Source organism: Streptomyces sp. NPDC018693 (genome assembly GCF_044391385.1).
Lineage (GTDB): Bacteria > Actinomycetota > Actinomycetes > Streptomycetales > Streptomycetaceae > Streptomyces.
Map to the genome: position 1 here is coordinate 151229 of NZ_JBIRZZ010000002.1, position 56656 is coordinate 207884.

Here is a 56656-nt window from a genome sequence, read left to right on the forward strand (position 1 = left end):
CCGTTCCTGGCCAACCCGCCGTTCCTGGCCAGCTTGCCGTTCCCGGCCAGACTGCCCTCCCGGGCCAACCCGCCGTCCCCGGCCAGCCAGCCCTCTCCATGCAGCCTGCCGTTCCTGGCCAACCCGCCGTTCCTGGCCAGCTTGCCGTTCCCGGCCAGACTGCCCTCCCGGGCCAACCCGCCGTCCCCGGCCAGCCAGCCCTCCCGGGCCAACCCGCCGTTCCCGGCCAGCCAGCCGTCCCTGGGCAGCCCGCAGCTCCGGGGCAGAACGCCGTCGCAGATCAGGCCGCCGCCCCCGTACAGCCTGCCCTCCCGGGCCAGCCCGCTGTCCCGGTTCCCCCGCAGGCCCAGCCCCCCGTCCCCGGCCAGCCCGCCGCCCCAGGCCAGCCCGCGCTCCCAATGCAGCCCGCTGTCCCCGCCCCGGCCGCTGTCCCCGCCCCGGCCGCCGTCCCCGCCCCGGCCGCCTCCGACGGCGCCGCCACCGACCACGGGCGTCATGACGCCGTCCCGCATGACCAGTCCGGGGACCACACGCCGCCGCAGCCCCACCCGACCAGCGCGCCCACCGGGCGTCGACGGCGGGCGGTTGCCGCGCCCGCCGAGGCGGTCGGCGCAGCGGCGCAGGGCCCCGTCCCCGTTCCGGCTCAGCCGGGGGGCGTCGTCCCCGCGCAAGGCGGCGGGAGCGGTTCGGTGCCGGGGGCGCAGCCCGCCGTAGCACCCGTGCCCGCCGCAGCCGCCGTACCGGGACAGGCGACCCCCGCCCCGGTTCCCCCGCAGGTCCAGCCGCCCACGGCAGCCGTACCCGGACAGGCAGTCCAGCCACCGGCGGCCGCCGTACCGGGACAGGCGGCCCCCGCCCCTGCCCCGAGCCCGCAAAACGCCCCCGTCGGCCCCACCGCCCCCATCCCCGCCCACGCGACCCCCGCCCAGCCCCTGCCGGCCGAGGCGGTTCCCGCCGGGCCCACTGCGGGGCAGGGCACGCCCGCGCCCGGTACTCCGCTGCCGCCCGAGGCCAGGCCCGCTGCTCAGGTGCGGCCCGCGCAGCCGCTGCCCGCCGAGGCCGCCGCGCCGGTGGACCCGAACTCCACGCAGGGTCGGGCGATCAGTGTGCGGACGCTGGGGCAGGGGGTGCCGTTCACGCGTCAGGCCGTGCAGGTGCAGCAGGCCGGGCAGCCGCTCCCGCAGGGCTCGACGCCCGCGCCGCACGGACCGGGTGGTTCCGGCCGGCGCCGCAAGCTGGGTACGCCGCCCGACCCCGCCGCGCGCCAGCACCCGACGGGCGAGCAGACCCCCGTACCGGCGCCGCAGCCTGCGCACCCCTCCCTCGCCGGTCAGTCCCGGCTCGCGCCGGGGACCGAGGGGGCCGGGCGGTCGTACGCCATAGGGGCGCCGGACGAGAACGCCGCCGAGGGGCCCGAGCCGCTGGACGGGCCCGGCGGGGCGGTCGAGGTGGCCGATCCGCCGCGGCCGCAGCCGATGGACGACGAGCTGCCGCCGGAGCCGCTGGACAACCCGCGCCGACTGCTGGTCTGGCCGGCCCCGGACGTCGGTACGCAGCAGGCGCTCAGCGACCGCGGGTACCGGCCGGTCATCGTGCACTCGCGTGAGGAGGTCGACGCCCAGATCGCGGCCTTCCCCGCCGCGCTGTTCGTCGACCCGCTCACCGGGCCGATCACCCGCACCGCGCTGCAGTCACTTCGGCAGGCGGCGGTCGCGGCCGAGGTGCCGGTCATGGTGACGGCCGGGCTGGGGCAGGCGACGCGGGAGGCGGCGTACGGTGCCGATCCCGCCGTACTGCTGAAGGCGCTGGCGCCCCGGGACAGCGAGCAGCACCCGCCGCGCGTGCTGCTGATCGAGGAGCACGCGGAGATCGCGCTGGCGCTGACCGCGACGCTGGAGCGGCGCGGGATGCAGGTGGCGCGGGCGGCGAGCGACGTGGACGCGGTGACGCTCGCGGGGCAGCTCCGGCCGAACCTCGTGGTGATGGACCTGATGCAGGTGCACCGGCACCGCTCCGGCATCGTGGACTGGCTGCGGGCGAACGGCCAGCTCAACCGCACCCCGCTGGTCGTCTACACGGCCGCCGTGGACCAGGCCGACCTCCCCCGGCTGGCGTCAGGGGAAACGGTGCTCTTCCTGGCCGAGCGCTCGACGAGCCCGGAGGTCCAGAGCCGGATCGTGGACCTGCTGTCCCGGATCGGGACCAACTGAACCCCGAGAAAAAAACTCACCGAAAGGTCCGTGAACCGGACCTTTCGGTGAGGCGTTCGCTTCACATCACTCTCAGAGCCGAGTGACCTCCAGCTCACCGTCCGCGTAGCGCCTGCGCAGGACCTTCTTGTCGAATTTGCCCACGCTGGTCTTCGGGACCGACTCGACGATGGTCCAGCGCTCCGGGAGCTGCCACTTGGCGATCCTGGCCTCGTCGGCGAGGAAGGCACGGAGGGACTCGAAGTCGGCGGTGGCGCCCTCCTTCAGGACGACCGTGGCCAGCGGGCGCTCGCCCCACTTGTCGTCGGGGACGGCGACCACGGCGGCCTCGGCGACCTCCGGGTGGGACATCAGGGCGTTCTCCAGCTCCACCGAGGAGATCCATTCGCCGCCGGACTTGATGACGTCCTTGGCGCGGTCGGTGAGGGTGAGGTAGCCGTCGGGGGAGATCGTGCCGACGTCGCCGGTCTTCAGCCAGCCGTCCTCGCTGAACTTGTCGGCGGGGCGGAGGGGTTCGCCGTGGGGGCCGTTGTAGTAGGCGCCGGCGATCCAGGGGCCGCGGACCTCCAGCTCGCCCGCCGACTTGCCGTCCCAGGGGATGCGCTCGCCGGCCGGGCCGGTGAGGCGGCCCTCGACGCCGGCCGGGAAGCGGCCCTGGGTGAGGCGGTAGGCGAACTCCTCGTCGGTGCCGACGACATGGGCCGGCGGGCGGGCGATCGTGCCGAGCGGGGAGGTCTCCGTCATGCCCCAGGCGTGGCAGACCCGCATGCCCAGCTTGTCGAACGCCGCCATGAGGGAGGGCGGGCAGGCGGAGCCGCCGATGGTCACCTGGGTGAGGGAGGAGACGTCGCGCGGGTGGGCGGTCAGCTCGGCCAGCAGGCCCTGCCAGATGGTGGGGACGGCGGCGGCGTGCGTCGGCTGCTCGCGCTCGATCATCTCGGCGAGGGGGGCCGGCTGGAGGAAGCGGTCCGGCATCAGCATGTTGACGCCGGTCATGAAGGTGGCGTGCGGCAGGCCCCAGGCGTTCACATGGAACTGGGGTACGACGACGAGGGAGGTGTCCGCGTCCGTCAGGCCCATCGACTGGGCCATGTTGACCTGCATGGAGTGGAGATAGATGGAGCGGTGGCTGTAGACGACCCCCTTGGGGTCACCCGTCGTGCCGGAGGTGTAGCACATGGCGGCGGCCCGGCGTTCGTCCAGCTCGGGCCAGTCGTAGGCGGTCGGCTTGCCGGCGATCAGGTCCTCGTACTCGTGCACCTGGGCGGTCGCGTCCGCGAGGAGGGAACGGTCGCCCGGGCCCGTCACGACCACGTGCTCGACCGTCTTCAGGTGCGGGAGGAGGGGGGCCAGGAGGGGAAGCAGGGAACCGTTGGCGATGACGACCTTGTCGGCGGCGTGGTTGACGATCCAGGCCAGCTGCTCGGGAGGCAGGCGCAGGTTGAGGGTGTGCAGGACCGCGCCCATGGAGGGGATGGCGAAGTACGCCTCGACGTGCTCGGCGTTGTTCCAGGCGAGCGTGGCGACCCGGTCGTCGTCGCGGACGCCGAGGTCGTCGTGCAGGGCGTGCGCCAGCTGGGCGGAGCGGGTGCCGATCTCCGCGTAGGAGCGGCGCTGCGGGTCGCCCTCGCCGGTCCAGGTGATGACCTGCGATGTGCCGTGGATCGTCGACCCGTGGGTCAGGATCCTCGAGATCAGCAGCGGTACGTCCTGCATGGTGCTCAGCACGGCGTCCTCCCGGGCGAACGGCGACATTGCCTACGCGGTGGTAACGGTTGCGGTTGCGCTGATTCTGCGCACATACCGCGCGGTATGTCACTAGGAAGGGACGATCGATCAGTTCAGGTCGCGAAAATGGCTCAGGCCGCCGACATCAGTTCAGGGTCCTCGCGGAGCTTGCCGAGGGCGCGGGAGACGGCCGACTTGACCGTGCCGATGGACACGCCCAGCACCTCCGCCGTCTGGGCCTCGCTCAGATCCTCGTAGTAGCGCAGGACGACCATCGCGCGCTGCCGTGCCGGCAGCTTCATGATCGCGCGCCACATCGCGTCGCGCAGCGCCTGCCGCTCGGCCGGGTCGTCGTCCAGGCCGGGCGCGGGCTCCGGCTCGGGCAGTTCGTCGACGGCGAACTCGTCGACCTTGCGTTTGCGCCACTGCGAGGTGCGCGTGTTCAGCAGGGCCCGGCGGACATAGCCGTCGAGCGCCCGGTGGTCCTCGATCCGCTCCCACGCGACGTACGTCTTCGTGAGCGCGGTCTGCAGCAGGTCCTCCGCGTCGCTCGGGTTCGCGGTCAGCGACCGGGCGGTACGCAGCAGCACCGGCTGGCGGGCCCGGACGTACGACGCGAAGGACGGGTACGCCGGGGACAGCGTCACCGCGGCCGTCGCGTGCGAAGCGCTCGAAGCACTCGACGCGCTCGCTGCGTTCGATGCGTACGAAGCGCTGGTGCGGACGGGTGTGGTCATGGCTCCACGCTAGGAGCGGACCCCTCTGCGGCGGATCGGCCGGAGGTGCCGAAGAGGGGTCCGCCTCAGGTTGTAGGGGTGGTGCCGGCTACACCTCCTGGAGGTGGACGGCGGGCTCGGGGGTACTGCGGGATTACCCCTGGGGGTCACCCCTTGGATCTCTCGGATCCCTCCGCCGTGAGGATCAGGCCCGACGTGGGGACTCCGGTGCCGGCCGTCACCAGGGTGCGGGCGGCTCCGGGGATCTGGTTCACGGCGGTGCCGCGCAGCTGTCGTACCGCCTCCGCCATGCCGTTCATGCCGTGCAGGTATGCCTCCCCGAGCTGGCCCCCGTGGGTGTTCAGCGGCAGCCGGCGCGCCGCCACGAAGTCGGCGGCCTCACCGGGGGCGCAGAAGCCGAACGCCTCCAGCTGCATCAGCACGAAGGGGGTGAAGTGGTCGTAGAGGATCGCTACGTCGATGTCGGTGGGCGTCAGGCCCGAGGTGCGCCACAGCCCTCGGGCCACCACCTCCACCTCCGGCAGTCCGGTGAGGTCGTGCCGGTAGAAGCCGGTCATCTGCTCCTGCGCCCGGCCCGCGCCCTGGGCGGCCGCGGTGATCACGGCGGGCGGGTTCGGCAGGTCGCGGGCCCGCTCCAGGGAGGTGACGACGAGGGCCTGGCCGCCGTCGGTCTCCTGGCAGCAGTCCAGCAGCCGCAGCGGTTCGACGATCCAGCGGGAGGCCGCGTGGTCGGCGAGGGTGATCGGGCGGCCGTGGAAGTACGCGGCCGGGTTGGTGGCCGCGTACGCGCGGTCCACGACCGCCACATGCCCGAACGCCTCCGGGGTGAGACCGTGGACGTGCAGATAGCGCTGGGCGGCCATGGCCACCCAGGAGGCCGGGGTGAGCAGCCCGTAGGGGAGGGTCCAGCCGAGGGCCGTGCCCTCCGCCGAGGGCTCGCGGCGGGTGACGCCGGAGCCGAAGCGGCGGCCCGAGCGCTCGTTGAACGCCCGGTAGCAGACCACCACCTCGGCCACGCCCGCCGCGATCGCCAGCGCCGCCTGCTGCACGGTCGCGCAGGCCGCGCCGCCGCCGTAGTGGACCCGGGAGAAGAAGGTCAGTTCGCCGATCCCGCACGCCTGGGCGACGGTGATCTCCGGGCTGGTGTCCATGGTGAAGGTGACCATGCCGTCGACATCGGCGGGCCGCAGCCCGGCGTCGGCGAGGGCGGCGCGGACGGCCTCGGCGGCGAGGCGGAGTTCGCTGCGGCCGGAGTCCTTGGAGAAGTCGGTGGCTCCGATGCCGACGATCGCGGCCCGGCCGGCGAGGGTGCTCATCGCTCCGCCCCCAGGGACAGCGTGGCCGTCGCGGTCACATGGCGGCCGAGGCCGTTGTCCCCGACGACCCGTACGACCGCGGTGTCACCGTCGGTCTCCTCGACGGTGCCGGTGAGGGTCAGGGTGTCCCCGGGGTGGTTGGGGGCGCCCAGGCGGACGGACAGGCGGCGCAGGACCGCGGTAGGGCCGAAGTGGTCGGTGAGGTAGCGGCCGACCAGGCCGTTGGTGGTGAGGATGTTCATGAAGATGTCGGGGGAGCCCTTGCGCCGGGCGGCCTCGGGGTCGTGGTGCACGTCCTGGTAGTCGCGGGAGGCGATGGCACCGGCGACGATCAGGGTGCGGGTGACGGGGATCTGGAGCGGGGGCAGTGCGTCACCGGCTCTCGGTTCACCGGCTCCCATCGGGCGCCTCCTTGAACACAGGGAGCGTCAACTCCTCGTCGTAGGCCCGGAATTCGAGCCGCACCGGCATGCCGATCCGAACCTTGTCGTACGGCACGTCGACCACGTTGCTGACCATGCGCACGCCCTCCGCCAGCTCCACCAGGGCGACGGCGTAAGGACCCGCCGCGTCAGCGGCATGGTCGGATGCCGTGAAGGCCGGGAAGGGCGGGTGGTGGACGACGACGTACGAGTGGACCGTGCCCTCGCCGCACGCCTCGACCGTGTCCCAGTCGGGGGCGCCGCAGGAGGCGCAGCCGGGCAGCCAGGGGAAGCGGAGGGTGCGGCAGGCGGTGCAGCGCTGGACGAGGAGGCGGTGGTCGCGGACGCCCTCCCAGAAGCCGGCGTTGTCGCGGTTGACGACCGGGCGGGGGCGGCGCTCCTTCGGCCCAGGGTGCGCGGGTGCGTACTTGAGGACGCGGAAGCGGTGGGTGCCCGCCAGGTCGGGGCCGACGCGGATGTCGGTGCGGGTGGTGAGGAAGTAGCCGGTGCCGAGCCTGGTGGTCTTGCGGTCGGAGACCGACTCGATGACCGAGTCGAAGGTGATCTCGTCGCCGGGGCGCAGGGGTCTGAGGTACTCCTGCTCGCAGTCGGTGGCCACTACGGCGGTGCAGCCGGCCTCGTCGAGGAGGGCGAGGAGCTGCGCCCACGCCGGGGTGCGGGCCTGAGGGCCGGAGAAGCCGCCCATGATCCACACCTGGAGCATGGCGGGCGGGGCGACGGCGTCCGGGCCGGTGTGGGCGGGGTTCGTGTCGCCCATGACCTCGCACCAGTGGCGGATCATCGCCGCGTCGACGGGGTCCCGGCCGGGGGCCGTGACGGCGGCCGGCTGCCCCTCGTACGCCTTCAGCCGCACGGCCAGGTCGTCGTGCACGGCTGCGCTCCTCCCAGTCGGCTGCTCAATGTTTCTGACTGTCCGTCAGATACGGGGGCCAGTCAAGGCTTCAGCCCACCTCGACCAGCCAGCGTTCGATCCCTCGTCCACGAAGGCGCCGTCGCCCGCCACCGCGACGCCGGACAAGAGGGCGACCGCCAGCGGGAGACGGTGATCGCCAGGCACGGCCGAGGCGTGAACCGTTCCGGCATATTTCCGGCCAATCTCCCGCACCTCGGCACGTCACACCCAGGCCCCCTTCCCTGGATCGAACGTACGTACGAAAATAGCCCCATGGCCACCACCGACCGGCACCCCCGGTACCCCCGGCAGGCCACCACACTGGCCCTGGCCCACGCGCTGTCGGCCGCCGAGCGCGGTCTGGCGGTCATCCCCCTGTCCCGGACCAAACTCCCGGCCCTGCGCTCCCCCCACCGCACCGGCCCCCGGTCGGCCGGCCCGCCCTGCCACGGCGAGTGCGGCCGCCTCGGCCACGGCGTGTACGACGCCAGCACCGACCCCACACGCGTCCGCGCGATGTTCGCCGCCGCACCCTGGTCCACCGGCTACGGCATCGCCTGCGGGCTGCCCCCGCACCACCTGATCGGCCTCGACCTCGACACCAAGAGCGGCACGGACGCCCCGGCCGCCCTGCGCGAACTGGCCCGGCGCCACCGGTTCACCATCCCGCCGACGGTCGTCGTCCTGACCCCTTCCGGCGGCCGCCACCTCTGGCTCACCGGACCCCCCGAGGCCGTCGTCCCCAACTCGGCCGGCCGCCTCGCCCCCGGCATCGACGTCCGCGGCGCCGGCGGATACCTCGTCGGCCCCGGCTCCCGCACCGCCCACGGCATCTACACCACCGCCCCCGGCACGGCCCACCTCACCCCCGCGCCCTGCCCACGCCCCCTCCTACGCCTCCTGCTCCCCCCGCCCCGCCCCCACCACCCCACACACCCCGGCGGCGCCCACGGCCGCGGCCTCATCCACTTCGTCCTCGCCGCCCACGAGGGCCAACGCAACACCCGCCTCTTCTGGGCGGCATGCCGCGCCTACGAGAACGGGCTCGGCCCCACCCTGGCGGCCCCCCTGATCGCCGCGGCCGTCCAGACGGGGCTCACCCACCACGAGGCCCGCTCGACGGTGGCCTCGGCGGAGCGGATGACTGGGGGGCGGGGCGGGTGACGTGCAGGGGGACGACGAGGGCGCTGTCGGCGCCCGTGGCCGGCCTGCGGGCATGACGTCCACCGATGACCGGCGTTTCCCCGCCGCGCTCACCGCCGCTCTGGCCCGCCCGTTCGCCCCCGACGAGGACGGGATCGACTCGAGGCGTTCGACGCCTTCGTGTCCGCCGAGGACGCCACCGACTGGTTCCGGGCATGAACCGGCGACAAGGAGGTGAGCGGGGACGCCTTCCGGGTCTTCGGGAGGGACGGTACCGGCGGCTACGCGGCCTTCCGGCCGGTCCGGCCGGTCCGGCCGGACGCCGAACTCGTCGACCAGCCGGTCGTGTTCCTCGGCTCCGAGGGCAAGACCGGCGTCGTCGCGCGGAACCTGTCCGACTTCCTGTGGGTCCTCGCCGACGGCCTGGGACCACTGGAGGCGACCGATGCGTACGACACCGGCCTGTTACTCCCGCCCGAACGCCGAGCCGACCGCCGTGGCGGAACGCTTCGCCTCCGGCCACCGGCCGTTGTTCCCCTCGCCGCCGGGGCGGCACCGACGCATCGGCCACGCGTGAGACACGAGTGCTACTTAGCGTGAAATTGTGACTACTCCTTGTATAAACGGTGCAGGTGCCGCCCACTTCAGAAGGGCGGCCTTGACAAAGGGAGATCGCCGTGAAGGCACCCAGACGAGTGCTCACCGCCGGCCTATGCACTCTGACGGCCAGCGGGACCATGCTGGCCGCCCTCATCGCCGCGCCCGCGGCGAACGCCAACAGCAGCACCGCCACGGCCTCGGCCCGCGCCCCGTTCACCACGAAGCTGATGGTCAACCACAGCGGCAAGTGCCTGGACGTCGCGTACGCGAGCATCGCCAACGGGGCATGGGTCCAGCAGTGGGGCTGCTACAACGCGCCCGGCAACCAGACCTGGCACTTCGACACCGTCGGCGACAGCCTCAACGACGGCTACTACTACGTCCGCGCCTCCCACAGCGGCAAGTGCCTGGACGTCAAGGGCGGGAGCGTCGCCAACGGCGCGACCGTCCAGCAGTGGACGTGTCATGGCGGGACCAACCAGCAGTGGCGGCTCGTCCAGCGGACCAACGGCTACTTCAGCCTGATCGCCCGCAACAGCGGCAAGTGCCTGGAGATCGCGGGAGGGAGCCTCTTCAACGGGGCGGGCGCAATCCAGTACACGTGCACCCCCGACCGTCCCTTCCAGGAGTGGAAGCTCCTCTGAGCCATCAGCCATGACCGCACGCCGCGCGATGGGCGTAACCACCCCGGGCGCGCGACCGGCACGGACCTCGCGAGGCGACCGCTCCGAACCGGTGGGCTCGTGATTCGAACAGGCTGTTGAGCCGGGCCTCGGTGGGGTTGGGGACTGGAAACGGAGCGTCAGCCACCGCGCCTGTCCCCGACCCGGCTCAGCCCTCGGCTCGTGCTCGGCCAGGGCGCCCGGAACAGTACGGTCGAGGGCCGATAGACAAGGTGCACGCGGAAGGGGTGCCGCTCTCCGGAGCGGCACCCCTTCCGACCTGCAAGCGGTGGGTGTGGGATTTGAACCCACGGTGACATCGCTGCCACGACGGTTTTCAAGACCGTTCCCTTAGGCCGCTCGGGCAACCCACCTCGCCCCGGCCCACCAGGGGCGGAGCGGGTACAGCGTACCGGGCTCCGGCCACGCGCGGGGCCCTTGGTCCACACAGGGTCCACTGCATCTGACTCGGCCCTGAGATCTCTCCGGATCGACCTCTGGCCCAAGGCTCACGCCGTCGGGCAAGCCTACTGTCGTGCCGGCCGCATCTGTCGCCTCTGGCTCCCGCACATGTGGTGGCGCAGCCCGGGCGGCGGGTGCACCTTCTGATCCGCAGGATCGGGCAGCTCGTTGGGTGGAGGCTCTCGCTTCAGTCGAAGTGATCGCTGAGGCTCGTGCTCGTCGGTCTCTGTTTGCCGTCGTTGCCGTCAACAAGTGCCACGACCTGATCAAGCCGTCGCGGTACGCCTCCCGTCCACCTCGCCGCGACAGCCAAGTGCACCGGTTTTACCCTGGAAGTGCATCTATCTATGCCATACAGAGCGGCGTTGACGCCTGACGATCATGAGGTCATGCGATGCTGCACGTCCATACACGCTGGCAGGCGGTAGTCGGAGATTGGAAGCTTAGCGAATCCGATGCAGTCAAGTCGCTGAAACAGGATCCGAATGCTCGCCCGTGGGGAAATATGTGGCTTACTCTCCGCACCAGCCCGCCTGACAGAGAATACCATCTGTGGCATAAGCGCGGCTTCGACGAGAAAGCTCATTTCCTCGCCATGTACGAGATATTCAGCCGCGACACCGACATCCGTCATGTGATTGGCGTCGCCTCTCCCCACCCCGTGGATACGTCCTGCTTCATAGAAGACATTTACAGCGAGCTTAATGACCGATTCAAAAACGACCCGCCCATTTCACCGATACACGTTAATCTGTCAATGGGCGCCCTAAACGCCGCAACCAAGGCAATAACTTCCGTGCGCATGGAAGACAAAGAATACTCAACCGTTCAACAGTTCCATGTACCGCATCACCCCTCCGACATACCAGACCGGGATTATGCATGCGTGGGCATGCTCCTTGAGCACTCGGGCAATACGGCCCTAGTCAATCTGTTCGAGGACGGGCAGTTTTACGTGGCGAATGCAGACCAAGCAGAAATTGGCTGGATAGCGCATGAGCTGATGGCGCTGTGGATGGAAGGTGCACACAGTGACGAGTGACTATCGGAACCTCATCAACCTGCTCACCGAGGCGACAAATCCGATCGCTATAAATGGCGACCACAGGGTCGAGCTAGTAAATTACCGAGATCGGTACCTGTTCGACATAGAGATGCGGGTCCGAATTGACCCCTGCACAACATCAAGCCTACATATCATAGGCGGGATCAATGTAACGCAAATGTCAACTTATGTCACTCACAGCGTGGTCAAGCCCAACGACTTCGCCCGCGATCAATTTACTCTCAAGAAGCATCAGGGTGCCGGGGATCACCGAGTGCACACTACTGCCGATTGGGCATTTTCTATAAATGACCCAGTGACCATGGCGACTCCCCCAAGGCGATACACTAGGCGCTGCATGGACGTCGTCTCTGTGATATGAGCTTCGATTTGGTCGGAGCCGCCCTTGCCGGTGCGTCTCTGATTCAGGCCCTAGGGACAGAAGCCCTCGGCAACAAATGCGAGCCCATGAGTCGGGCGTTTTTGCGAGATGAGTTTAACAAAGATCCGGACAATGAACTCGGGCTGCCTCAAAATCAAGAGCAGAGAGATTACTTGGTAGATGTTGCCAGTGTAACGGCCGGCCTCGGAGCGAGCGCCATTGCTACAGCAGCCGCGCTCTGTACCTCCGTTGTGGGCTCCTTCACTACGCTCGTAATCGCCTCAGTAAGAGCCCAGACAGCTCTCGTCATCATTATGGCTGTTGCTAGCATAGTAGCACTGGGGGCAGCATCGCTTTTGTTTGTGCGAATCGCAAGTGCGCACGTCAGTCCGCACGCCCACGACGTCAACATCCCCAGGAGGCGGAAGAATAAAAGCGAGGAGCCGCGCACAATAAAAAGGTGGGGATGGAACACTAACACCTGGGTAATCAACTACCGCACCAACGTAAAGCGACTTCATGTACTAACTCCTTACAAGTCTGCCCTATTCGCCGTTTCGGCTACATGCATAGTTGTCTCTCTGTTTCTGTGACGTCACGATCGAACGCTCCGAGAGATAAGCAAAGCACCATATCTCGCATACATTTCTGGAACTCCTAGGCAGCGTCCGTTAGTAGCACTGAACGGCGGCCACCTGTAGAAAGGTGCGGCGCGATCAAAGCCCCTGGCCAGGAACTGCCAGTGCACGCCGACCGCGCACGCTTTGACCACCAGTTCCACCAGTGCACTGTCAGTGGTACTGCACATGCGGGTAGGGGCCTGGGTACCGTCAGGGTAGAAGCCCCGACGGATGGAGCACGATGCCTCGCCGCCTGCTGGACCGCCGGCGCCTCACCTACTGGGGGGCGCGCTGATGTTGGAAGAAGCCGAAGAGATTGGCCGTCGCGTACGCCGCGCCCGCCTTCGCCTCGGTATGACGCAAGCCGACCTCGCTGCTGCCCTGGGCAAGACGCAGGGCTGGGTGTCCAAGATGGAACGCGGACACATCGAGCTGGACCGCGTCGGCCTGCTGAACATGCTTGCCTCGGAGCTGCACGTGCACCCGAACGACCTGATCGGGCGGCCGTACAACAGCTCCCCGGCAGAGAATCAGTGGCAGGTCTCCGCCGCGGCCATCATGCGCGAACTGCGCCGCTATGACCTTGCTCCCGTCTTCGACGGCATGCCCCGACCTGCGCGCCAGCTCTGGCAGGAAACCACCCGCCTTCACCGCCTGCGTGACGCTGCCGCCAACGTGGCGATCATGGAAGTTCTCCCCGACCTGTTCCGTGAGGCACGCGCCCTCGCCGAAGTCTCCACGGGGCACGAGCGGGAAGAGGCGTTCGCCATCTACGCCGCGTGCTGCAAGTTCGCCCACACGGCCGCGCACGCCCTTGGACACCCTGAGCTGATCGCTATGGCGTGTGAGAGGGCCGCCTGGTCTGCCCGACAGTCCGGCGACCCTGTTATGCCTGCTGTCGCCGACTGGATGCGGGTCTGGGACATGTGGGCCACGGCGGACTGGGACGACTCCATCGCCCTTTCGGACAAGGCGATTCGCAGCGTCCAGCAGGAGTACGACCGGGGTGATCCGCTGGCCGTGCGGGCGTGGGGAACACTGCAACTGCGCGCGGCTGTCTCGGCTGCGCGGGGCGGTCGCAAGGCGGAAGCGAAGGACCGGATCAAGCACGCCCGGAGTGCAGCCAAGAGGATCGCGGACGCCGCCGGGCCTCCGGTCTACGACCGTCACAGCTTGACCTTCTCGCCGGGCAACGTGCAGATCCATGCGATCAGCGTCGCTCTGGAGATGCATGAGCAACGTGAGGCCCTGTCGATAAACCGGCGCACAAGCAAGGAGCTGGTTGAGGCGTTGCCCAACTCCCGTCAGGGACACCACCACATGGACCTGGCCCGCGCGTGGTTGTGGGATGGGAACCGCGACAAGGCGCTGAAGGAACTGGAGAAGGCCGAGCGCATCGCCCCCCAGCTCGTCCGGAACCACCCCATCGCCCGGTCAACCCTGCGCAGCATCGTGTACGCCGAACGCGCGAGCACCCGGGAGAAGCTGCGCCGCATGTCAGACCGCTTCCACCTCGACGGTTGAGGGGCGTATTCCTGCGGTTCATATTGGGCCCCGGAGATATTCCTAGCTTCGGGGCATGGCCGAACGAACCGCGAAGCAACTTCCCGCCCATGGCGCCGAGTTAAGCGCTGGCACCCCGTTCCACCCCCGCCTCGGCGACCTGGCGCTCGACCTCGCCAAGGGTGGAAAGATCGGCGTATGCGTCGCCTTGCCGAGCGACACCTCGGCGTCGTACCACCTGCGCCCGCCGGGCGGGGGAGAAGACTGGCGTGCCAAGTCGGACGGGACCACACTGCGCCCCGTGCCGGTCCCGGTCACGCACGTCACGCCGATGCGGCGAGACGCCATCTACGACCACCGCGCCCAGCAGGCCGCGCTGCCCGTAACCGTCCACTACGAAGACGGCGGCACCTGCGAGACGGTGCTCGTGCTCACCCCGGCGCAAGTTGAGCTGTACTCCATCCAGTTCACACAGCTCATCGCCGCGAGGGAATCGGCACGGGAGCATGCGCGGTGAGTCCGGCCGTGCTGATGCTCGCCCCGCCGGCCTCTGCACGTGCCTCGATGCGGTCGCCCATCGCTTTCCGCTGTGAGGCGACCGCCCACGATCTCAGCGGCTCCCGTGAGGTTCTGCTCGCCACCTACCGTGGCCGCTCCCCGCGGCTCGCCGCTCGCTGGCTCCGCGCGGAAGCTCAACGCCTCGCCCGGTTGCTGTCCCCGGACCCGGGTGCTCTGTTCCTTCGCGAAGCGCCCCTGACGGCCGCTGGCCCGGACGTTCCTCGCCCTGACGCAGACCTGCGTGCGTGGGCAGACGACGACCGCGCCTACGAACACGCGTTGCGCTCCCTCGCTACGGGCCAGGCGTTCATGTTCACCGTGACGGACTTCGACGCCCGGTACTCCCTCCGCGTGTATCCACTGCCCACCCGCCGACCAGCGCCCCCGCAAGCTCCCGTCCCCGCCCGGTGCCCACCCCCCTCCCCGGCGGGGACTGGTCGCCATCGAAGACCACGAGGGCGGCGCACATTCCGATGACTCCCGCCCCCGCGCTTTTCCTGGTTCCCCCCAGCGCGGGGGCGGGTCCCCACTCGACCGCTGAAGCACACCCGCCGCTCTGCGGCGCAGTCCTGCCCATCTACCGAGGGGAAGACGCGGTGACCACCTATCCCGTATCGCCGAACACCGTGCTCGCCAACGCGCTCACCAGTGCGCAAGATCTGCTCAGGCCGCACATCGTCAACGCGGAACCCGAGCGGATCGTGTTCGTGGTGGGAACGCAGATCAACGGAGCCCCGCACATCGGAACGTCCCTGGTCCAATCGCTCACCTTCGCCACGGCGGCCCGCATCCGCGACCGGTTCGGCGTCCCGGCCGTGGTGCAGTTCGGCGCACTGGACAACGCCCCGTACGCCATCGTCACCGACGACGAGAGCGGTCACCGCTACCAGCGCGCCTATGCTCACGCCCTCGGCGCGGCCGGTATCGCCGAGCAGATCGACAAGCTCTACCGACCGCTGTTCACCGCGCTATCCGAGCGGCTGAAGGTGCCGTTCTCGGTCGAGACGTACACCCAGCAGCAAGCGGCCCACCACTTCCGGCGTACCTGGCTGCGGGTGCTGCCTCGCATGGACGCTGCCCGCTGGTACCTGTCCCCGTCGTCCGGCGTGCCGCACGTCCGCGTCCCCTGCCCGCGTCCCGGCTGCGGGTGGGCCGAGAAATACGCCGAGCGGACACGCGTACGCGACGACGGCTTCGAGCGGGCAACGGTCTCGGCCGTGTGCCTCCACCATGGCGAGTACGAGGTGGTCATCGAACCGGCGGACGGCGGCTACCTGGACCTGGCCACGCTCTACCGGAACCTCGTCAAAGAGCTGATGATCAGCGGGGCGGTCGGCACGCTGTACGTCATGGTCAAGGGCAGCGACTGGATGCCCGGATGCATCCTCGTCGACGGCGCCCTACAGGCGGTCGGCCTCACCCGCGGGCAACTGCCTGCCCGGCTGTTCTGCCCCCAGGTTGTCACGGACACGGGCGCGAAGCTGTCCAAGTCCCTGATCCGCGAGGGGCGCGCACCCTTGCCGGACGGTGCGGCCCCGTGGATGCTCGACACCCGTGAGTGGCCCGGCTCGTTGGGTGAGTACGTCGACCGCTTGCTCGGTCTGACGGACGTGTTACTCGCCGACCCCCGCCACTTCTTCCGCTCGTACTCGGCCGGTGAACTCGGCCGGCTCATGTCCACTGCAACTGCTGGGAGCGTTCCCGCCCGATGACGGAAACTGCCGCCGCGCGCGTCCACGAACTGAACCTCTACCGTCGGTACTTCGACCTCGTCGCCGCTGGTCAGAAGACGATCGAGGTGCGGGTGAAGTATCCCCACCTCGAAGACCTGACCGCCGAAGACATCATCCGCTTCCGCATCAAGGGCACGGACGAGACCTGTGACGTCCTGGTGAAGCGGGTCACGGAGTACAAGACGTTCGAGGAACTGCTCGACGGAGAGGGTCCGGCGAACGTCAACCCGGCCTCCTCCCGCGAGCAGCAGCTCGCCAACATCCGCGAGATCTACCCGGCGGAGAAGGAAGCGCTCGGCGCGCTCGCCATCGAAATCGAGCTCCTGCCGCAGTAGCCCGCCGTGCCGCCCTCGCTCCCCCGAGAGGGCGTACGGCTTCCCTGGCGCCCGTCGCTCGCCGCCCTTGCCGCGATCGGCGGGCGCCCGCAACAAGAGACCGGACCACCCCTCAGCCTGGACAGCGATCAGGGGTGGTCCGGTCAGGGAATCCCTGGTCAGGACCCCGGTGCCGATGGTACCGGGGTGGTCGGCGTGCCCGAACGCGGGTGCGAGGGCAACCCCCGTATTCCAATGCGAAGTTGGAGAGGAGCCCTGTTGCAGCTCGGTCGGACGCATCCCAGTTCTGACCTGCACCACCGAAAGTCAGCCACGGCGGCGGGTTCGCCGAACGAGCACCCGTCACGTGTGTCTCCAGCAACCCCCCGCCGGCCTCAGCCACGCTTCTTCCATTCGTCACGGCCCTCGCTCTAGTCACGGCCTGGACGTTGTCGACGCGGATGCCTGGCACATGGGCTTGCCTGCGGCTGTGAAGTTCAGCGATTGCGAAGCGCGGAGCCAATCTCCGGGAAGAAGACTTCACCTTGCCCGAAGAGGGCTGGGGAGAAGTGCTGCTGTCCACGAGCACGCCCCGCGTCGGCTCCGGGTGGACCGACACAGGCGAGTCGTTCGATACACGCGGCCTGAAGAAGCGGGCCCGCAAGGCGACACGGCCGGTTCCGATCCCGCCCGTCCTGGTGCGCCTGATCCGCGAACACATCAAGGAGTCGGCACCGCCGAGGACGGCCGGCTGTTCCGTGCTGCCCAGGGTGGCCACCTTCTATCCAAGGAGTACGGGGAGGCATGGAAGGCCGCCCGGCACACTGTGCTCACCGAGTCCGAAGCAGCCTCGCCACTGGCTGACGTGCCGTACTCCCTGCGCCACGCGGGCGTCTCGCTCTGGCTTGAGTCCGGCCTCTCCCCGGCCGAGGTCGCTCGGCGTGCGGGCCACAGCATCGCGGTCCTTTACCGCTTCTACGCCAAGGGCAATTCACCGCAACCAGCAGGGTGCGAACAGGTAGATTGAGCGGGCCCTTGAAGCAACAGAAGGGGACTGAGCTACCAACACCCTTCTTCCCTCTGATCCGGTCTACCAAAAAAAGGGGGCGCTTCGCACGAAGCACCCACTCTTGCGTGACAGTTAATGTTTCACGCCAGCCCCTATTACAGATATTGCCGTATCAGCTCAATGTCGCGCCGATCTTTCTCGCGACCCACACCGTTGTCCATAAATTTCAGTTTCCATTCAAGCACCCGCCTCAGAGGCATGAATCTGATACCCTCGATAATTTCAGCTTCCGTGATCAAAGTGTCTACAGGATAGCCAAACCAGCCATCCAAGATCTCGATTGCCCCGCCAGACAAGACCACATGTTGCGCATATCCCAGCGGTGCGGCTTCTGGATGACCCAACTCTAGCGCCCTACTCCAGGCCACACTTCCAGCCACCACGTCGATGTCTCCAATATCTCGCCTGAGACCGTGCGCGAACATAGGCCCACTTCCAGCGATCACGTAATCTTCTACCGGAAGGCTCAACGACATGAGCTGCTGAAAGAAAGGATGTTCGCGCACCATGTGGACCTCCTAGAGAGGCGATAGACCGAGCGCCAGCCTAGTGATACTGGACGCCGCAAGGGCAGCCGCCACGCTCACCAGTGTTCCGATCAGGTAATAGTCCCCGACCAGCTTTCCGCCTTCCCTGGCACCGGGAGCGCGCGCAAATGACTTTGCCGTTACCACTAGCGCGGCAGCCTCGGGGCTCCCTACAACAAGAAAGGAGAAGAGGAGAAATCTCTCAACCCATCCAATATGAGGCCCGACCTTGATGAATTCCTCTACACTGCCTGGGAGATCTCCGGAGGCAATCTTTGCCCGAATCTCCCTGATGAGAGGAGCAACGGTTGAGCCGATCAGAAACTGAAATCCGAACACGGCCAATAACAAACCAGAAACGGTAATCAAAAATCGATCATCACCTTCCACTATTGTGCGCATCTGTTCCAATGCCGCATGCCACCCCAGATACAGCAGAAGGAACGACGCCACAGCAGCCCCGACTGTCGCCAGATATCTCACCGGAGTCATAGTCGGCGTCGGAATCCAGCTCCAATCCACGGAGGAGCTACTCCACGGCCTCATGAATATGGCCACACACGCGGTCAGCAGAATGAGACCAATCAATGCGAGCCATGCATCGAAATCACGACTCTGGGGCAGTAAAACAACGGCCCCATAAAGGCCAGTAAACCCGACTCCGTATGCGGGCATTTTCTTGAACCAGCCCAAACCTGCTGGCACGGATAAGGCAGCAAGCAGGCCAATCGACGTGCGAGCGAACTCCACGGGCAGTCCCCTCCATCTGGCCATGTCACCTCGGCTGCCGTGTGCTTCCGAGCTTCTGGCCACCTCAACAGTCACCCGGCAGGCTAGCCGGTGCTCCCCTCAGCGAGGGAACCGCGAACCGTCGCATGGTCAGCAACAATGGCTTCCAGGCAAGCCGAATGGTGGTCCACGCCTGGTCCACACGCACTGATCCACAACGCAACAGGGCCGGATCAAGGTGAGACAGGCCCCACGTAGAAGGGGTGTCCCTCATTGAGGGACACCCCTTCTGACCTGCAACGTCTCTGACCTGCGGAGGCGGTGGGATTCGAACCCACGGGGACGCTTTCACGTCCCTACGGTTTTCAAGACCGTTCCCTTAGGCCGCTCGGGCAACCCACCTCGCCCCGGCCCACCAGGGGCGGAGCGGGTACAGCGTACCGGCCCGGCGCGGTTCGCGGGGGCCAGGACCGTGATCCCCGATCGCGGGAGCGACCCGCGGCGTTGATGTGCTGTCGGCCTGATCCGGCTGGTGCGAGCCTCGGGCCAGGGGGTGGCGGAGGCGCGGAGAACGATTGAGTGGCATCCGCCCTCAGACGCCGTCCGCTTTCCGAACGTGATCGTTTGGTTCGGGCTGGGTGGGCATGAACTCCGGTCGGCGGCAGGAAGTCCACCTGCAGTTTCGCCCGCAGAGTGGCAGGTGGGGCGGGAATCGCTGCCTGGTCCAGCATGGCTGGAAGGGCGGGACGGCCGGCCTGAGCGGCTACTGCCACCGGCAGATCGATGCTGTGCGCTACGTGGCTGACAACGGCGTGAAGTCTCCGTCATGTCCGAGCCGTTGCACGGGATGCGGTCCGGCCGGTCCGCCGCGTTCCCGAACCGGTGCACGAGACAGTCACACGTCCGTGACGGCGACAGGGCCTCCTGGGACCGCTCGGACGGGATCACACCTCCGAACTACCAAGGGGCCCTGGCCTTCGTGCACCGCCCTGCCGCGATCACCCGATCAGGAGCCCTTTTCGACCAGACAAGCCCGCTGATCGGTAAGCAGAAGACTTCTGAACGAGCTACCCGCGAAGTACGGAACTAGAGGAGCTTCCATTCCTGCCAGGGCCGGTCGCTGGCACACGTCTGCTGGACCACGACGGCCCCGTTGGCCAGGCTCCCTCCCGCGACCTCCATGCACTTGCCGCTGTGGCGGGCGACCAGACTGAAGTAGCCGTTGGGCCGCTGGACGAGCTTCCATTCCTGGTTCGGCTGGCCATTGCAGTGCCACTGGTAAACCCTCGCCCCGTTGGCTTGGCTCCCTTGTGTGACGTCCAAACACTTGCCGCTGTGGGAAGCGCGGATGGTGTAGTAGCCGTCGTTGAGGCTGTCGCCAACAGCGGTGAAGATGAAGGTCTGGTTGCCGGGCGCGTTGTAGCAGGTCCACTGCTGGACGGACGCCAGGTCGGCGGTGCTCGCGTCCTTGACATCGAGGCACTTGCCGCTGTGGTTGACCATCAGCTTCGTGGTGAACGGGGCCCGGGCCGAGGCCGTGGCGGTGGTGGCGGAGTTGGCGTTCGCCGCGGGCGCGGCGATGAGGGCGGCCAGCATCGTGCCACTGGCCGTCAGAGTGCACAGGCCGGCGGCGAGGACTCGTTTGGGTGCTTTCACGGCGATCTCCCTTGCAAGGCCGCCCTTTCGACTTGGGCGGCACCTGCATCTTTATACAGCGAGTAACATTGATCTCACGCTAAGTAATCGATGTGTCGCTCGCCGTCGGCCGGGCCCGTTGCACTTCACCGCCACGGGCGGGACGCTTCATGCCGGCCCGCGCCCGGCTGCTGTCCCCGGACCCCGGGGCCTGGTTCTTCCGGGATACGCCGCTCATCACCGCCGGGCCGGACATTCTCGCCCTGATGCGGAACTGCATGCGTGGGCCAACAGTGAGCAGGCGTACGAGCACGCGCTACGCGCTCTCGCCGCAGGCCGCGCGTTCGTGTTCACCGCGACGGACTGCGACGCCCGGCACCCCCGCAAGCCCCCCCGTGTTCTACCGGACGGGCTACGACGCCCGGTACAGGTGCCTTGGGCCGCTCCGGCGACCCACCCCGCGCCGCCGATCGCCTGGATCGCAGGCGGCGCGGGAGGTGGGCTCGGTTGTCAGCTGTCGCCGGTGCGGGAGGCCAGGGTGACCTCGACCGTGTGGGTCTTGCCGTCGCGCTCGTAGGTGATCGTGACCTTGTCGCCGGGCTTGTGGGTCCAGATCTCGCCGATGAGGGTCGGGCCGCTGTCGATCACCGTGTCGTCGAGCTTGGTGATGACGTCGCCGGGCTTGAGGCCGGCCCGGTCGGCGGGGCCGCCCGACTCGACCGCGGCGGAGCCGCCCGCGCCCTGCTCGGTGATCTTCGCGCCGCCCGCGGAGTCGTCCAGGGAGACGGAGGCGCCGATCTTGGCGTACACCGGCTCGCCGGTCTTGATCAGCTGCTGGGCGACGTACTTCGCCTGGTTGATCGGGATCGCAAAGCCCAGGCCGATCGAGCCGGACTGGCCGGAGCCGCCGAAGCCGCCACCGCCCGTCGACTGGATCGCGGAGTTGATGCCGATGACATTGCCCTGAGCGTCCAGCAGCGGACCGCCGGAGTTGCCCGGGTTGATCGACGCGTCCGTCTGCAGCGCACTCATGTAGGACGCGTTGCTGCCGGTGCCGTCGCTGGAGGCCACCGGGCGGTTCTTGGCGCTGATGATGCCGGTGGTGACCGTGTTGGACAGGCCGAAGGGGGCGCCGATCGCGATCGTGGAGTCGCCCACGGCCACCTTGTCGGAGTCGCCCAGGGGGAGCGGCTTCAGGTCCGAGGGGGCGTTCTTCAGCTTGATGACGGCGACGTCGTAGCCCTGCGCGTGGCCGACGACCTCCGCGTCGTACTTCTTGCCGTTGGCGAACGTCGCCGTCACCTTGCCGCCGTCGACCGCGTCCGCGACGACGTGGTTGTTGGTGACGATGTGGCCCTCGGTGTCGAAGACGAAGCCGGTCCCGGTGCCGCCCTCGCCGCCGCTGGACTCGGCCTCGATGGTGACCGTGCTGGGCAGCGCCTTCGCGGCGACCGCGGCGACCGTGCCCGGGGCGTACTTGACCGAGCCGCCGGAGTCGGAGGCGGAGACGGTGGTGGAGCTGGTGCCCTCGTCGTTCTTGGCCAGCGTGTAGCCGAGGCCGCCGCCCAGGCCGCCCGCGACCAGCGCGGCCACCAGGACAGCGGCGATCAGGCCGCCCCGGCCCGACTTCCGCTTCGGCACGGGCGGCTGGGGGTACGGGGCACCGCCGCCCCAGCCGGCTCCCGGAGCACCGGGGCCAACCGGGGCGCCGGGGCTGCCGTCGCCGTAGGACGGGGCGCCCGGGTGCGGCGCCGGGGGCGGCCAGGCGCCGTCGGCGGCTGCGCCGTAGGGGGTGGGGCCCGGCTGGGGTCCGTGGGGGCCGTTCGGGGTGCCGTAGTTGGGGGCGGTCGAGCCGTAGTGGGGCGCGGTCGGACCGTCCTGGGGAGCGGCGGCGGAGGGGGGGCCGTAGTGGGGAGCGGGGCCGCCCTGGGGCGCCTGGCCGGCATGGGCGGCGGCGTTCGCGGGGTCGGGAGCCGCGCCCGGCGCCGGGTACTGCGGCGCCGTGGACGCCTGCGCGGCGGTCGGCGGGGGCCAGCCCGCCTCGGCGGCGCTCGGCCCGGGAGCGCCTGCCTCGGCGGTGCCCGGCGCGGGGGTGCTCGCGGCGGGCGTGCCCGGGGCCGCCGCGCTCTCAGCCGACGTGGCCGAACCCGCGCCACCCGCAGCTTCAGCGCCCTCCGCCGCGCCGTCCCGAACCGCCGCGTCGGAAGCCGCGTCGGCCTCCGCACCCTGCGTCACCGTGGGAAGCGGTGTCGTCGGAGCCGAAGGCTCGTGCGCGGTCGTGTCGGACGGGGTCGCCACGGAGGGGTCCGTCTGCGCGGCAGCCGCGGGAGATTCCACCGGCACGGGGGGTGCAGACGGGGCGGGGGGTACCGCGGTGCCCTCGTTCTCGGTGCTCACAGCTTCTCTCCTCGATCCACGGCTGTTTCGTCGGTCGCACTGGGTCGCACTGGATCACGCCCGTTCGCGCTTGTCGTCGACCCGGCGCGCTGCAGCTGTGCATGTGCATGCTTGTACTGGTGTACGCCTCAGCTTTTCCCACGGGCCGTCAGAGCACCATAAGCGGTGGCTGTGGGTGTGAAGCCAGTCTTTATGGCGGACATTCAGCGCATTATGCCCGCTTCTTAGGAACATCTCACGAGTGGCACCATGACGCGGTGACCCACGCACGGCAGCAGCACCCCATCCAAGTCGTCGCTCACCGAGGCGCCTCCGAGGACGCCCCCGAGCACACCCTGGCCGCGTACCGCAAGGCGATCGAGGACGGCGCGGACGCCCTCGAGTGCGATGTGCGGCTGACCGCGGACGGACACCTCGTCTGTGTGCACGACCGCCGCGTCAACCGCACCTCCAACGGCCGCGGCGCGGTCTCCGCCCTGGAGCTCGCCGACCTCAACGCGCTGGACTTCGGCTCCTGGAAGGCGCGGGAGGCGGTCCGCACGCGCGACGAGGAGCCCGACTGGGAGTTCCGCCCGGAGGACGAGGAGCACACCTCCGTACTGACCCTGGAACGGCTGCTGGAGCTGGTCTCGGACGCCGGGCGTCGGGTGGAGCTGGCGATCGAGACCAAGCACCCGACGCGCTGGGCGGGGCAGGTCGAGGAGCGGCTGCTGGTGCTGCTGAAGCGGTTCGGGCTGGACGCGCCGGCCACGCCGGCCGAGTCGGCGGTGCGGATCATGAGCTTCTCGGCGCGCTCGCTGCACCGGGTGCGGGCCGCCGCGCCGACCCTGCCGACGGTCTATCTCATGCAGTTCGTCTCGCCGCGGCTGCGCGACGGGCGACTGCCGGCCGGGGTCGACATCGCGGGCCCCTCGATCCGGATCGTGCGCAGTCACCCCACGTACGTGGAGCGCCTGAAGCGGAACGGTCACCAGGTGCACGTCTGGACGGTGAACGAGCCGGAGGACGTCACCCGGTGCGTCGAGCTCGGCGTCGACGCGATCATCACCAACCGCCCGCGCGCGGTGCTGCGCCAGCTCCGCACATGACTCGTCACCCTCCGTCCGCCACCTTCCACCCTCCGTCCCCACACGTCACAGAAGTCCCAAAAGCGTCGTCAAGTCCCACGCACACCCCTTGACCCCCACACGAACCCTCCACCATTCTCCGTATCCACAGCTTTCGGCCACATCATCGAATTCCAGCCGCTTCCTCACGGGGAGTGCTCCGGCGCGTTCGATCCGTAATCGATCGGTGCGAATGCGTCACCGGACATGGATTGGCCGGTTTCCGGTACAGGCCAATGGGGCATCCACACCGTGGCGTGGGGCGAAGGAGGTCTCGGGGGTGGCGTTGGTGGTGGCACAGGAGGTGCCCACGTCGTCGAGCATGGCCGTACCCCATGGCCCTGCGGGCGTGGGGGAAGCGAGACACCGCATGCGCGAACAGCTGCGCAGCGGCGGGGTGTCGGAAGCGGTCATCGACGATGCCGTACTGATCCTGTCCGAACTCTTGAGCAATGCCTGCAAGCACGGCCGGCCGCTGGGCGACGCCCTGGCCGGGGACGGCGACGTCCGGGCCGCATGGCGCGTGGACCCGGGCGGACGACTCGTCGTCGAGGTGACCGACGGCGGCGGCCCGACCCGCCCCGCCCCGGCCACCCCGTCCGTCACCGCGCACGGCGGCCGCGGGCTGAACATCATCACGGCCCTGGCCGACGACTGGGGCGTACGGGACGACATCCACGGCGAGGTCACGGTGTGGGTCGTCGTCCACGCCGATGTGCACGACCCGGACGCCGTCTGCCGCCGCGACGACTTCGCCTCCCGGATCACCGCCCCGTCGGTGGCGTCGATACCCGAGCTGGACTTCGCAGAGGCGTTCGAGGATCTCGACTAGTTCGACCACTCGCCCCGCGTTGTCCACAGGGTCCGGTGACTTTCCGTAGGAGCGGCTAGGCTCCCGGCGTACCAGACGAGCCGCACCCGGGAGACACCCAGATGGCCAAGAAGCGACCCCAGACGAAGGCCCAGCGGCCGCAGATCACCGGCGGGGCCAGCGCCGGAGGCGCTGACGGAGACGTGCCGGTCGTCGGTGCCCGTGAGCCCTGCCCGTGCGGCAGCGGCCGGCGCTACAAGGCGTGCCACGGCCGGGCCGCCGCGCACGCGGTGACCGAGCTGGTGCAGCGTCCGTTCGAGGGGCTGCCGGGCGAGTGCGACTGGGTGGCGCTGCGTGAGCTGGTCCCGGCGGCCACGGTCGAGCTGGCGCTGAAGGACGGCCCGCCCGAGGGCGTCCCGTCGGTCACGCTCGCCACCGTGCTGCCGATGGCGTGGCCGGCCCTGCGCCGCGACGACGGCTCGGTCCTGCTCGGCCTGCAGAACGACACGTCGTCCGGCGACATCAGCCGCGACCTCGCCGACACGCTGCAGCGCGCGCTCGCCGCACAGCCGGGCACCCCCGTGCAGGCCCGCCGGGCGCCCGCCGACGGTCCGCGGCTGCAGGACCTGCTGGACCCGGAGGGCGTTTTCGAGCCGGTCGTGCACAGCGGTTTCGAGTTCTGGGTGCCGGACTCGGAGAACGCGACGCCGGAGGTGGCCGCCTCCCTGGAGCGGGCCAACGCGGCCGCGATCCCGACAGTGAAGCTGTCCGGCGTGGACGCCGCGTACTGGTGCGAGACCTCGGACAAGAACCACCTGCGCTGGGTCATGCCGCACCCCGAGGAGCAGCTTCTGGACGCGCTGGCGCGGCGGCACGCGGCGGGCCGGTCCGGCCTCGGCGAGGGCACCCGCCTGGTGGGCTCCTTCCGGGCGCACGGCCTGACGGTTCCGGTCTGGGACCTGCCGACCGGGGTCTCGGCGGACGACATCGAGAAGCCGGCCGCCGAGTTCGCCGAGCGGCTGGCCGCCGCGCTGGCGTCGGACGCGCCGCTGACCCCCGACGAGCGCCGCGCGCGCGGCGGGCTCACCAACCGGCAGGTCACGCTCAGCTGACGCCCGGCCGACACCGGCAGGTCGGCCGGAGGAGGTGACTCCGCTCACAACTGCCGTGTGCGCAAGGCGAGTCGGAGCCAGAAAGCGCCGCTCAGCGGGTGTCCGGAAAGCCGACGGAAAACGAGAGATCGAATTTGCTTGGGGCCGATCTCTTGTTACCTTTTCAGTAGCCCGGTTGCTGGTGCATCCCCCGTCGCCAGCAACCGGGTCTTTCCGTGCCCGGCCGCGTGTACACAACGGCGGCGGGCGTCAACTCCCCGTGTCCGAGCCGGAGTTGCTCCCCGAGCGCAGCAGCAGGGGCGCGTCGGGCGCGGTGTCCGCGAACTCCGCCACCGCGGTGTACCGGTCCGGCGCCCCCCGTGTCGGCTCCCGTGGGGTCTCACAGCTCGCCGGCTCGTCGTGAGCGCTTACCGTGCACCACATCTGCACCGTGCGCCCGCCCGGCCCCATCAGGCTCAGCGCGGCGTCCAGGGCGCGTCCGGTGGCGTTGCGGTAGTACGTGCGCGCCCAGGTGTCCGCGCCCTGGGTGAGGACGCAGGTCTGCGCCTCGACACCGTCGGGGGAGGCCAGCTCGGGGCCGCAGCGGGCGGCGGTGGCCAGACCGGGGTCCAGCAGCCTGTGAGACTCGGGCCGCGGCACACGAACGGCCGTACGGTCGGACCGTACGGCCGTGTCGCTCGCGTCACTCCCGCCGCCCACCCGCCCCGCGGACGCCGCCGCCAGCGGCACCAGGATCGCGCAGGCCGCCACGGCGCCGAGGGCCGGCAGACGGAGGTTCATAGGCGGAAGATAGCCAGCCGGCCCGCGCGTTCCGCCCCGCGCGCGCCCGACACCCCTACAACTCGGGCGCGCTCACACCCGTACGAGTGAGGGCGTCGACGACCGCGTCCACCACGGCCTCCACGTCGGGCACCCAGGGCGATGCCGAGCCGGGCAGCGGGGCGCGCTCCCAGCGGATGGCGCCCTGGCCGGTCTCGGACGGCGGCAGGGCGAGATAGCCGCCCTCGCCGTGGAAGCGGAGGGAGCCGGGGACGAAGTCCTTGGCGTACAGCAGTTCGCCCAGCTGTTCCATGGAGTAGGGCTTCACCAGGATCGCCCAGCGGTTCGGAGAGGCGATCACCGGGCCGAGGCGCATGCCCTGGCGGTCCAGCGCCACGAGCGCGCGGGATGCCGGGACGGCGGGGAGGCTGACGGCGCAGGGCGCCTTGCCTCCGGTGGCCAGGACGATCGGGGCGGCCGGCCGGTTGGTCCACCACCAGCGCACCATGCGGGCGTCGGTGGTGGCCGCGAGCAGGCCGGGGTCGAAGGGGTGGGCGCCGGGCACCGCGCACTCCGGGTCCGGGCAGCCGCAGCGGGAGTTCTCCTGCGGGTCCGCCGCCACGCCCGGGAGTACGGGCCACCGCCATTCCGTCGCATAGGTCAGGGCCGCGCTGATCAACCCAGGCTTCCCGTCACCGCGCAGGAGCCTGCGTCGCCTTCCGAGGATCTCGCGCATGAGCGCTCGTTCCTTTCCGTTGCACCGCTGGCAACACCGTGGGCCACATCACACCATGTGTCGATCACTGCACTGTGCGTACCTTTTGGCGCATCACACCCCTGCCGTGGGCAAGGAGAACCCCTATGGGTCGAGCGTTTGGCTGCCTCTGCCGCAGCCTCGTCCATGCCGCGTCTGTCAAAAGCATGGGCGTGGCGTGGGGTGGCGAAGTCTGGCGTTTTGCCGTCCCGCGTATTTCTCTTCGCCTCCGCACGGGAGGATGGGGCGCGGTCGTCGGTGGCTAAGACGCCCGGGTCCGCCACCAGGTTCCGGGCGGCTGTCAACCGCCCCTGGCCTTCTCCGAGTACGTACCCATCACGACCGCTGTGACGCTCCGTGGAGCAAGGCCAGTCGACCGCAATAACGCGTTACCCGAGGCAGTTTTAAGCCAACTTTGCCTTTGCGCAAGGCCCGTACGGCAAGTGATCCGGTTACCCATGGACACCAGGAATCCCCGCAGGACAATGCTGGACATCCCCTCACGAGTGCGTGTACATGTGGAGACACTGCTAGCGGTGCAGAATGACATGGGGGTTTGCGATGCTTTTGAGCAATACGCACCGGTCCGAGAGCCGGACACCATGAACGCCCCTCACCCTCCGAAAGTGGCCGGAATCGATTCAACGGTTCCCTCGCCCGCACACACTGTCGCGCCCGCGCCCACGGCCACGGGTACCGCACCGGTCCCCCCACCGAACGACCCCGGTGCCCTCCTCCAGGACCGCCTCGCCGGCTGGGTCTCGGACCTCACGACGCTGCACGAGCTGACCGAACGCCTGGCCCGTACGAACTCCCTGAACGACGCCCTGCAAGAGCTGCTGAGCGCCGGCGCCGCCCTTGTGGGCGCCCGGCGCGGTCTGGTCGTGCTGGAACCCGCCGACGGACTCGGCCCCGACACCACCATCGGCCTCGGCCTCGGCCGCGCCGACCTCGGGACCATGGAGACCGTGCCGCGCAGCGCGCTGTCGTACGGGCGGATCCTCGACGGACTGCCCGGCGGGGACAGCGAGATCGCCCAGCCCGACCTGTTCGCGGAGGACGGTCTCGACCCGCGCCAGCGCGAGGTCGCCGCCCGTCTCGGCTACGCCGCGAGCTACGCCCTCCCCCTCACCGGCGAGTCCGCCGGCCGCCTCGGCGCCGCCGTCTGGCTGTACGACGAGCCCGCCGAACCGGTGGAGCGCCGGCGCCACCTGGCGGGGCTGTACATCCGCTACGCCGTCGAGCACCTGGGCCGGCTCCGCGAGGTCGAGCGCACACGCGCGTGCATGGCGACGATCGCCGAGGAACTGCTGCCCGCGCGCCTGCCGAGGGTGGCCGGGATGCAGCTGGCGGCCCGGCACCGCACCGGCCCGCGCGGGGGCGGCGACTGGTACGACGCGCTGCCGCTGCCGGACGCGGCGCTCGGCCTCGCGGTCGGCTCGGTCACCGGCTCCGGCCCGAGCGCGGTCGCCGCGATGGGACGGCTGAGGGCCAGCCTGCGGGCGTACGCCGTGATGGAGGGCGAGGACCCGGTCGCCGTGCTGTCCGACCTGGAGCTGCTGCTGCGGCTCACCGAGCCCGCCCGCTCGGCCACCGCGCTGTTCGCCTACTGCGAGCCCGCGCCGCGCAAGATCACCCTCGCGGGGGCCGGGCACTGCCCGCCGCTGCTGGTGGGGACGCGGCGCACGGAGTTCGTGGAGACCACCGTCTCCGCGCCGCTGGGCATGCTCGCGTGCTGGGAGGCGCCGAGCGTGGAACTGGCGGCCGAGCCGGGCGAGACGGTTCTGCTGTACACCGACGGGCTGCTGCACCGGACCGGGGAGCCCGTCGACCGGGCGTTCGCCCGGCTGCACGCGGCGGCCGCCGGAGTGCCGAGGGGGCTGCGCCACGACCCCGACGCGATCGCCGACCATGTGCTGCGGACCGTGCTGCCGGACGGGCTGGATCAGGCCGACAGCGACGAGGACGTGGTGTTGCTGGCGGCTCGCTTCGAGTGAGCCGCCACCGAGCCGCCACCGAGTACTCATAACGGGCTTCCGGTCATGGTCATAACAGGTGTGCTCGACCACCCCGCAAAACACCCTGTAACAGGTCTTTCGCCCCTGGGCCCCCTTCCGTACGACCGTACGATGGAGGGGGTCCAGTGCCGTATCGAGGAGGATGACCGTGGCCGAGGAGCTCACCCCGGAGACCCCGGAGGAGACCGAGGAGCCCATCAAGCAGCGGAAGAACGGCCTGTACCCGGGCGTGTCCGACGAGCTTGCCGAGAACATGAAGTCCGGCTGGGCCGACACGGAGCTGCGGGACCTGCAGCCGATCGCGCAGGCCGCCGAGACCGCCGCCCGGCGCACCGCGCTGTCCGCGCGTTTCCCGGGCGAGCGCCTGGTGATCCCGGCGGGCAACCTGAAGACCCGCTCGAACGACACCGAGTACCCCTTCCGCGCCTCGGTCGAGTACGCGTACCTCACCGGCAACCAGACGGAGGACGGCGTCCTCGTCATGGAGCCCCAGGGCGAGGGCCACACCGCGACGATCTACCTCCTGCCGCGCTCCGACCGCGAGAACGGCGAGTTCTGGCTCTCCGGCCAGGGCGAGCTGTGGGTCGGGCGGCGGCACTCGCTGAGCGAGGCGGAGAAGCTGTACGGCATCCCCGCCGCCGATGTGCGGGAGCTGGCCGACAAGCTGCGTGAGGCCGCCGGTCCGGTGCGGGTCGTGCGCGGCTACGACGCCGGCATCGAGGCCGCGCTGACCGACAAGGTCACCGCCGAGCGCGACGAGGAGCTGCGCGTCTTCCTCTCCGAGATGCGGCTCGTCAAGGACGGCTTCGAGATCGGCGAGCTGCAGAAGGCCGTCGACTCGACCGTGCGGGGCTTCGAGGACGTGGTGAGGGTTCTCGACAAGGCCGAGGCGACGAGTGAGCGGTACATCGAGGGCACGTTCTTCCTCCGCGCGCGCGTGGAGGGCAACGACGTCGGCTACGGCACCATCGCCGCGGCCGGGCCGCACGCGTGCACGCTGCACTGGGTGCGCAACGACGGGCCCGTGCGCTCCGGTGAGCTGCTGCTGCTCGACGCGGGCGTCGAGACGCACACGTACTACACCGCCGACGTCACGCGGACGCTGCCGATCAGCGGGCGGTTCTCGGAGATCCAGAAGAAGATCTACGACGCGGTGTACGAAGCCCAGGAGGCCGGGATCGCGGCCGTGCAGCCGGGCGGGAAGTACCGGGACTTCCATGACGCGGCGCAGCGGGTGCTGGCCGAGAAGCTCGTGGAGTGGGGGCTGGTCGAGGGGCCCGTCGAGCGGGTGCTGGAGCTGGGGTTGCAGCGGCGGTGGACGCTGCACGGGACCGGACACATGCTGGGCATGGACGTGCACGACTGTGCGGCGGCGCGGACCGAGACGTATGTCGAGGGCGTCCTGGAGCCCGGAATGTGCCTGACCGTCGAACCGGGGCTGTACTTCCAGGCCGATGACCTGACGGTGCCTGAGGAGTACCGGGGGATCGGGGTGCGGATCGAGGACGACATCCTGGTCACGGAGGACGGGAACCGGAATCTGTCGGCGGGGCTTCCCCGGCGGTCTGATGAGGTCGAGGCGTGGATGGCGGGTCTGAAGGCGGTCGCCGGCTGATCTGCCGTCCGGCGTGGACCTGCATCTGGAAGTGCTGTCGGTCGACGGGCGTCGTGTGGGGCTTGAGCGCGCCCTGCGCGACGCCGTCCGCGAGGGGCGGCTGGCTCCCGGGGAGCGGTTGCCGGCGACGCGGCGGCTCGCCGAGGAGCTCGGGGTTGCGCGGAACACCGTCAAGGCCGCGTACGACCAGCTCGTGGCCGAGGGATATCTGACCGCTCGGCAGGGGTCGGGGACCCGGGTCGCCTCGTTGCCCTCTTCCCGCGCCGCGCCGCCGCAGGCCGCCGCACGCGCGCGTGAGCCGCTTTTCGATCTGCGGCCCGGGAGTCCGGATGTCGGGGCGTTTCCCGCCGCCGCCTGGTCGCGGGCGCTGCGGCGGGCGATCGCCCGGGCGCCTTCGTTGGCGTACGACTACGGCGATCCGCGCGGGCGGGTCGAGCTGCGGGCCGCGCTGTCGGGCTATCTCGGTCGGGCCCGCGGGGTGGTCGCGCCGCCGGAGCGGATCGTGATCACCTCGGGGTATGTGCAGGGGCTGGCGCTGCTCACACGGGTGCTGGAGGGGGCGACCCTTGCCATGGAGGACCCTGGGCTGCCGTTCCACCGGGAGGTCGTGCGGCGCAACGGGGGGCGTGTGACGGCCGTTCCGGTCGATGAACGGGGGCTGGTCGTCGGCGAGTTGGGGGAGGCGGCCGCTGTCGTGGTCACGCCGGCGCATCAGTATCCGACCGGAGTGACGCTGCATCCCGAGCGGCGGCGGGCGGCGACCGACTGGGCACGCGCGCGTGCGGGGCTGATCGTCGAGGACGACTACGACGGGGAGTTCCGCTACGACCGGCAGCCCGTCGGGGCGTTGCAGGGGATGGCGCCGGGGCAGGTCGTCTATCTGGGGACCGCATCGAAGACGCTGGGGCCCGCGCTGCGGCTGGGGTGGATGGTGCTGCCGCCGCACCTGGTCGACGCGGTCGTCGACGCCAAGCTGCACAGCGACCACCACACCGAGTCCATCGGGCAGTTGGCGCTCGCCGACCTGATCGACAGCCACGCCTACGACCGTCATGTACGCGCGTGCCGACTGCGGTACCGGCGGCGCCGGGATCTGCTGCTGGAGCGGTTGGGGGCGCGGCGGGGTGTGCGCGGGATCGCGGCCGGGCTGCACGCGCTGGTGGAGGTCGGCGACGAGGCGGAGGTCGTGGCGCGGGCGGAGGCGGCGGGGCTCGCGGTGGGGCGGCTCGGGGAGCACTGGCACACGGCGGACGTTCCGGGACGGCCACAGGGGCTCGTGGTGGGGTACGGGACGCCCCGGGAGGGGGCCTATCCGAAGGCGTTGGAGGTGCTGGCCGGGGTGCTCGACGGGGGCGAACTGGGCCGGTGAAGGGCTCGTGGAGTGGTGCTGTTGAGGGCGCGCATGGGCGCCTGGCGTCGGGGACATGACCTCGCCTGCCTCATCCCATCGGCCGCTCGTACGCGCCCAGTTGAGCAACTCCGACGGCGACGGCGCCTACAGCGACCGTCTGCAGGGCGCCCGCCGGCGAACACGGGCAGCGCCCTCAAGCGACCCGCGCGCGCGGGATGACAACCGGCAGGGCGTCCACGAACAGGGCGCCCGCCAGGAGGCCCGCGCTGCCGCGTGGGCTCCACGCGCGTGTGTGCAGGTCGGTGTCGAGGGCGGTGAGCGCCGCTCGGCCGGCCTGGGTCGCCGTGCCGCCCGCCGCGAGGACCTCGCGGGCGGCGGCCTGGACCTGGCGCAGGCCGGACGGGCCGGCCGTGTGCAGGAGTTCGGTGTCCTGGAGGGTGGACATCACGGTGAGCAGGGCGTCCAGGCGGGCCTCGTCCTCCGTGGCGCCCGCCGTGCGCGCCGTGTCGAGCGCCGTGAGCGCCCGGCGTACGTGGGGGAAGCCGGCGCGTGCCTCGCCGCGGGCGCCTGCCGCGCCGTAGCGCGCCGACACGGTCGAGCCGCGCGACGGGCGGCGGGGCACCGCCCGGTCGGGGTGCGCGGCGATCCGCTTGGCGATCGCGGTGACCTCGGTGCCCCGTGCGCGCCGGTCAAGGGCGGCCGCCGCGACCAGCAGGCCGAGCGTCCACAGGGCGCCCCGGTGGCCGCCGCCTGCCAGGCCCAGCGAGTGCTCGGTGCACCGCCCGATCGCGCCCAGCTCGGCGCGCAGCCGGGGCGTGGGCTCGCCGGTGCGGCGGGCGGCGGCGGCCATCGCCGCGAGGCCGGGTGCGAGCGCCTTCGCCGACCAGCGCAGGGCGCTGTGGTCCCGGCGGGTGGTGCGGGCGGCGAGGTCGCGCGGGTCGGGCAGGCCGGGCTTGGGGGCCAGGGCCAGCTGTCCGGTGAGCGCGGCCACGGCGGCCCGGGCGAGCGTCTCGTCCTCGCGGCTGGTCATGGCCGCGCCTACGAGGACGCCGAAGCGGACGACTCGGACGACTCGGACGCCGCATCGCTCGGCGGGGCGCCCGTGGGGGGCTCGCCGGTGGGAGGCTCGCCGGTCGGGGGCTCACCGGTCGGAGGTTCGCCGCCCCCGCCGCCGCTGCCCGCGCCCGTGTTCTCGGCGTCCGGATCGATGCCCAGGGTCAGGAAGCCCTTGTAGCCCTTCGACGGGTCGGCCTTCTTCACCGGCTCCAGGGTGAGCAGGCCGCTGGCGGCGCCGCCACCGTCGTAGACCATGTCGTCGTCGAGGGTGGTGTAGCTGCCGGAGTGCTGCGCGTAGGGCTCCAGGGTGAAGATCTGCTGGGCGACGCTGTCGTCGAAGAACAGCTGGCCGGTGAAGTTGACCTTGCCGCCCTCGTAGGTGCCGTCCGCCTTCTCGCCACCGGTGTGCACCTTGACGTGGATGTGGCAGGTGCGGGGCGTGTACCAGCCCGGGAAGATCGTCTCGAACTTGACGACCCCGTTGGCGTTGGCGACCTGGTAGCCGCGCAGATAGGTGTTGTCGTTCGCGGTGGAGCCGTCCTCGCTCTCGGCCGGGGCCGAGCCGCCGGGGTTGGCCGTGGTGTAGCCGGAGTAGTAGCCCCAGGCGTCGCAGTGCCAGATCTCGACGGCGGCGCCCGGCACCGGGGTGCAGCCGTCGGTGGCGTCGACGACGGTGAGCCGCAGGGTCAGCGGGACGCCGCTCTTGCCCTCGGTGATGTTCTTCCTCACCAGCGCACCGTCGAGGTAGTACGGCCCTTCGGTGACGCTGGACATGAGCGTCATGCACGTGCCGCCGGAACTCGTGGCCGAGGCGGTCGCCCCGGTGGCCGTGGTCGTGCTGGTGGCCGTGTCGGCGAACGCCACCTGGTACCCGGCGACGGCCAGCCCGCCCGCCGCGACCGTGCCGCCGGTCACCGCGAGGGCACGGCGCCGGGTGATGGAGGTGTCTTTGTGGTTTCCCGTCATGGGCATGAAGCTAGGCACGCAACCCGTCAATGACCTGGGCCGAGGCTGGGAGCCGGCTGTGAGCCGCCCGTGGTTGGCCGGGCCTCAGCGCTGCCGTCGTCACCACTCCGGGCCCTCCCCTTGGGCGAGTTGGTCGATCAGCGCGTCGCCCAGGGCGGCGAGGGACGTTTCCTCTGCTCCGTCGTACAGCCGCTGCTCGCTCCAGATGACCTTCCCCCGGGCCGTGTACCGGGTGCCCCAACGCTCAGCGACTTGGGCGACGAGGAACAGGCCGCGGCCGCCCTCGTCCGTCGTGGCCGCGTAGCGCAGGTGGGGTGCGGTGCTGCTGGCGTCGGAGACCTCGCAGATCAGGCCGCGGCTGTGCAGCAGCCTGACCTGAATGGGCTCGCCGGCGTAGCGGATGGCGTTGGTGACCAGTTCGCTGAGGATCAGCTCGGTGGTGAATGCGATCTCCTCCAGGTCCCACTCCGCCAGCTGCCGGGTGACGTCGGCGCGGACCCGGGAGACGGCCGCGGGGTCGCGTGGTACGTCCCAGACGGCGACCTGGCCGGGGTCCAGGATCCGCGTGCGGGCTACGACCAGCACGATGTCGTCGCTGGGGCGGGCGGGCCGCAGCGCGTCGATGACCGCCTCGCAGGTCTCCTCCGGTGCACGGCCGGGCTGGGCGAGGGTGCCGCACAGGAGATCGAGGCCGACATCGATGCCGCGGTCGCGGTGCTGGACGAGCCCGTTGGTGAAGAGCGCCAGCCCGCTGCCCTCGGGCAGGCGGAATTCGGCGGCCTCGAAGGGGAAACCGCCGAGACCGAGGGGCGGCCCGGCGGGCAGATCGAGGAACTCCACCCGCCCGTCGGGGTCGACGAGGGCAGGCAGAGGGTGACCGGCACGCGCCGCGGTGCACCTCCCGGAGACCGGGTCGTAGATGGCGTACAGGCAGGTCGTACCCGTGATCTCCAGCTCGTCGGCCTCCCGGCTCCGGTCGATCTCCACGACCAGCTCGTCCAGGTGCGCCAGGAGGTCGTCGGGCGGGAGGTCGAGAGTGGAGAAGTTGTGGACCGCGGTCCGCAGCCGTCCCATCGTGGCCGCGGCGTGCACACCGTGGCCGACGACGTCGCCCGCCACGAGCGCGACGCGCGCGCCGGGCAGCGCGATGACGTCGAACCAGTCGCCGCCCACCCATGGCGCCGGCAGATAGCGGTACGCGACGTCGAGAGCGTCCTGCTCGGGCAGGCAGCGGGGCAGCAGGCTGCGCTGCAGGGTCGCCGCCGTGGTGTGCTCGCGGGTGTAGTTGCGGGCATTGTCGATATGGACGGCGGCCCGCGTGACGATCTCCTCGGCCACCGCCACATCGTCCTCCTCGAAGGGCTCGGGCCGCTCCGACCGCCAGAAACTCGCCACGCCCAGCACCACGCCTCGTGCGCGCAGCGGAACCGCGATGACCGAGTGGACCCCGTGGGCGAGGAGTCCTCCGACACGCTCGGGCTCCTGGCTCCGCCACTCGTCGGCGGAGTTCAGGTCCGCCTCGAGAACCGCCCGGCCGCCCGCCAGACTCCGCCCCTGCGGCGCGGTGGGGCGGAATCGGACCAGCTCACCCTCCGGGTAGAGGGGGTGGTCCGCACGGATACCGCCGATGGCCGCTCGGCGCATCTCCGCGCCCGAGCGCGGCTTCTCGCCCTGCGGGACCGGTTCCGCCAGGTCGACCGCGACGAAGTCGGCGAACCGCGGGACCGTCACTTCCGCCAGCTCCCGGGCCGTTCGCCCCACATCCAGCGTCGTTCCGATGCCGACACTCGCGTCGTACAGCAGCCGCAGCCGCTCCTTCGCCACCGCGACCCGACCCGCGAGCACCTGCAGCTCAGTGGTGTCCCGCAGCGTCGCCACGCCTCCTGGCGGCCCGCCGTCCAGATCCGTGGGCCGGTGGTTCACCGCGAGCAGGCGGTCACCCGCCGGATGCACCTCGTCGGTGGCGACCCGGCCCGAGATCAGCAACTCGGCGGTGCGCGGCTCGAGATCGAGCTCGCTGATGTGACGCCCCTCGGCGTCCGGGGGCAGATCGAGCAGCCGCTGCGCCTCGTCGTTGGCCAGCAGAACCCGGCGGTCACCTCCGACGATCACCACGCCCTCACGGACGGAGTGCAGGACCGCGTCGTGGTGCTCGTACATCCGGGTCATCTCGGCCGGACCCAGGCCATGGGTCTGCCGCCGCAGGCGCCGGCTGATCAGCGCCGCCCCGCCCGATGCGAGGGCGAGCACCCCGGCGGCGGCACCCAGCACCGCAGGAAGCTGGCGGTCCACCACCTCGTCCACGCTCTCAACCGTGATCCCGACGGACACGAGGCCGATGACCTGGCCGTCGGTGTCGATGACGGGGACCGTCGAGTCGACGGCGAGACCCAGGCTTCCCTCGAAGGTCGATGTGAAGGACTTACCGGCCAGCCCCTCGTCGTACGTGCCGAGGACGTGCTTCCCGATCATGTCCGGATCGGGATGGGTGATACGGAGACCCGCCGGAGTGAACACCACGACGTAGTCGACGTGTGACAGCTTCCGGGCCGCTTCGGCGCGCGGTTGCAGCACCGCGGTCGGGTCGTCGCTCTTCAGGGCCTCGCGCACCGCCGGGGAGGAGTTGACGAAGGTCTCGGCGACGGCGAGCGACCGGTGCCGGGCCTCCTGCGTGCTCTCGTGCCTGGCCTGCCACATCAGCGCCAGCACGGCGACAACCACGAGCAGCACGACGACCGTCAGCTGAAGGACGAACACCTGACCGGCCACGCTGCGCAACCTCAGCCAGGAGCGCGGGCGCCTTCCCGGCGACGGCGGTTGGGCCCCGAGACCGTGGTCACGCTCGTGCTGGATCTCCTGCTCGCCTTCGGACGCCGGACGCCCGCGTCGACGGTACGAACCGCGACCTGTGAACTGGCGGAGCCATGAGACCAAGAAGCGACCGGAATGTCTGGTCACATCCACATTCCTAGCACTATGAGAAGCCGGAGGCGCGACATGATGCGCGGCTGCCCGGCATGCCGCGTCGGTCGCGGTCGCTGCGAGTGCTGCTCCCTCCCGTTCCGGTCGGGCGGCGGACAGCCGTGGTGCCGGAGCGGTCCACGGCGGCTCTGACCGCTGGGGCGCCCTCGTCGTGGCCCAGCCCCCTCCACGTCTACGTGAACACCGCCCCGGCGATCACCCCGCCGGCGGCGCCGAGCGCAAGGCCCACGGGCTTGTAGGCGATCTTCGACGCCTTCATCGCCGCCTCCCTGCGCGTCGGCGCCGCAGCAGCACCAGGGCCAGCAGCCCGGCGGCAGCCGCGGCGAGCAGCGGTGCGCGATTGCCGCGTACGGCCCGGACCGCCTGACCGGTCTTCTCCCGCACCGGCTCGGGGGTCTTCTCCTGCAGCGCGTGCCCTGCGTGAGTGGCCTTGTCGCGGACCTGCGCCGCGGTGTGCGTCGCCCTGTGCCGCACCGGCTCGGGCGTCTTGTCCCGCACCGTCTGCGCGGCGTGGGCCACCTTGTCCCGCACCAGGGTGGCGACGTGGCCGGCCTGCTCCTTCGAAGCGGCGGCCATGTCCTGGACCTTCGCCTTGACGTCGGCCTTCTCTGCCAGCGCCTCGACGGTCTCGCCCAGCTCCTCGTGGGTCTGTTCGACTCGCTCGCGCAGTTCTTCGGGCGTACGGGCTTCGGGCGTCCGGGCTTCGTCGCCCTGCGGCTTGTCCTGGGAGTCGGTCATCGCTTCGCCGTCTCCTTGATCTCGGTGATGTCGTCCTTGATCCTGCCGACGGTGTCCTGCGGCACGGGAGATCCGGCCCTGTCGTTCTCCTCCTTGCCGAACGCGGCCATACCGGCGGCCATCAGGGCCGGCGCCCCGGTGAGGATGCGTCATTGCTGCCTGCGCGTCACCGGCTCCTCGGAGCGGGGCTGCACCGCGCCCTGCCCGGTTGTGCACCAAGTGGTCATGTGTCATCCGTGTCGGTTCGCGTACCCGGTTGGCGGCAACCCATCCGGCCGGCGACGCCGCTCTTCACCCTGGACGTATCTTCACGAGCGGTGAGGGGAGCAGCAGGCGCGGTGCGGCCCGGACGAGTCCGACCGCGGCGAGGCCGACCCGGCACCCGCGGCGACGTCGGAGGGATAGTGGGCGCCGTCGTGCACCCGCTCGACGACCACGATCACCGCCGGTACGGCGCATGCCGCGCCGACCCGCGGCCAGGCCGCATGGCCGAACCATGCCTTCGGCGGCCGATGCCGATCCCACAGAGGCTTGGCGAACCGCGTTGGACAGGGACCGCGCGACGGTCATGCTCGCCAGTCCCGCGGCGGGCAGGACCCACCCAGCGAGAAGGGTTCCCCGCGCGCTCGGCGTATGCGGGGGCACAACGCCGACCGCTGCCACCGCGCCCGCGAATCCCGAGGGCACACCGGCCGAGGCGAAACCTTCCGGCATGTGCCCTGTCTGTGCCCTCACAACCTGACGGCGGCCACCGAAGCACCACGCATGCCGGCGCTAGACGGCCACCAACGGTGCGTCATCCCTCCATTTGAGGATCTTGTCGAAGCTCACCACGGCCCCGCGGCGCCCCGGTGTGCTGCCGATGTGGACGTGGTCGGTGAGTTCGCGGATGAGGTACAGGCCGCGGCCCTGCTCGGCGTCCGTGCGGGCCGGGCGGACCGGGGTGTCGGTGATGAAGCCCGGGCCCGAGTCGGTGACCTCGATGCGGCATTTCTCGCCGTCGAGATAGGCGGTGACCCGGTATGCCTCGGAGCTGGTTTCGCCGCCGTGTTCCACGGCGTTGGCGCATGCTTCGCTGAGGGCGACCGAGAGGTCGTAGGAGATGTCGGGGTCGACGCCCGCCGTCTCCATGGTGCCGAGCAGCAGGCGCCGGGCGAGCGGCACGCTCGCGGCTTCGCGCCGCAGGTGCAGTGACCACCAGATGCTCATGCTCCAGCCTCCCGGCCGCGGCTCGACATACCCCTTACGTATTGCCGTAGGAACCGTTGTGTAAGCGCGAATTCAACGTGATGCCGCCCATATGGGCGATGCGCCGGGCGCCTCAATCGGTGTATGTGCTGCCCATCTGCACCAGTCGTAGCAGGAGTGATCTTCCTGGTCCTGCTGTGGTCCTGCTGCCGTGAGGATTCGGCCGAAACCTGTGGACCTGCCGTCGGGGGCCGGTGGGGCCAGTGCGATGATGAGGCCGCCATGACTGACCCCCACCAGCGCACGGCGCGCTCCGGAGTCGATCTCCGGCTGCTGCGGGCCGCGGTGTTCGCCGCGGTCTGCGTCGTGCTGGCCGCGGCCGGACACACCCTGGCCTCCTGCGCCACGGTGCCGCTGTGGACGCTGGGCGCGGGCCTGCTGGGGGTCTTCCTGGTCGTGGCGCCGCTCGCCGGGAGCGCGCGGTCCCTGCCGGGCATCGCGGCGCTGCTGGCGATCGGGCAGACCCTGCTGCACACGCTGTTCGGGCTCGGGCAGCACACCGCCGGCACGGGCGCCGCCTCGGGCCCGCCGTCCGACGCCTCGCTCGTCGAACTGGCCGCACGGCTCGTGTGCGGCACCACCGCGGCCGCCATCAGCCCGGCGCAGGCCCAGCGGATCCTCGTCGACGCGCGCGTCTACGACAGCGCGCACAGCGGCACGGGCATGAACCACTCGGCCGACGTGATTGCCGGGGCCTCCGGCTCACTGCTGCCCTCCGTGCCGATGATCCTCGGCCACGTCCTCGCGGCCGTTGCCGCCAGCTGGCTGCTGCGCCGGGGCGACCTGGCCGTGCTGCGGCTGCTGGACCTGTCGGCCTGGGACGTCGCCGACGCGGCGCTCGTACGGCTCGTACGGTCCCTGCGCGGGGCGCTCGCACTGGTGCGCGCGCTGCTCGCGGGGCCCACGGCGGCGCCGGAGGCCGGGGTCGCGCGTGCCGGGTCGTTCCCGCCGCCGTCGAAGTCGGCCGCCGTCGTACTGCAGCACACGGTGATCAGGCGCGGCCCCCCGGCCGCAGCCGCTCTCGCTCTCGCCGCCTGACACGACGCGACCAGCACTCCCTGGGGGAGGGTGGCCGCCGTGGTGCGGCACACGCGCGTGCGCCGGTCCTTTCAGGTCCGTCCGGTCCATCAGGTCCCTCAGGGTCCCTGTGGGCCCCGCAGGCGCGTCTCACCCGACCTCACTCACCGTGGAGTGTTTGCTGCCATGAAGGCTTCCCGTCTCGCCGCCGTCGCCGCTCTCGCCGGTTCGGCCGTGCTCGTCCTGTCCGGCCCCGCCTTCGCGCACGTCACCGTGCAGCCGGAGGGCACCGCCGCCAAGGGCGGCTACGCCGTCGTCAACTTCCGAGTGCCCAACGAGCGCGACAACGCCTCGACCACCAAGCTGGAGATCACCTTCCCGGCCGACCACCCGCTGTCCTCAGCCTCGCCGCAGCCGGTCGCCGACTGGAAGATCGAGGTCACCAAGAGCAAGCTGGACAAGCCGCTGGAGGTGCACGGCCGGCAGATCTCCGAGGCCGTCACCAAGATCACCTGGACCGCGGACGGCAAGGGCATCGAGCCCGGCTTCATGCAGCAGTTCCCGGTCTCCATGGGCCGCCTGCCCGAGAACACCGACGACCTGGTCTTCAAGGCGATCCAGACGTACTCCAACAAGGAGGTCGTGCGCTGGATCGAGGTGCCGCAGGAGGGCGCGGAGGAGCCGGACAACCCGGCGCCCGTGCTCTCCCTGTCCGCCGCCGCGGACGGGCACCACGGCTCGGACGCCGCGACCGCCTCGCCGGCCGCCGAGAACGCCGCCGACGCCTCGTCCGGCGACTCCAAGACGGCCACCACCACCGAGGCCGCCGACCCCTCCGACGACAGCGACACCACCGCTCGTGTCCTCGCCGTCGTGGGCATCGTCGTCGGTGCCGCCGGTGTGGCGTACGGCGTGCTCGCCGGCCGCCGTCGGGCCACCCCCGGGGCCTGACGTTCCGCCTCGTCCGTGACGCGCACCGGGGACGACGCACGCACGCGCGTGTACGCCCCCGGTGCGCGCCGGATCACCACCATCTGGGACATTTCTCTATGCGCAACAAGACCTTCGCCGCGGCCGCCCTGATCGCCGCCGCCACCCTGACCCTCTCCGCCTGCGGCACCGAGAGCGACAGCGCCGGCCCCGTCGCCGTCGTCTCCGCCGAGACCACGCAGAAGTCCTCGATCGTCCTCGACCGGCCGTTCACCAAGCCGGACCTGGTGCTGACCGACACCCAGGGCAAGAGCTACGACCTGCGGGCCGAGACCAAGGGCAGGCCGACGCTGCTGTACTTCGGCTACACCAACTGCCCCGACGTGTGCCCGCTGACGATGAGCAACATCGCCGTCGCCAAGAAGCAGCTGCCCCAGGCCGAGCAGGACCAGCTGCGCGTCGTGTTCGTCACCACCGACCCGGAGCGGGACACCCCGGCCGCGCTCGGCAAGTGGCTCAAGGGCATCGACCCGCAGGTCGTCGGCCTCAGCGGCGACTTCGCCACCATCCAGGCCGCCGCCCGCACCGTCGGCATCACCATCGAGGCGCCCCACAAGGACAAGAACGGCAAGTCGGTCTCCACCCACGGCACGCAGGTCGTGGCCTTCTCCCCGAAGACCGACGACGGCTATGTCCTCTACACCGAGGAGGCCACCGTCGACGACTACACCGCGGACCTGCCCAAGCTGATCAAGGGTGAGACGCCGTGAGGCGGCTCGCCCTGCCGACCGCTCTGCTCACCGGCGCCCTCGTCCTCACCGGCTGCGGATCCTCCGACGAGGGTCCCGACCTGTCCGTCGGCTCCGCCTACATGCCCCAACCGGTGTCCGACTCCATGGCCGCCGGCTTCCTGACCGTCTCCAACGACGGCGGTACGACGGACCGGCTGACGTCCGTCACCAGCGACCTGGCCGGCACCGTCACCCTGCACACCTCCACCGGCGGGTCGATGGCGCAGGTCGACTCGCTGGACGTGCCCGCGCACGGCCGGCTGGTGCTGGAGAGCGGCGGGAACCACCTGATGTTCGAGAAGCTGGAGCGCAAGCCGCGACAGGGCGAGAAGGTGACCCTGGAGCTGCACTTCGCCGAATCCGGCACGGTCGAGGTCGAGATGCCGGTGCAGTCCGCCACGTACACACCGAAGCACGGCCACTGAGGGAGGGGACCCACCTTGACGCAGGCCATCGCCCCCCGCGTCCGGACGCTGGTGCTGCTGTTGCTCGCCGTCGCCGGCGCGCTGCTCGCCGCCGCCGGGCCGGCCACCGCGCACGCCGCGCTCACCGGCAGCGACCCCGCGCAGGGGACGGTGGTCGAGACCGCGCCCACCCGGGTCTCGCTGACCTTCTCCGAGCAGGTCTCGACCAACGACGACGCGGTGCGCGTCCTCGACCCCAAGGGCAACCGCGTCGACACCGGGGAGCCGACCAACGTCAGCGGGACGACGTACGCCGTGGGGCTGCGCGGCGGGCTGCCCGACGGCACCTACACCGTGACCTACCAGGTCGTGTCCGCCGACAGCCACCCCGTCGCCGGTGCCTTCACCTTCTCCATCGGGGCGCCGTCCGCGACGACCGTCTCGGTGTCCGACGCCACGGCCGGCGGCGGAGTCGTGGGCCGGCTGTACGGGTCCGGGCGCTATCTGTCGTACGCCGGGTTCGTGGTGATGGTCGGCGGCGCCGCCTTCGTGCTGGCCTGCTGGCCACGCGGGACGTCGGTGCGGGCGGTGCAGCGGCTGGTCGTCTCCGGCTGGCTGGCGCTCACCGCCGCCACGCTGTTCCTGCTGCTCCTGCGCGGCTCCTACACGGGGTCCGGCAAGGTCGGTGACATCTTCGACCTTGCGCTGCTGGAGGACGTCCTGCAGACCAAGACGGGCGCGGCGCTCGTCTCCCGGCTGCTGCTGCTCGCCGCCGCGGCGCTCTTCATCGCCGTGCTCTTCGGGGCGTACGCCCGCCCGTCTCCCACCACCACCCTGGACGACGGCGCTTCGCGCCGCCCCCTCGATTCAAGGGAAAACGAGGAGAAGAAGGACCTGACCTTCGGGCTCGCCGTCGGCGGGACCGTCGTCGCGGCCGGGCTCGCGGCCAGCTGGGCGATGTCCGAGCACGCGTCCACGGGGCTGCAGGCGGGGATCGCCATGCCGGTCGACGTCCTCCATCTGCTCGCCGTCGCCACCTGGCTCGGCGGACTCACGGCACTGCTCGTCGCGCTGTACCGGGCGCCCGTTCCCGTGGGATCCCGCGCGGTACGGCGGTTCTCGACCCTCGCCTTCAGCAGCGTCGTGACCCTGGTGGCCACCGGCACGTACCAGTCGTGGCGGCAGCTCGGATCGTGGTCGGCGTTCACCGACACGTCGTACGGGCAGCTGCTGCTGACGAAGATCGCACTCGTGGCGGTGCTCGTCGGGGTCGCCTGGATCTCACGACGGTGGACGAGGCAGCTGACGGACGGGGCGGCCGCAACCGAGGCGGCCGAGGAGGATCGGGTCACGGCCGGGGCGGCGCGGGCGGCCGGGGGCGCCGGGGTCGCCGGGGTCGCCGGGGTCGCCGAACGATCCGAGAAGCTCTCCGCAAGCGCCGCAGACACCAAGCACACCACCGCGACCACCGAAGCCGCCGAAGCCGCCGAAGCCACCGGTCACGCCAATCCGACCACCAGTGCCGCCAGTGACCCCGAGCCGGCCACCCAGGCCCCCGGTGACCCCGAGTCCGCCACCGCCGCCAGTGCCCCCATGCCGACCAGTGCCGCCGGTGGCACCAATGCCCACGGGAGCCCCGCACGCGCCGCTCAGCTCGCCCGGCAGCGGGCCGCTGTGGACACGGCGCGGCGGAAGCGGGTGCGGGACTCCGATGCGGGGCGGTTCGGACTGCGGCGGTCGGTGTTGGCCGAGGCCGGTGTCGCTGTGGTGCTGCTTGCCGTGACCACCGTGCTCACGTCGACCGAGCCGGGCCGTACCGAGCTGGAGGCCAAGGCGGCGACGGCGGCCTCGTCGTCCTCGGCCACGGAGGGGACGGCCGGGGCGGTCACCCTGGACATGTCCTTCGACACCGGGGGCACCGACGGCAAGGGCGTCGTCCGTGTCGACCTCGACCCGGCGCGGGTGGGTGGCAACGAGCTGCACGTCTATGTCACCCGGCCCAACGGCCGCGCCTTCGACATCCCCGAGGTGAAGGTCGCCTTCACCCTGGAGGCCCAGGACATCGGGCCGCTGCCCGTCGTCCCCGACCACATCACCACCGGCCACTGGTCGGCGAGCGGAGTGCAGATCCCCATGGCCGGCGCATGGAAGATCGCCGTGACCGTGCGGACCTCCGACGTCGACCAGGTGACCGTCTCCAAGAACGCGCAGATCGGCTGAACCGCACATGCCCGACCACCAGTCCATTCCGCAGGCCCGTACGTCCACGGAGGCCGCACCCCAGCAGTCCCCCGGCCTCTCGCGGCGCGCGCTGCTCGGGAGCGCCGGCGCCACCGGCCTGGTGCTCGGCGCCGCGGGCGGGGCGGCCGCCGGGTACACGGCCGCCCCCGCACAGGCCACCCCGCTGTCCTCCGTCGGCAGCGAGCGGGCACTGTTTCACGTGAAACACCAGCCCGGCATCCTCCAGGGCCTCCAGGCCCGCGGCCATGTCGTCGCCTTCGACCTCGCGGCGGGCGCGGGCCGCAAGGAGGCGGCCGCGCTGCTGCGCCGCTGGTCGCAGACGGCCCAGCGCCTGATGGCGGGTGAGGCGGCGCCGCACGACGACACGGATGTGGCCCGGGACGCGGGGCCCTCGGCGCTGACGATCACCTTCGGCTTCGGCCACAGCTTCTTCTCCCGTACGGGCCTGGAGAAGCAGCGGCCGGTCGCCCTGGACCCGCTGCCGGAGTTCTCCTCCGACCGCATCGACAGGAACCGCAGCGACGGCGACCTGTGGGTGCAGATCGGCGCGAACGACGCGCTGGTCGCCTTCCACGCCCTGCGCGCGATCCAGAAGGACGCCGGCAGCGCGGCCCGGATCCGCTGGCAGATGAACGGCTTCAACCGGTCGCCGGGCGCCACCGCCCACCCCATGACCGCCCGCAACCTGATGGGCCAGATGGACGGCACCCGCAATCCGAAACCGAGCGAGCCGGACTTCGAGAAGCGGATCTTCGTACCGTCCGACGGCGACCCGGCGTGGATGGCGGACGGCTCCTACGCCGTCGTACGCCGTATCCGGATGCTCCTCGACGACTGGGAGAAGCTGTCGGTCACGGCGCAGGAGCAGGTCATCGGGCGCCGCAAGTCCGACGGGGCGCCGCTGACCGGGGGCACCGAGACGACCGAGATGGACCTGGAGAAGGAGAACGCGAACGGTCTGGTCGTCCCGCTCAACGCGCACGCGCGGATCAGCCGGCCCGACCAGAACGGGGGCGCGGCGATGCTGCGGCGGCCGTTCTCGTACCACGACGGCTTCGACGCCGACGGCACCCCGGACGCGGGACTGCTCTTCATCTGCTGGCAGGCGGATCCGCTGCGCGGCTTCGTCACCGTGCAGCGGAAGCTGGACCGGGGCGATGCGCTGTCGCCGTTCATCCGGCATGAGACGAGCGGGCTGTTCGCGGTGCCGGGCGGGGCGGCCGAGGGGGAGTACGTGGGGCAGAAGTTGCTGGAGGGGTAAGCGGTGGTGGCGGGGTGAACGGGGCTTCAAACCACCCGGGCGAGTGATTGTCGCGAGACGCATCGGCCGTGTGTGCGTGGGCCCATTAGGGTGAGGTCATGCCAGCGAGCTATGCGTATCTCGGTCCTGAGGGCACCTTCACCGAAGTCGCCCTGCGCACGCTTCCCGAGGCGGCCACCCGGCAGCTGATCCCCTACGTGTCCGTGCAGTCCGCCCTCGACGCGGTCCGCGCCGGCGAGGCCGAGGCCGCGTTCGTGCCGATCGAGAACTCCGTCGAGGGCGGTATCACCACCACCCTGGACGAGCTGGTCGCGGGCGCCCCGCTGATGATCTACCGTGAGGTGCTGCTGTCGATCACCTTCGCGCTGCTCGTCCGGCCAGGCACCCAGCTGACGGACATCAAGACGGTCTCGGCGCATCCGGCGGCCCAGCCGCAGGTGCGCAACTGGCTGAAGAAGAACCTCCCGGAGGCGGTCTGGGAGTCGGCCGCCTCCAACGCGGACGCCGCGCGGCTGGTCCAGGAGGGGCAGTACGACGCCGCCTTCGCCGGTGAGTTCGCGGCGGCCCGGTACGGCCTTCAGGCGCTGGAGACCGGGATCCATGACGCGGAGAACGCACAGACCAGGTTCGTACTGGTGGGGCGCCCGGCCCGGCCGGCGGCGCCGACCGGCGCGGACAAGACGTCGGTCGTGCTGTGGCAGCGGGACGACCACCCGGGTGCGCTGCGCGATCTGCTGGGCGAGTTCGCGACCCGGGGCATCAACCTGATGCTGCTCCAGTCCCGGCCGACCGGGGCCGGTATCGGCAACTACTGCTTCTGCATCGACGCCGAGGGACACATCTCCGACCGACGGGTGGCGGAGGCGCTGATGGGGCTGAAGCGGATCTGTCTGGAGGTGCGCTTCCTGGGGTCGTACCCGAGGGCTGACGCCACATCGGCGGATGTGCTGCCGCCGCGGCAGGGGACCTCGGACGAGGCGTTCACGGCGGCGGCGGACTGGGTGGGGCGCTGCCAGGACGGGCGGTTCTAGTTATCCACAGAAGTTATCCACAGGTTGGCTTCTCGACCTGGGGACAAGTCGACACCATTACGGTCGGTCAGTCGACAAATCGCCCTTTGGGGCAGCTCCGGGGCCCTCACCCCACAGGTCACCCTTCGTCCACTTGTTTCCTTCGATCAATCCTTTGGGGCGACCGTTTTCCACTCGAAAGTGGGCCCACGACCGGTTTGATCCATGAATTCATCACCCCGGAAACCGGCTCCGGAATGATCGATTCCCGTGTCCACAGAACTTCCGCACACCTTGTGGATAACTTTGCGGCGGACGCGCCACCTGTGGACAAGTCCCGTCCTCCGCAAGGGAATCCGGTCAATACGGGACCTCTCACCTGCCCCGTCCCGGGGAGTGAGACACTCTTCATTGACCGTCAGGAATAGTGAGTCGTGGGCGATGACCGGGCACCGGTAGCCTTGACCCCGTGATTGACCTTCGTCTGCTCCGTGAGGACCCCGACCGTGTGCGCGCGTCCCAGCGCGCCCGTGGAGAGGACGTCGCGCTCGTCGACGCTCTCCTGTCTGCCGACGAGCGGCGCAGGTCGTCCGGCGTCCGCTTCGACGAGCTGCGCGCCGAGCAGAAGCAGCTCGGCAGGCTCATCCCCAAGGCCGCCGGCGACGAGAAGGCCGAGCTGCTGAAGAAGGCGAGCCAGCTCGCCGCCGACGTCAAGGCGGCCGACACCGAGCGCGACGCGGCCGACGCCGAGACCCAGGAGCTGCTGCTCCAGCTCGGCAACCTCGTCCACCCCGACGTCCCCGTCGGCGGCGAGGAGGACTTCGTCACGCTGGAGACGCACGGCGAGATCCGTGACTTCGCGGCCGAGGGCTTCGAACCGAAGGACCACCTGGCGCTCGGCACGCTCCTCGGCGCGATCGACGTCGAGCGCGGCGCCAAGGTCTCCGGCTCCCGCTTCTACTTCCTCACCGGCGTCGGCGCCCTGCTGGAGCTGGCCCTGGTCAACGCGGCGATCGCGCAGGCCACGGCGGCCGGCTTCACGCCGATGCTGACCCCGGCGCTGGTCCGCCCGCAGTCGATGGCCGGCACCGGCTTCCTCGGCCAGGCCGCCCAGGACGTGTACCACCTCGACAGCGACGACCTGTACCTGGTCGGCACGTCCGAGGTGCCGCTGGCGGCGTACCACATGGACGAGATCATCGACGCCGACCGGCTCCCCCTGCGGTACGCGGGCTTCTCGCCCTGCTTCCGCCGCGAGGCCGGCTCGCACGGCAAGGACACACGCGGCATCTTCCGCGTGCACCAGTTCGACAAGGTCGAGATGTTCTCGTACGTCGCTCCCGAGGACTCGCAGGCCGAGCACCAGCGCCTGCTGGAGTGGGAGAAGCAGTGGCTGACGTCGCTGGAGCTGCCGTTCCGCGTGATCGACGTGGCCAGCGCCGACCTGGGCTCCTCGGCCGCCCGTAAGTTCGACTGCGAGGCGTGGATCCCGACGCAGGGCAAGTATCGCGAGCTGACGTCGACCTCGGACTGCACCGAGTTCCAGTCCCGCCGGCTGTCGATCCGCGTCCGTGACGGCAAGCAGGTCAAGCCGCTGGCGACGCTCAACGGCACGCTGTGCGCCGTACCGCGCACCATCGTGGCGATCCTGGAGAACCACCAGCAGGCCGACGGCTCCGTGCGCGTGCCCGAGGTGCTGCGTCCGTACCTGGGCGGCAGGGAGATCCTGGAGCCGGTCGCCAAGTGAGCGCGGCCTTTCCCTATCGGCTGATCGCGACCGACCTCGACGGGACGCTCCTGCGCTCCGACGAGTCGGTCTCGCGGCGCACCCGTGAGGCACTCGCCGCGGCCACCGCGGCGGGCGCCGCGCACATCGTCGTCACCGGGCGCTCGGTCCCCTGGACCCGGCACATCCTCGACGACCTCGGCTACCAGGGGCTCGCGGTCTGCGGTCAGGGTGCGCAGGTCTACGACGCCGGGGAGCACCGTCTGCTGACGTCCGTGACCCTGGACCGGCAGCTGGCCGGGGTCGCCCTCGCGAAGATCGAGGCGGAGGTCGGTCCCCTGTATCTGGCGGCCAGCCGGGACGGGCTGGACGGCGAGGTGCTCGTGGGGCCGGGGTACGCGGTCACGGGGCAGCTCCCGTCGACGCCGCTCATGGACGCGGCGGATCTGTGGAGCGCCCCGCTGAACAAGATCTACGTACAGCATCCCGACCTGTCCGACGACGAGCTGGCCTCGGCCGCCCGCCAGGCCGCGGGAGGCTTCGTCACGGTGGCCATGGCGGGCGAGGGCATCGTCGAACTGTTGCCGCTGGGGCTGTCCAAGGCGACGGGGCTGTCCCTGGCGGCGCGTCGGCTCGGGCTCAAGGCCGCCGACACGATTGCCTTCGGCGACATGCCGAACGACATCCCGATGTTCGCGTGGGCGGCGCGGGGTGTGGCGATGGCCGGGGCCCATGAGGAACTGAAGGCTGTCGCCGACGAGGTGACCTCGTCGAACGAGGAGGACGGCATCGCGGTGGTCCTGGAGCGTCTGCTGGGCTGAGGCCGCCGGGGAACCGCGGGCCGTAGGTGGCCGATCGCGCGGTTCCCCGCGCCCCTGGGTGAGACACCTGGTCCCCTGCGGTGACCAGCGGCCTGCTCGTACAACGTCTCGCGGAGGATGCACGGATCGAACGTGCGCGGGGTTTCCCCCGACCACGGCTTAGCAAGCCGGTGCCTTACCACTCGGCCAATCCTCCGGGTGGGCGGCCCACGCGAGCGCAGCGGCATCGCGTGCTCGAAGCGGCCGCCCCGGGCAGCTCCCCGTGTGGGGCGGGCTCGACGGAGCGGTAACGGCTACTCCGGAGTCCGCCGCGGGCTGCCCTGTCGGGAGCTGGACGTACTGCCGTGCATGGACATCGTCCCGCTCCTCTCCCAGACGGTGGCGCCGGACCGTTCAGCCCGGCGGCGTGCACATCAACCACTGTGCCCGGGAGGCGAGTTGGCCGCCACCGAATAAAAACGGCGGCCGACTTCCCTACCGCCGCCGCCACTTGCGGCGCCGCGCCTTGCTGAAGAACCAGCCCGCGGGCGGCTCGTCGGAGCGCCACGGCTGCGGCTCGGGCTCCTGGTCGCGCCAGCGGGCGGCGAGCATACGGGCGCGGGCCGAGGGTTCGGTCGTAGCGGCGGAGCGTATGAAGTCGTCGTCGAGGACGAGGGGGTTGTCGTCCCATTCCTCTTCGCCCGGCCGTCCCTGACCGCCGTTGCCCCTGACGTCGTCCGCCATCCCGTCCTCCTGGCCCAGTGCCTTCGCCCAGTGTGCCCGGACGGGGGTGAAGCCCCCGTCAATAACGCCCCCGTCAATGACGCCCAGGTCGACAACGCCCCGCCAGGAACAGCGGGCCGCCGCCTACTCCTCGCCCGCCAGCGTCAGCGCCCGCAGTTTCTGACCGGCGTACCAGGTCGCCAGCACGGTCACCGCGATCAGCAGCACCGTGGCCGTCGTCAGCCCCACGTCGGAGGTGACGAGGTCACCGCCGGCCACCTCGTGGGCGACGGCGAGGGACCACTGCTGGACACTGAGCGTGCGCGCACCCTCCACGAGGGAGCCGAACAGGGCCTCCCAGACCAGCGCGTAGACGAGCCCGAACACCACCGCGTGCCGCGACACCGTGCCGAGCAGCAGGAACAGCGCCGCGTAGGCGATCGAGGACACCAGCGCCGCCACCGTGTAGGCCACGGCGATCTGCTGGCCGTTGCCGTTGAGGATGAACCCGGCGATCAGCGTCGGCAGCGCCGAGAAGACCATCGTCACCGCGATCGCCACGATCAGCTTCGTGAAGATGATCGTCGGGCGCTTCAGCGGCTTGGAGAGGAGATAGACCACGGAGCCGTCGTCGATCTCCGGGCCGATCGCGCCCGTGCCCGCGATGACGCCGATGATCGGCACCATCGTGGCGAGCGCGAGTCCGCCCAGCAGGTCGGCGGCGGTCTGGTCGTCGGCGCCCGCCAGGGCCCGGACGATCACGGAGATCGCGATCAGCAGCAGCGGCAGCGCGCCGAGGATGAGGGCCCGGCGGCGGCCGAGCAGGGCCCGGTAGGTGAGCCGGGCGACTGTGGGGTCGTACATCAGGGCCTCCTACGCCGCGACCAGGTACGAGAAGACGGACTCGAGGGACTCGTCGGACGGCGAGACGGTGAGCAGCCGGATGCCGTGGTCCCGGGCGACGCGGGGCAGCAGCGCCGTGAAGCGGGGGAAGTCGACGGCCTGGATGCGCAGCGCGCCCTCGGCCACGTCGACCTCGATGCCGGATGTCGACGGGTCGGCGATCAGCGCGGCCGCGAGGGCGCGGTCATCGCTGGAGCGCACCAGGTAGCGGTGCGGCCGGTCGGTCATCAGGCGGCGGATCTTGCGGAAGTCGCCGCTGGCCGCGTGCCGTCCGGCCACGACGACCTCGATGTGCCAGGCGAGCTGTTCGACCTCTTCGAGGATGTGGGAGGAGAACAGCACGGTGCGGCCCTCGTCGCCCATGCGGCGCAGCAGGTCCATCAGCTGCATGCGCTGGCGCGGGTCCATGCCGTTGAAGGGCTCGTCGAGGAGCAGGAGCGAGGGGTCGTGGACCAGGGCGCTCGCCATCTTCACGCGCTGGCGCATGCCCTTGGAGTACGTCTGGATCTTGCGGTCCTGGGCGTACTCCATCTCGACCGTCGCCAGGGCCCTTTGGGCGGCCTTGGCGCCGAGGCCGTGCAACTCGGCGTTGGCGACGACGAATTCGCGGCCGGTGAGGAAGTCGTACATCGCCTCCCGCTCGGGGACGATGCCGATGTGCCGGTAGATGGCCTCGTTGCGCCAGACCGGTTGGCCGTCGAGGGTGACGGTGCCGGTGGAGGGGGCGAGGAAGCCGCCCATCATGTTGATGAGGGTGGACTTTCCGGCGCCGTTGGGGCCGAGCAGGCCGGTCACGCCGGGGCCGATGGTCATGGTGATGTCGTTGACGGCGACCACGTTGCCGAACCAGCGGGAGACATGGTCGAGGGAGAGCGTGGTCACAGTGCCACCTTCTTGTACGCGGTCACGGTCCCGACCTTCTTGTACGGGGTCACAGACCGACCTTCTTGTAGCGGCGCATCAGCAGGCCGTAGCAGGCGGCGATGACGCCGAGGGCGACGAGGACGTACACCGCGCCCTCGCCGTTGGACGGGCCGACCCCGCCGGGGAAGGCGGAGTCCCCGCCCAGGAAGGCGGTCTGCACGCCGTCGATGAGGGTGATCGGGGAGAAGAGGCCGATCCACGGGATGGCGCCGGCGCTCTCCTGGACCTCGGCGATGGCCTGGAGGGTGGAGACCGTGCCGTAGGAGATGGTCAGCACCGCGATGACGGCGGCGATGCCGAAGCCGCGGCGCGGGGTGACCGAGGCGATGACCAGACCGACACCGGCGAGGAGGAGGGAGAGGAGTGCCACGGAGACGAGTCCCTGCGCGAATCCCTTGGTCTGGTCGACGAAGTCGAGCTTGGCCAGCAGCGCGCCCACGTAGAGGACGATCAGCGGGACCGCCGTGAGGAGGAACAGGGCGGAGGCCAGCGCCGCGTACTTCGCGCGGACGTAGTCGGCGGTCTCGATGGGCCGTGAGAAGTACAGGGGCACGGTCTTGAAGCGCAGGTCGCGTGAGACCGACTGGGGTGCCTGCGAGGCGACGTACAGGCTGATCACGGCCTGCATGACGATCGCGTAGCGGGTGTAGTCCAGGGGGAGCGCGTTGGCCTTGGTGGCGACCGCGACGGCGACCATGATGGCCGCGGGCACGCACATCACGGCGAACAGCAGCATCGGCAGCACCTTGGACTTCACCGAGCGGCCGAGGCCGTAGGCGCCGCGCAGGGACTGCGAGTAGAGGGAGCGGGTGGCGTAGGAGCGGCCCAGGCGGGGGCCGTCGTAGCTGCGGTAGCCGATGTTGTGGATGCGGGTCTGGTCACCCGGCTTCGCGGTGGCTACGGGGTGGTCAGTTGCCATGGCCGACGGCCTCCTTCCGCTCCTGCTGCGGTGCTTCCTCGTCCTTGAAGACCTCGGCGATGTGGTGCCGGCGCTGTTCCATGCGGACCAGGCCGAGGCCGAGGTCGGCGACCACGTCGCGCACCAGGTCGTAGGTCTCCTCGCCCTGCGCGGTGAGCAGCAGGATGTGGCCGGCGCCGGGCAGGCCGGTGCCGGCCTGGACCTCCACCGCGCGCGCGTGGAGCGCGTCGCGCAGTGCGCGGGTGCCGTCGGGGTGCGCGTCGGTGTCGGTGACCTCGACCGCGAGGGTGGTCGTGGTCTGGGTGAAGTCGGTGGTGGAGCTGGAGCGCAGCAGCTTGCCGCCGTCGATGACGACGACGTGGTCGCAGGTGCGTTCTAGTTCGCCGAGGAGGTGGGAGGTGACCAGGACCGAGATGCCGAAGTCGGTGTGGATGCGGCGGATGAGGCCGAGCATCTCGTCGCGGCCGACCGGGTCGAGGCCGTTGGTCGGCTCGTCGAGGAAGACCAGCTGGGGGTCGTGGACCAGGGCCTGGGCGAGCTTCACGCGCTGCTTCATGCCGGTGGAGTAGCCGCCGATGGGGCGGTAGCGCTCCTCGTAGAGCCCGACGTGGCGCAGGGTGTCGGCGGTGCGCTCACGGGCGGCGGCGGGCGGCAGGCCGGACATGCGCGCCATGTGCACGACGAACTCGGTGGCCGAGACGTCGGGCGGCAGGCAGTCGTGTTCCGGCATGTAGCCGACGCGCTCGCGGATGGCGGCACCCGATGACGGGGCGGCGACGTCGAGGCCGAGCACTTCGGCGCGGCCCTCGCTCGCCGGGGACAGACCCAGCAGGATCTTGATCAGGGTGGACTTGCCGGCGCCGTTGGCTCCGACGAGTCCGGTCACACCGGCTCCGATGTCCACGGACAGCCGGTCGAGCGCGGTCACCCGGGGGAACCGCTTGCTCAGGCTTTCGGTCGCGATCACAGTCACGTCCTCGACGGTAGTGACACGGGGCGCGTCGGTCGTCAGACCGGGAGGCGTTTCGGTGTCCGACCCCAGATGTAGGGGTTCCGTAAGGGATCCCCTCCTTGAGAGGTACGGGCACGACTGTTGACGCCGCCCGCTGGAGAGGGCACGACTGGGGGGTCGGTGCAGTCCTGGGAAGTTCGTGACGGCCGCGCGCACCGAGGGGCGGATCGTGTCCTTCACGTCGATGTCCGGGCCGTCTCCGGACCACTTCGGCCAAACGCTGGCCCGGCGGACGCTGCCCGCCCGGCGCTGGGGCCCGCGCACGTGCCCCGATCAACTTGCCGGGTGCATCACGGAGTTCGTGACCTGAGTGCGCTGAGGGGGTTGGCGCGCCATAAGCCTCGGCTGTAGGGAGGTTGTTGTCCACAGGGCCGGTCAATTCCTCTGTGGATAACCGCAGTTGCTTGTGGATCAAACATCCGTGGAGAAATCATTCGCGTGATTCACGTCTCTCCCGGCACGCTGGAGGCGTGGACGAAAGACGAACGGTGAGGGTGTCGAAGTACCTCTCGAAGCATCTGCGCCATCAGCCAGAGAGGATCGGCCTCACGCTCGACGAGGGCGGCTGGGTCGAGATCGACGCGCTGATCGCGGCGGCGGCCGCCCACGGGTTCCGCTTCACACGGCAGGAGCTGGACCACGTGGTCGCCGCCAACGACAAGAAGCGGTTCGCGGTCGAGGGCACCCGCATCCGCGCCAGCCAGGGCCACAGCGTCGACGTCGACCTGGGACTGCCGCCGGCCACCCCGCCGGCGTACCTCTACCACGGCACCGTGGCCCGCTTCCTCGACGCGATCCGCGCCGAGGGGCTGCGCCCCATGAACCGGCACGCCGTGCACCTCTCGGCCGAGCGGGAGACCGCGACCCGGGTCGGCGCCCGACGCGGCCGCCCCGTCGTGCTCGCGGTGGACGCGGGGGCCATGCACCGCGACGGGCATGTCTTCCACGTCAGCGCGAACGGCGTGTGGCTGACGACGGCGGTGCCACCGGAGTACCTGCGGTTTCCCGCGGAGCACTGAACCGTTGGTCAAGAGGCGGCGTCTTCCCGGTCATGAGCAATGGTATGGACCACCTGCCGACCACCGAGGCCGCCGTCGTCGCCCTGCGAGCCCTGGCCGCCGAGTACGGGCGGGACATCCGGGTCACCCATGACATCGGCGCCGACCAGACGTCCCGACGCAGTGCCGCGGGCTTCGGCGTCGTCGCCGATCCCGACGGCTCACTGCCGCACGAGGCGCTGGTCGAGCTCAGCGGCTCCCCCCGGCTGAGCGTGCGGCTCCACCCGGAGGACGACGCGCTCATCACCGTCGACGGGGTCGAGTGCCCAGACGTCGCCCGCGACGACGTCCCCGTCTTCGTGCGATCCGTCTACGACGGCCGTGCCTGGGTCAGGGCGCGGCGCTTCCCTCCGGGCTACTTCCTGATCGTGCCGCTGCCCAGGGACCGTACACACAAGGAGTACATGCCGATGATCAACCTCACCCCGTGGTTGAGCAGCCGCGTGCGGTGACCGCTTCCGGGGTGTTTCACGTGAAACACCCCGGACGGCATAGGGTCGAGGCATGAGTCTGCGTCTGAGCACCGTGATCCTCCCCTACCGCCGCTGGCACGAGGGCGGCCGTTCCGCGTGGACGCGTGCCGAGCAACTCGGCTTCCACACCGCGTACACCTACGACCATCTGTCCTGGCGCAGCTTCCGCGACGGGCCGTGGTTCGGCGCGGTCCCGACGCTGACCGCCGCCGCGGGAGTGACGGAGCGGCTGCGTCTCGGCACGCTGGTGACCTCGCCGAACTTCCGGCACCCGGTGACCCTCGCCAAGGAGCTGATCTCCCTGGACGACATCTCGGGCGGCAGGGTCACCCTGGGGATCGGCGCCGGGGGCACCGGCTTCGACGCCACCGCTCTGGGGCAGGAGCCGTGGAGCCCGCGGGAGCGTGCCGACCGGCTCGCCGAGTTCGTGCCGCTGCTCGACCGGCTGCTGACCGAGGACTCCGTCAGCCACGAGGGCACCTTCTACTCGGCGCACGAGGCGCGCAACATCCCCGGATGTGTGCAGCGGCCCCGGCTGCCCTTCGCCGTCGCCGCGACCGGCCCGCGCGGGATGAGGCTGGCCGCACGGCACGGACAGGCGTGGGTGACGACCGGGGACCCGAAGCTGTACGAGAACGGCACGCCGGAGGAGTCGGTACGGGCCCTGCACGGGCAGGTGGAGAAGCTCGGGGACGTCTGCGCGGCCGAGGGCCGGGACGTGGCCGGGCTGGAGAAGATCCTGCTCACCGGGTTCACCCCGGACCGGGGGCGGCCGCTGGGCTCGCTGGACGCGTTCGTCGACTTCGCGGGGCGCCATCAGGAGCTGGGCTTCACCGAGCTGGTGATCCACTGGCCGATCCCGGACTCGGACTTCGCGGCCGACGAGAAGGTCTTCGAGCAGATCGCGATGGAGGCGCCCGCACAGCTGCGGTGAGGTGATGGCGTGAGGTCGTGTCGTCTGGGCCTCATCTGTGCGGACTCCCGCACGCCCGTGCGGGCATATGCGGGAGAATGGCCGGGTGACCTCAGCGACCAGAGAGCCCGAGACCCCCGCCGCCCTTCTCCCGCCCCGGCTGATCGCCACCGATCTCGACGGCACACTGCTGCGCGACGACAAGACGGTCTCCCCCCGCACGATCGCCGCGCTCGCCGCCGCCGAGGACGCGGGCATCGAGGTCTTCTTCGTCACCGGCCGCCCGGCCCGCTGGATGGACGTCGTCAGCGACCATGTCCACGGGCACGG

50 protein-coding genes, 3 tRNA genes and 1 pseudogene (1 of these 54 only partly in view) are annotated in these 56656 nt (G+C 70.6%); 29 read left to right on the forward strand and 25 right to left on the reverse strand.

All coding sequences use genetic code 11. From position 1 onward, the window contains the following. Nucleotides 1-2210: pseudogene (locus ACH5AC_RS05010) on the forward strand (histidine kinase); the annotation flags it as partial. Nucleotides 2211-2282: 72 nt separating this feature from the next. Here the strand turns inward: ACH5AC_RS05010 and ACH5AC_RS05015 are convergent. The 5 genes from ACH5AC_RS05015 to ACH5AC_RS05035 all read right to left on the reverse strand — a co-directional run bounded on the left by ACH5AC_RS05015 (nucleotide 2283) and on the right by ACH5AC_RS05035 (nucleotide 7305). Continuing rightward, nucleotides 2283-3965, reverse strand: coding sequence for a long-chain fatty acid--CoA ligase (locus tag ACH5AC_RS05015; protein WP_398860228.1), 1683 nt, complete (start codon nucleotides 3963-3965; stop codon nucleotides 2283-2285). Between the two features lie 104 nt (nucleotides 3966-4069). Further along, complete coding sequence (locus tag ACH5AC_RS05020; RefSeq protein ID WP_398860229.1) at nucleotides 4070-4675, reverse strand: SigE family RNA polymerase sigma factor; 606 nt, start codon at nucleotides 4673-4675, stop codon at nucleotides 4070-4072. 146 nt (nucleotides 4676-4821) lie between these two features. After that, nucleotides 4822-5991: a lipid-transfer protein gene (locus ACH5AC_RS05025; protein WP_398860230.1), complete on the reverse strand. Its 1170-nt coding sequence runs from the start codon at nucleotides 5989-5991 to the stop codon at nucleotides 4822-4824. After that, on the reverse strand, nucleotides 5988-6392 hold the full coding sequence (locus ACH5AC_RS05030; protein ID WP_398860231.1) for a MaoC family dehydratase: 405 nt from the start codon (nucleotides 6390-6392) through the stop codon (nucleotides 5988-5990). Before ACH5AC_RS05030 ends, ACH5AC_RS05025 begins: the two co-directional genes overlap by 4 nt. After that, nucleotides 6379-7305: a bifunctional MaoC family dehydratase N-terminal/OB-fold nucleic acid binding domain-containing protein gene (locus ACH5AC_RS05035; RefSeq protein WP_398860233.1), complete on the reverse strand. Its 927-nt coding sequence runs from the start codon at nucleotides 7303-7305 to the stop codon at nucleotides 6379-6381. Before ACH5AC_RS05035 ends, ACH5AC_RS05030 begins: the two co-directional genes overlap by 14 nt. Nucleotides 7306-7599: 294 nt before the next feature. Between ACH5AC_RS05035 and ACH5AC_RS05040 the strand changes: the two genes are divergently transcribed. The 3 genes from ACH5AC_RS05040 to ACH5AC_RS05050 all read left to right on the forward strand — a co-directional run bounded on the left by ACH5AC_RS05040 (nucleotide 7600) and on the right by ACH5AC_RS05050 (nucleotide 9713). Next, the gene (locus ACH5AC_RS05040; RefSeq protein ID WP_398860234.1) at nucleotides 7600-8490 is read left to right on the forward strand and encodes a bifunctional DNA primase/polymerase; all 891 of its coding nucleotides are present in this window, start codon (nucleotides 7600-7602) and stop codon (nucleotides 8488-8490) included. Between the two features lie 213 nt (nucleotides 8491-8703). Further along, nucleotides 8704-9069: a hypothetical protein gene (locus ACH5AC_RS05045; RefSeq protein ID WP_398860235.1), complete on the forward strand. Its 366-nt coding sequence runs from the start codon at nucleotides 8704-8706 to the stop codon at nucleotides 9067-9069. 77 nt (nucleotides 9070-9146) lie between these two features. After that, on the forward strand, nucleotides 9147-9713 hold the full coding sequence (locus ACH5AC_RS05050; RefSeq protein ID WP_398860236.1) for an RICIN domain-containing protein: 567 nt from the start codon (nucleotides 9147-9149) through the stop codon (nucleotides 9711-9713). A gap of 305 nt (nucleotides 9714-10018) precedes the next feature. Here ACH5AC_RS05050 and ACH5AC_RS05055 read toward each other — a convergent pair. After that, nucleotides 10019-10105, reverse strand: a tRNA-Ser gene (locus tag ACH5AC_RS05055). Nucleotides 10106-10587: 482 nt separating this feature from the next. On the opposite strand from ACH5AC_RS05055, the gene ACH5AC_RS05060 reads away from it, so the two are divergent. From ACH5AC_RS05060 to ACH5AC_RS05085, 6 genes are all read left to right on the forward strand, one after another. Continuing rightward, nucleotides 10588-11235, forward strand: a complete 648-nt coding sequence (locus tag ACH5AC_RS05060; RefSeq protein ID WP_398860237.1) for a hypothetical protein — start codon at nucleotides 10588-10590, stop codon at nucleotides 11233-11235. Between the two features lie 381 nt (nucleotides 11236-11616). Then, on the forward strand, nucleotides 11617-12213 hold the full coding sequence (locus ACH5AC_RS05065; RefSeq protein ID WP_398860238.1) for a hypothetical protein: 597 nt from the start codon (nucleotides 11617-11619) through the stop codon (nucleotides 12211-12213). 321 nt (nucleotides 12214-12534) lie between these two features. Next, a complete protein-coding gene (locus tag ACH5AC_RS05070) occupies nucleotides 12535-13764 on the forward strand; it encodes a helix-turn-helix domain-containing protein (RefSeq protein WP_398860239.1) in 1230 nt (409 codons plus the stop codon). A gap of 55 nt (nucleotides 13765-13819) precedes the next feature. Next, complete coding sequence (locus tag ACH5AC_RS05075) at nucleotides 13820-14260, forward strand: hypothetical protein (RefSeq protein ID WP_398860240.1); 441 nt, start codon at nucleotides 13820-13822, stop codon at nucleotides 14258-14260. 637 nt (nucleotides 14261-14897) lie between these two features. Continuing rightward, the gene (locus tag ACH5AC_RS05080; RefSeq protein WP_398860241.1) at nucleotides 14898-16013 is read left to right on the forward strand and encodes a hypothetical protein; all 1116 of its coding nucleotides are present in this window, start codon (nucleotides 14898-14900) and stop codon (nucleotides 16011-16013) included. Further along, the gene (locus ACH5AC_RS05085) at nucleotides 16010-16369 is read left to right on the forward strand and encodes an ASCH domain-containing protein (RefSeq protein WP_398860242.1); all 360 of its coding nucleotides are present in this window, start codon (nucleotides 16010-16012) and stop codon (nucleotides 16367-16369) included. The genes ACH5AC_RS05080 and ACH5AC_RS05085 overlap by 4 nt, the downstream gene beginning before the upstream one ends. Before the next feature lie 1143 nt (nucleotides 16370-17512). On the opposite strand, the gene ACH5AC_RS05090 is transcribed toward ACH5AC_RS05085, so the two are convergent. The 5 genes from ACH5AC_RS05090 to ACH5AC_RS05110 all read right to left on the reverse strand — a co-directional run bounded on the left by ACH5AC_RS05090 (nucleotide 17513) and on the right by ACH5AC_RS05110 (nucleotide 22705). Then, complete coding sequence (locus tag ACH5AC_RS05090; RefSeq protein ID WP_398860243.1) at nucleotides 17513-17926, reverse strand: hypothetical protein; 414 nt, start codon at nucleotides 17924-17926, stop codon at nucleotides 17513-17515. Nucleotides 17927-17935: 9 nt separating this feature from the next. After that, nucleotides 17936-18694, reverse strand: coding sequence for a hypothetical protein (locus ACH5AC_RS05095; protein WP_398860244.1), 759 nt, complete (start codon nucleotides 18692-18694; stop codon nucleotides 17936-17938). A 292-nt stretch (nucleotides 18695-18986) separates the two neighbouring features. Then, nucleotides 18987-19077: transfer RNA gene (locus tag ACH5AC_RS05100), tRNA-Ser, on the reverse strand. Between the two features lie 682 nt (nucleotides 19078-19759). Further along, on the reverse strand, nucleotides 19760-20329 hold the full coding sequence (locus ACH5AC_RS05105; protein WP_398860245.1) for an RICIN domain-containing protein: 570 nt from the start codon (nucleotides 20327-20329) through the stop codon (nucleotides 19760-19762). A gap of 489 nt (nucleotides 20330-20818) precedes the next feature. After that, entirely contained in the window at nucleotides 20819-22705 is a 1887-nt protein-coding gene (locus ACH5AC_RS05110; RefSeq protein ID WP_398860246.1) for a trypsin-like peptidase domain-containing protein, read from the reverse strand. A 257-nt stretch (nucleotides 22706-22962) separates the two neighbouring features. Here ACH5AC_RS05110 and ACH5AC_RS05115 point away from each other — a divergent pair, with 257 nt between their 5' ends. The 3 genes from ACH5AC_RS05115 to ACH5AC_RS05125 all read left to right on the forward strand — a co-directional run bounded on the left by ACH5AC_RS05115 (nucleotide 22963) and on the right by ACH5AC_RS05125 (nucleotide 25734). After that, entirely contained in the window at nucleotides 22963-23793 is an 831-nt protein-coding gene (locus tag ACH5AC_RS05115) for a glycerophosphodiester phosphodiesterase (RefSeq protein WP_398860247.1), read from the forward strand. Between the two features lie 211 nt (nucleotides 23794-24004). Then, nucleotides 24005-24643 (forward strand): ATP-binding protein, encoded by a 639-nt coding sequence (locus tag ACH5AC_RS05120; protein WP_398860903.1) that lies wholly within the window; start codon nucleotides 24005-24007, stop codon nucleotides 24641-24643. A 101-nt stretch (nucleotides 24644-24744) separates the two neighbouring features. Beyond that, nucleotides 24745-25734 (forward strand): DUF5926 family protein, encoded by a 990-nt coding sequence (locus tag ACH5AC_RS05125; RefSeq protein WP_398860248.1) that lies wholly within the window; start codon nucleotides 24745-24747, stop codon nucleotides 25732-25734. 249 nt (nucleotides 25735-25983) lie between these two features. Here ACH5AC_RS05125 and ACH5AC_RS05130 read toward each other — a convergent pair whose 3' ends face one another. Both ACH5AC_RS05130 and ACH5AC_RS05135 read right to left on the reverse strand, forming a co-directional pair. Beyond that, nucleotides 25984-26514, reverse strand: coding sequence for a hypothetical protein (locus ACH5AC_RS05130; RefSeq protein WP_398860249.1), 531 nt, complete (start codon nucleotides 26512-26514; stop codon nucleotides 25984-25986). A 55-nt stretch (nucleotides 26515-26569) separates the two neighbouring features. Beyond that, on the reverse strand, nucleotides 26570-27229 hold the full coding sequence (locus ACH5AC_RS05135) for a bifunctional DNA primase/polymerase (RefSeq protein ID WP_398860250.1): 660 nt from the start codon (nucleotides 27227-27229) through the stop codon (nucleotides 26570-26572). Nucleotides 27230-27732: 503 nt separating this feature from the next. Between ACH5AC_RS05135 and ACH5AC_RS05140 the strand changes: the two genes are divergently transcribed. From ACH5AC_RS05140 to ACH5AC_RS05150, 3 genes are all read left to right on the forward strand, one after another. After that, the gene (locus ACH5AC_RS05140) at nucleotides 27733-29244 is read left to right on the forward strand and encodes a PP2C family protein-serine/threonine phosphatase (RefSeq protein ID WP_398860904.1); all 1512 of its coding nucleotides are present in this window, start codon (nucleotides 27733-27735) and stop codon (nucleotides 29242-29244) included. A 163-nt stretch (nucleotides 29245-29407) separates the two neighbouring features. After that, entirely contained in the window at nucleotides 29408-30880 is a 1473-nt protein-coding gene (locus tag ACH5AC_RS05145; protein WP_398860251.1) for an aminopeptidase P family protein, read from the forward strand. 13 nt (nucleotides 30881-30893) lie between these two features. Continuing rightward, nucleotides 30894-32249, forward strand: a complete 1356-nt coding sequence (locus ACH5AC_RS05150; RefSeq protein WP_398860252.1) for a PLP-dependent aminotransferase family protein — start codon at nucleotides 30894-30896, stop codon at nucleotides 32247-32249. 175 nt (nucleotides 32250-32424) lie between these two features. Here the strand turns inward: ACH5AC_RS05150 and ACH5AC_RS05155 are convergent, their stop codons facing one another. From ACH5AC_RS05155 to ACH5AC_RS05180, 6 genes are all read right to left on the reverse strand, one after another. Continuing rightward, the gene (locus ACH5AC_RS05155; RefSeq protein ID WP_398860253.1) at nucleotides 32425-33261 is read right to left on the reverse strand and encodes a triphosphoribosyl-dephospho-CoA synthase; all 837 of its coding nucleotides are present in this window, start codon (nucleotides 33259-33261) and stop codon (nucleotides 32425-32427) included. Between the two features lie 8 nt (nucleotides 33262-33269). Further along, nucleotides 33270-34253: an intradiol ring-cleavage dioxygenase gene (locus ACH5AC_RS05160; protein WP_398860254.1), complete on the reverse strand. Its 984-nt coding sequence runs from the start codon at nucleotides 34251-34253 to the stop codon at nucleotides 33270-33272. A 99-nt stretch (nucleotides 34254-34352) separates the two neighbouring features. Continuing rightward, nucleotides 34353-37022 carry a SpoIIE family protein phosphatase gene (locus tag ACH5AC_RS05165; protein WP_398860255.1) on the reverse strand — a complete coding sequence of 890 codons (2670 nt, stop codon included), beginning with the start codon at nucleotides 37020-37022 and terminating at the stop codon, nucleotides 34353-34355. 468 nt (nucleotides 37023-37490) lie between these two features. After that, the gene (locus ACH5AC_RS05170; RefSeq protein ID WP_398860257.1) at nucleotides 37491-37973 is read right to left on the reverse strand and encodes a DUF3618 domain-containing protein; all 483 of its coding nucleotides are present in this window, start codon (nucleotides 37971-37973) and stop codon (nucleotides 37491-37493) included. Then, entirely contained in the window at nucleotides 37970-38095 is a 126-nt protein-coding gene (locus tag ACH5AC_RS05175) for a hypothetical protein (protein ID WP_398860258.1), read from the reverse strand. The genes ACH5AC_RS05170 and ACH5AC_RS05175 overlap by 4 nt, the downstream gene beginning before the upstream one ends. A gap of 652 nt (nucleotides 38096-38747) precedes the next feature. Further along, entirely contained in the window at nucleotides 38748-39182 is a 435-nt protein-coding gene (locus ACH5AC_RS05180; RefSeq protein ID WP_398860259.1) for an ATP-binding protein, read from the reverse strand. Nucleotides 39183-39443: 261 nt separating this feature from the next. On the opposite strand from ACH5AC_RS05180, the gene ACH5AC_RS05185 reads away from it, so the two are divergent. From ACH5AC_RS05185 to ACH5AC_RS05225, 9 genes are all read left to right on the forward strand, one after another. After that, entirely contained in the window at nucleotides 39444-40259 is an 816-nt protein-coding gene (locus tag ACH5AC_RS05185; protein WP_398860260.1) for a hypothetical protein, read from the forward strand. Between the two features lie 165 nt (nucleotides 40260-40424). After that, entirely contained in the window at nucleotides 40425-41189 is a 765-nt protein-coding gene (locus ACH5AC_RS05190; RefSeq protein ID WP_398860261.1) for a YcnI family protein, read from the forward strand. Between the two features lie 98 nt (nucleotides 41190-41287). Then, nucleotides 41288-41938 (forward strand): SCO family protein, encoded by a 651-nt coding sequence (locus tag ACH5AC_RS05195; protein WP_398860262.1) that lies wholly within the window; start codon nucleotides 41288-41290, stop codon nucleotides 41936-41938. Beyond that, on the forward strand, nucleotides 41935-42384 hold the full coding sequence (locus ACH5AC_RS05200; RefSeq protein ID WP_398860264.1) for a copper chaperone PCu(A)C: 450 nt from the start codon (nucleotides 41935-41937) through the stop codon (nucleotides 42382-42384). Before ACH5AC_RS05195 ends, ACH5AC_RS05200 begins: the two co-directional genes overlap by 4 nt. A gap of 15 nt (nucleotides 42385-42399) precedes the next feature. Then, nucleotides 42400-44583 carry a copper resistance CopC/CopD family protein gene (locus tag ACH5AC_RS05205; protein ID WP_398860265.1) on the forward strand — a complete coding sequence of 728 codons (2184 nt, stop codon included), beginning with the start codon at nucleotides 42400-42402 and terminating at the stop codon, nucleotides 44581-44583. A 7-nt stretch (nucleotides 44584-44590) separates the two neighbouring features. Beyond that, on the forward strand, nucleotides 44591-45865 hold the full coding sequence (gene efeB, locus ACH5AC_RS05210; RefSeq protein WP_398860266.1) for an iron uptake transporter deferrochelatase/peroxidase subunit: 1275 nt from the start codon (nucleotides 44591-44593) through the stop codon (nucleotides 45863-45865). 98 nt (nucleotides 45866-45963) lie between these two features. Beyond that, the gene (gene pheA / locus ACH5AC_RS05215) at nucleotides 45964-46896 is read left to right on the forward strand and encodes a prephenate dehydratase (RefSeq protein WP_398860267.1); all 933 of its coding nucleotides are present in this window, start codon (nucleotides 45964-45966) and stop codon (nucleotides 46894-46896) included. A gap of 448 nt (nucleotides 46897-47344) precedes the next feature. Next, nucleotides 47345-48622: a serine--tRNA ligase gene (serS, locus tag ACH5AC_RS05220; RefSeq protein WP_398860268.1), complete on the forward strand. Its 1278-nt coding sequence runs from the start codon at nucleotides 47345-47347 to the stop codon at nucleotides 48620-48622. After that, a complete protein-coding gene (locus tag ACH5AC_RS05225) occupies nucleotides 48619-49422 on the forward strand; it encodes an HAD family hydrolase (protein ID WP_398860269.1) in 804 nt (267 codons plus the stop codon). Before serS ends, ACH5AC_RS05225 begins: the two co-directional genes overlap by 4 nt. Nucleotides 49423-49533: 111 nt before the next feature. Here the strand turns inward: ACH5AC_RS05225 and ACH5AC_RS05230 are convergent. The 6 genes from ACH5AC_RS05230 to ACH5AC_RS05255 form a co-directional block, all read right to left on the reverse strand. After that, nucleotides 49534-49618: transfer RNA gene (locus ACH5AC_RS05230), tRNA-Ser, on the reverse strand. Between the two features lie 278 nt (nucleotides 49619-49896). Continuing rightward, the gene (locus ACH5AC_RS05235) at nucleotides 49897-50145 is read right to left on the reverse strand and encodes a hypothetical protein (protein ID WP_398860270.1); all 249 of its coding nucleotides are present in this window, start codon (nucleotides 50143-50145) and stop codon (nucleotides 49897-49899) included. 123 nt (nucleotides 50146-50268) lie between these two features. Further along, on the reverse strand, nucleotides 50269-50988 hold the full coding sequence (locus tag ACH5AC_RS05240) for an ABC transporter permease subunit (protein WP_398860271.1): 720 nt from the start codon (nucleotides 50986-50988) through the stop codon (nucleotides 50269-50271). Between the two features lie 9 nt (nucleotides 50989-50997). Then, nucleotides 50998-51909: an ABC transporter ATP-binding protein gene (locus tag ACH5AC_RS05245; RefSeq protein ID WP_398860272.1), complete on the reverse strand. Its 912-nt coding sequence runs from the start codon at nucleotides 51907-51909 to the stop codon at nucleotides 50998-51000. Between the two features lie 49 nt (nucleotides 51910-51958). Continuing rightward, on the reverse strand, nucleotides 51959-52870 hold the full coding sequence (locus tag ACH5AC_RS05250; protein WP_398860273.1) for an ABC transporter permease: 912 nt from the start codon (nucleotides 52868-52870) through the stop codon (nucleotides 51959-51961). Further along, on the reverse strand, nucleotides 52860-53837 hold the full coding sequence (locus ACH5AC_RS05255) for an ABC transporter ATP-binding protein (protein WP_398860905.1): 978 nt from the start codon (nucleotides 53835-53837) through the stop codon (nucleotides 52860-52862). Before ACH5AC_RS05255 ends, ACH5AC_RS05250 begins: the two co-directional genes overlap by 11 nt. Nucleotides 53838-54352: 515 nt before the next feature. On the opposite strand from ACH5AC_RS05255, the gene ACH5AC_RS05260 reads away from it, so the two are divergent. The 4 genes from ACH5AC_RS05260 to ACH5AC_RS05275 all read left to right on the forward strand — a co-directional run. Beyond that, on the forward strand, nucleotides 54353-54901 hold the full coding sequence (locus ACH5AC_RS05260) for an RNA 2'-phosphotransferase (RefSeq protein WP_398860274.1): 549 nt from the start codon (nucleotides 54353-54355) through the stop codon (nucleotides 54899-54901). A gap of 32 nt (nucleotides 54902-54933) precedes the next feature. Beyond that, entirely contained in the window at nucleotides 54934-55392 is a 459-nt protein-coding gene (locus ACH5AC_RS05265; protein ID WP_398860276.1) for a hypothetical protein, read from the forward strand. 52 nt (nucleotides 55393-55444) lie between these two features. Further along, nucleotides 55445-56347 (forward strand): LLM class flavin-dependent oxidoreductase, encoded by a 903-nt coding sequence (locus ACH5AC_RS05270; RefSeq protein WP_398860278.1) that lies wholly within the window; start codon nucleotides 55445-55447, stop codon nucleotides 56345-56347. 67 nt (nucleotides 56348-56414) lie between these two features. Next, nucleotides 56415-56656, forward strand: partial view of an HAD-IIB family hydrolase gene (locus tag ACH5AC_RS05275; RefSeq protein ID WP_398860280.1) — the start only. It continues 658 nt past the right edge of the window; only the first 242 of its 900 coding nucleotides appear in the window; the start codon lies at nucleotides 56415-56417; its stop codon lies off the right edge, out of view.

What these genes read in the sequence shown, in the direction of transcription:
- ACH5AC_RS05060 (WP_398860237.1), top strand. Translation starts at nt 10,588, where the DNA reads ATGCTGCACGTCCATACACGCTGGCAGGCGGTAGTCGGAGATTGGAAG.
- ACH5AC_RS05070 (WP_398860239.1), top strand. Translation starts at nt 12,535, where the DNA reads ATGTTGGAAGAAGCCGAAGAGATTGGCCGTCGCGTACGCCGCGCCCGC.
- ACH5AC_RS05030 (WP_398860231.1), bottom strand. Translation starts at nt 6,392, where the DNA reads ATGGGAGCCGGTGAACCGAGAGCCGGTGACGCACTGCCCCCGCTCCAG.
- ACH5AC_RS05065 (WP_398860238.1), top strand. Translation starts at nt 11,617, where the DNA reads ATGAGCTTCGATTTGGTCGGAGCCGCCCTTGCCGGTGCGTCTCTGATT.
- ACH5AC_RS05190 (WP_398860261.1), top strand. Translation starts at nt 40,425, where the DNA reads ATGAAGGCTTCCCGTCTCGCCGCCGTCGCCGCTCTCGCCGGTTCGGCC.
- ACH5AC_RS05125 (WP_398860248.1), top strand. Translation starts at nt 24,745, where the DNA reads ATGGCCAAGAAGCGACCCCAGACGAAGGCCCAGCGGCCGCAGATCACC.
- ACH5AC_RS05130 (WP_398860249.1), bottom strand. Translation starts at nt 26,514, where the DNA reads ATGAACCTCCGTCTGCCGGCCCTCGGCGCCGTGGCGGCCTGCGCGATC.
- ACH5AC_RS05155 (WP_398860253.1), bottom strand. Translation starts at nt 33,261, where the DNA reads ATGACCAGCCGCGAGGACGAGACGCTCGCCCGGGCCGCCGTGGCCGCG.
- ACH5AC_RS05075 (WP_398860240.1), top strand. Translation starts at nt 13,820, where the DNA reads ATGGCCGAACGAACCGCGAAGCAACTTCCCGCCCATGGCGCCGAGTTA.
- ACH5AC_RS05120 (WP_398860903.1), top strand. Translation starts at nt 24,005, where the DNA reads ATGCGTCACCGGACATGGATTGGCCGGTTTCCGGTACAGGCCAATGGG.
- ACH5AC_RS05185 (WP_398860260.1), top strand. Translation starts at nt 39,444, where the DNA reads ATGACTGACCCCCACCAGCGCACGGCGCGCTCCGGAGTCGATCTCCGG.
- ACH5AC_RS05140 (WP_398860904.1), top strand. Translation starts at nt 27,733, where the DNA reads ATGCTGGACATCCCCTCACGAGTGCGTGTACATGTGGAGACACTGCTA.
- ACH5AC_RS05020 (WP_398860229.1), bottom strand. Translation starts at nt 4,675, where the DNA reads ATGACCACACCCGTCCGCACCAGCGCTTCGTACGCATCGAACGCAGCG.
- ACH5AC_RS05170 (WP_398860257.1), bottom strand. Translation starts at nt 37,973, where the DNA reads ATGACCGACTCCCAGGACAAGCCGCAGGGCGACGAAGCCCGGACGCCC.
- ACH5AC_RS05040 (WP_398860234.1), top strand. Translation starts at nt 7,600, where the DNA reads ATGGCCACCACCGACCGGCACCCCCGGTACCCCCGGCAGGCCACCACA.
- ACH5AC_RS05085 (WP_398860242.1), top strand. Translation starts at nt 16,010, where the DNA reads ATGACGGAAACTGCCGCCGCGCGCGTCCACGAACTGAACCTCTACCGT.
- ACH5AC_RS05015 (WP_398860228.1), bottom strand. Translation starts at nt 3,965, where the DNA reads ATGTCGCCGTTCGCCCGGGAGGACGCCGTGCTGAGCACCATGCAGGAC.
- ACH5AC_RS05175 (WP_398860258.1), bottom strand. Translation starts at nt 38,095, where the DNA reads ATGGCCGCCGGTATGGCCGCGTTCGGCAAGGAGGAGAACGACAGGGCC.
- pheA (WP_398860267.1), top strand. Translation starts at nt 45,964, where the DNA reads ATGCCAGCGAGCTATGCGTATCTCGGTCCTGAGGGCACCTTCACCGAA.
- ACH5AC_RS05240 (WP_398860271.1), bottom strand. Translation starts at nt 50,988, where the DNA reads ATGTACGACCCCACAGTCGCCCGGCTCACCTACCGGGCCCTGCTCGGC.
- ACH5AC_RS05270 (WP_398860278.1), top strand. Translation starts at nt 55,445, where the DNA reads ATGAGTCTGCGTCTGAGCACCGTGATCCTCCCCTACCGCCGCTGGCAC.
- efeB (WP_398860266.1), top strand. Translation starts at nt 44,591, where the DNA reads ATGCCCGACCACCAGTCCATTCCGCAGGCCCGTACGTCCACGGAGGCC.
- ACH5AC_RS05250 (WP_398860273.1), bottom strand. Translation starts at nt 52,870, where the DNA reads ATGGCAACTGACCACCCCGTAGCCACCGCGAAGCCGGGTGACCAGACC.
- ACH5AC_RS05265 (WP_398860276.1), top strand. Translation starts at nt 54,934, where the DNA reads ATGAGCAATGGTATGGACCACCTGCCGACCACCGAGGCCGCCGTCGTC.
- ACH5AC_RS05160 (WP_398860254.1), bottom strand. Translation starts at nt 34,253, where the DNA reads ATGACGGGAAACCACAAAGACACCTCCATCACCCGGCGCCGTGCCCTC.
- ACH5AC_RS05235 (WP_398860270.1), bottom strand. Translation starts at nt 50,145, where the DNA reads ATGGCGGACGACGTCAGGGGCAACGGCGGTCAGGGACGGCCGGGCGAA.
- ACH5AC_RS05135 (WP_398860250.1), bottom strand. Translation starts at nt 27,229, where the DNA reads ATGCGCGAGATCCTCGGAAGGCGACGCAGGCTCCTGCGCGGTGACGGG.
- ACH5AC_RS05180 (WP_398860259.1), bottom strand. Translation starts at nt 39,182, where the DNA reads ATGAGCATCTGGTGGTCACTGCACCTGCGGCGCGAAGCCGCGAGCGTG.
- ACH5AC_RS05145 (WP_398860251.1), top strand. Translation starts at nt 29,408, where the DNA reads ATGACCGTGGCCGAGGAGCTCACCCCGGAGACCCCGGAGGAGACCGAG.
- ACH5AC_RS05025 (WP_398860230.1), bottom strand. Translation starts at nt 5,991, where the DNA reads ATGAGCACCCTCGCCGGCCGGGCCGCGATCGTCGGCATCGGAGCCACC.
- ACH5AC_RS05195 (WP_398860262.1), top strand. Translation starts at nt 41,288, where the DNA reads ATGCGCAACAAGACCTTCGCCGCGGCCGCCCTGATCGCCGCCGCCACC.
- ACH5AC_RS05090 (WP_398860243.1), bottom strand. Translation starts at nt 17,926, where the DNA reads ATGGTGCGCGAACATCCTTTCTTTCAGCAGCTCATGTCGTTGAGCCTT.